This window comes from Bacillus sp. SIMBA_008 (assembly GCF_046535495.1).
Lineage (GTDB): Bacteria > Bacillota > Bacilli > Bacillales > Bacillaceae > Bacillus > Bacillus subtilis.
This window is the reverse complement of sequence record NZ_JAWRWL010000006.1, coordinates 1-57,671: the sequence shown is the minus strand read 5'-3', so window position 1 is coordinate 57,671 and position 57,671 is coordinate 1. Positions and strand designations below refer to the sequence as shown.

The 57,671-nt window shown below is 43.1% G+C and carries 55 protein-coding genes, 3 pseudogenes and 2 riboswitches (1 of these 60 running past the window's edge); of the genes and pseudogenes, 18 read left to right on the top strand and 40 right to left on the bottom strand.

Features of this window, described 5'->3' with window-relative positions; genetic code table 11:
• The 17 genes from purL to mneS all read right to left on the bottom strand — a co-directional run.
• On the bottom strand, positions 1-1,720 hold the 5' portion of the coding sequence (purL, locus tag SB658_RS18375) for a phosphoribosylformylglycinamidine synthase subunit PurL (protein WP_003244429.1). 509 nt of this gene lie to the left of the window's left edge; only the first 1,720 of its 2,229 coding nucleotides appear in the window; its start codon is at positions 1,718-1,720; its stop codon lies off the left edge, out of view.
• Positions 1,704-2,387 (bottom strand): phosphoribosylformylglycinamidine synthase subunit PurQ, encoded by a 684-nt coding sequence (gene purQ / locus SB658_RS18370; protein WP_003243954.1) that lies wholly within the window; start codon positions 2,385-2,387, stop codon positions 1,704-1,706. Before purQ ends, purL begins: the two co-directional genes overlap by 17 nt.
• Positions 2,384-2,638: a phosphoribosylformylglycinamidine synthase subunit PurS gene (purS, locus tag SB658_RS18365; RefSeq protein WP_003219409.1), complete on the bottom strand. Its 255-nt coding sequence runs from the start codon at positions 2,636-2,638 to the stop codon at positions 2,384-2,386. Before purS ends, purQ begins: the two co-directional genes overlap by 4 nt.
• Complete coding sequence (purC, locus tag SB658_RS18360) at positions 2,631-3,356, bottom strand: phosphoribosylaminoimidazolesuccinocarboxamide synthase (RefSeq protein ID WP_003242871.1); 726 nt, start codon at positions 3,354-3,356, stop codon at positions 2,631-2,633. Before purC ends, purS begins: the two co-directional genes overlap by 8 nt.
• Before the next feature lie 73 nt (positions 3,357-3,429).
• Positions 3,430-4,725: an adenylosuccinate lyase gene (gene purB / locus SB658_RS18355; protein ID WP_003233955.1), complete on the bottom strand. Its 1,296-nt coding sequence runs from the start codon at positions 4,723-4,725 to the stop codon at positions 3,430-3,432.
• Positions 4,722-5,864 (bottom strand): 5-(carboxyamino)imidazole ribonucleotide synthase, encoded by a 1,143-nt coding sequence (gene purK / locus SB658_RS18350; protein WP_009966735.1) that lies wholly within the window; start codon positions 5,862-5,864, stop codon positions 4,722-4,724. The genes purB and purK overlap by 4 nt, the downstream gene beginning before the upstream one ends.
• Entirely contained in the window at positions 5,857-6,345 is a 489-nt protein-coding gene (gene purE / locus SB658_RS18345) for a 5-(carboxyamino)imidazole ribonucleotide mutase (protein ID WP_003244134.1), read from the bottom strand. The genes purK and purE overlap by 8 nt, the downstream gene beginning before the upstream one ends.
• A gap of 141 nt (positions 6,346-6,486) precedes the next feature.
• A riboswitch (purine riboswitch) is annotated at positions 6,487-6,588 on the bottom strand.
• A 79-nt stretch (positions 6,589-6,667) separates the two neighbouring features.
• Positions 6,668-6,865: an NETI motif-containing protein gene (locus tag SB658_RS18340; protein WP_003219403.1), complete on the bottom strand. Its 198-nt coding sequence runs from the start codon at positions 6,863-6,865 to the stop codon at positions 6,668-6,670.
• Entirely contained in the window at positions 6,865-7,419 is a 555-nt protein-coding gene (locus SB658_RS18335; RefSeq protein ID WP_009966729.1) for a DUF2179 domain-containing protein, read from the bottom strand. Before SB658_RS18335 ends, SB658_RS18340 begins: the two co-directional genes overlap by 1 nt.
• Positions 7,420-7,632: 213 nt before the next feature.
• On the bottom strand, positions 7,633-7,800 hold the full coding sequence (locus SB658_RS18330) for a Fur-regulated basic protein FbpA (RefSeq protein ID WP_003244066.1): 168 nt from the start codon (positions 7,798-7,800) through the stop codon (positions 7,633-7,635).
• A 158-nt stretch (positions 7,801-7,958) separates the two neighbouring features.
• Positions 7,959-8,762 (bottom strand): hypothetical protein, encoded by an 804-nt coding sequence (locus tag SB658_RS18325; protein WP_003242783.1) that lies wholly within the window; start codon positions 8,760-8,762, stop codon positions 7,959-7,961.
• Between the two features lie 210 nt (positions 8,763-8,972).
• Complete coding sequence (gene pbuG / locus SB658_RS18320) at positions 8,973-10,295, bottom strand: hypoxanthine/guanine permease PbuG (protein ID WP_003243780.1); 1,323 nt, start codon at positions 10,293-10,295, stop codon at positions 8,973-8,975.
• A gap of 135 nt (positions 10,296-10,430) precedes the next feature.
• A riboswitch (purine riboswitch) is annotated at positions 10,431-10,532 on the bottom strand.
• Positions 10,533-10,675: 143 nt separating this feature from the next.
• Entirely contained in the window at positions 10,676-12,217 is a 1,542-nt protein-coding gene (gene guaA / locus SB658_RS18315; protein WP_003244399.1) for a glutamine-hydrolyzing GMP synthase, read from the bottom strand.
• 162 nt (positions 12,218-12,379) lie between these two features.
• Complete coding sequence (locus tag SB658_RS18310; protein ID WP_003242683.1) at positions 12,380-14,593, bottom strand: DUF4129 domain-containing transglutaminase family protein; 2,214 nt, start codon at positions 14,591-14,593, stop codon at positions 12,380-12,382.
• Between the two features lie 21 nt (positions 14,594-14,614).
• Positions 14,615-15,811, bottom strand: a complete 1,197-nt coding sequence (locus tag SB658_RS18305; RefSeq protein ID WP_003243539.1) for a DUF58 domain-containing protein — start codon at positions 15,809-15,811, stop codon at positions 14,615-14,617.
• Complete coding sequence (locus SB658_RS18300) at positions 15,811-16,773, bottom strand: AAA family ATPase (RefSeq protein ID WP_120363284.1); 963 nt, start codon at positions 16,771-16,773, stop codon at positions 15,811-15,813. Before SB658_RS18300 ends, SB658_RS18305 begins: the two co-directional genes overlap by 1 nt.
• A 349-nt stretch (positions 16,774-17,122) precedes the next feature.
• Positions 17,123-17,995, bottom strand: a complete 873-nt coding sequence (mneS, locus tag SB658_RS18295) for a manganese transporter MneS (RefSeq protein ID WP_015382984.1) — start codon at positions 17,993-17,995, stop codon at positions 17,123-17,125.
• Positions 17,996-18,068: 73 nt separating this feature from the next.
• Between mneS and SB658_RS18290 the strand changes: the two genes are divergently transcribed.
• The 7 genes from SB658_RS18290 to SB658_RS18260 all read left to right on the top strand — a co-directional run bounded on the left by SB658_RS18290 (position 18,069) and on the right by SB658_RS18260 (position 24,058).
• Complete coding sequence (locus tag SB658_RS18290) at positions 18,069-18,356, top strand: hypothetical protein (protein ID WP_032677453.1); 288 nt, start codon at positions 18,069-18,071, stop codon at positions 18,354-18,356.
• 37 nt (positions 18,357-18,393) lie between these two features.
• Positions 18,394-19,803 (top strand): GABA permease, encoded by a 1,410-nt coding sequence (gene gabP / locus SB658_RS18285; RefSeq protein WP_003233998.1) that lies wholly within the window; start codon positions 18,394-18,396, stop codon positions 19,801-19,803.
• A gap of 151 nt (positions 19,804-19,954) precedes the next feature.
• The gene (gene cotA, locus SB658_RS18280) at positions 19,955-21,496 is read left to right on the top strand and encodes an outer spore coat copper-dependent laccase CotA (RefSeq protein ID WP_003243170.1); all 1,542 of its coding nucleotides are present in this window, start codon (positions 19,955-19,957) and stop codon (positions 21,494-21,496) included.
• A gap of 97 nt (positions 21,497-21,593) precedes the next feature.
• Positions 21,594-22,583 carry a DUF4003 domain-containing protein gene (locus SB658_RS18275; protein ID WP_120363282.1) on the top strand — a complete coding sequence of 330 codons (990 nt, stop codon included), beginning with the start codon at positions 21,594-21,596 and terminating at the stop codon, positions 22,581-22,583.
• A 12-nt stretch (positions 22,584-22,595) separates the two neighbouring features.
• A complete protein-coding gene (locus SB658_RS18270) occupies positions 22,596-23,411 on the top strand; it encodes an alpha/beta fold hydrolase (protein ID WP_003244040.1) in 816 nt (271 codons plus the stop codon).
• Positions 23,412-23,493: 82 nt separating this feature from the next.
• The gene (locus SB658_RS18265) at positions 23,494-23,703 is read left to right on the top strand and encodes a cold-shock protein (RefSeq protein ID WP_003234008.1); all 210 of its coding nucleotides are present in this window, start codon (positions 23,494-23,496) and stop codon (positions 23,701-23,703) included.
• A gap of 196 nt (positions 23,704-23,899) precedes the next feature.
• Positions 23,900-24,058 (top strand): hypothetical protein, encoded by a 159-nt coding sequence (locus SB658_RS18260; protein ID WP_003234009.1) that lies wholly within the window; start codon positions 23,900-23,902, stop codon positions 24,056-24,058.
• A gap of 33 nt (positions 24,059-24,091) precedes the next feature.
• Here SB658_RS18260 and SB658_RS18255 read toward each other — a convergent pair whose 3' ends face one another.
• Both SB658_RS18255 and walM read right to left on the bottom strand, forming a co-directional pair.
• Positions 24,092-25,138: a PD40 domain-containing protein gene (locus SB658_RS18255; protein ID WP_108029174.1), complete on the bottom strand. Its 1,047-nt coding sequence runs from the start codon at positions 25,136-25,138 to the stop codon at positions 24,092-24,094.
• 65 nt (positions 25,139-25,203) lie between these two features.
• Positions 25,204-25,575, bottom strand: a complete 372-nt coding sequence (gene walM, locus SB658_RS18250; protein WP_003234013.1) for a cell wall metabolism protein WalM — start codon at positions 25,573-25,575, stop codon at positions 25,204-25,206.
• Positions 25,576-26,012: 437 nt separating this feature from the next.
• On the opposite strand from walM, the gene bdhA reads away from it, so the two are divergent.
• Positions 26,013-27,053 (top strand): (R,R)-butanediol dehydrogenase, encoded by a 1,041-nt coding sequence (bdhA, locus tag SB658_RS18245; protein ID WP_003234015.1) that lies wholly within the window; start codon positions 26,013-26,015, stop codon positions 27,051-27,053.
• Positions 27,054-27,100: 47 nt separating this feature from the next.
• On the opposite strand, the gene iolT is transcribed toward bdhA, so the two are convergent.
• Positions 27,101-28,522: a myo-inositol transporter IolT gene (gene iolT / locus SB658_RS18240; protein ID WP_003234027.1), complete on the bottom strand. Its 1,422-nt coding sequence runs from the start codon at positions 28,520-28,522 to the stop codon at positions 27,101-27,103.
• Positions 28,523-29,106: 584 nt separating this feature from the next.
• Here iolT and SB658_RS18235 point away from each other — a divergent pair.
• Entirely contained in the window at positions 29,107-30,132 is a 1,026-nt protein-coding gene (locus SB658_RS18235; RefSeq protein ID WP_003242752.1) for a potassium channel family protein, read from the top strand.
• Between the two features lie 46 nt (positions 30,133-30,178).
• Here SB658_RS18235 and SB658_RS18230 read toward each other — a convergent pair whose 3' ends face one another.
• From SB658_RS18230 to gutB, 7 genes are all read right to left on the bottom strand, one after another.
• Positions 30,179-31,150, bottom strand: a complete 972-nt coding sequence (locus SB658_RS18230; RefSeq protein WP_003244029.1) for an SPFH domain-containing protein — start codon at positions 31,148-31,150, stop codon at positions 30,179-30,181.
• 30 nt (positions 31,151-31,180) lie between these two features.
• A complete protein-coding gene (locus SB658_RS18225; RefSeq protein ID WP_003242723.1) occupies positions 31,181-31,945 on the bottom strand; it encodes a TPM domain-containing protein in 765 nt (254 codons plus the stop codon).
• Positions 31,945-32,970 carry a TFIIB-type zinc ribbon-containing protein gene (locus tag SB658_RS18220; protein WP_038428507.1) on the bottom strand — a complete coding sequence of 342 codons (1,026 nt, stop codon included), beginning with the start codon at positions 32,968-32,970 and terminating at the stop codon, positions 31,945-31,947. Before SB658_RS18220 ends, SB658_RS18225 begins: the two co-directional genes overlap by 1 nt.
• Before the next feature lie 65 nt (positions 32,971-33,035).
• The gene (locus SB658_RS18215; protein ID WP_049140778.1) at positions 33,036-33,719 is read right to left on the bottom strand and encodes a PspA/IM30 family protein; all 684 of its coding nucleotides are present in this window, start codon (positions 33,717-33,719) and stop codon (positions 33,036-33,038) included.
• Positions 33,720-33,914: 195 nt separating this feature from the next.
• Positions 33,915-34,877, bottom strand: a complete 963-nt coding sequence (locus tag SB658_RS18210) for a carbohydrate kinase family protein (protein WP_069703746.1) — start codon at positions 34,875-34,877, stop codon at positions 33,915-33,917.
• Between the two features lie 94 nt (positions 34,878-34,971).
• Positions 34,972-36,363 (bottom strand): MFS transporter, encoded by a 1,392-nt coding sequence (locus SB658_RS18205; RefSeq protein ID WP_029726587.1) that lies wholly within the window; start codon positions 36,361-36,363, stop codon positions 34,972-34,974.
• Positions 36,364-36,436: 73 nt separating this feature from the next.
• Positions 36,437-37,498: a sorbitol dehydrogenase gene (gene gutB, locus SB658_RS18200; RefSeq protein WP_120363281.1), complete on the bottom strand. Its 1,062-nt coding sequence runs from the start codon at positions 37,496-37,498 to the stop codon at positions 36,437-36,439.
• Between the two features lie 200 nt (positions 37,499-37,698).
• On the opposite strand from gutB, the gene gutR reads away from it, so the two are divergent.
• Entirely contained in the window at positions 37,699-40,188 is a 2,490-nt protein-coding gene (gene gutR, locus SB658_RS18195; protein ID WP_113713044.1) for a glucitol operon transcriptional regulator GutR, read from the top strand.
• Positions 40,189-40,303: 115 nt separating this feature from the next.
• Here gutR and SB658_RS18190 read toward each other — a convergent pair.
• Positions 40,304-40,501, bottom strand: a pseudogene (locus tag SB658_RS18190) (hypothetical protein); the annotation flags it as partial.
• A 2-nt stretch (positions 40,502-40,503) separates the two neighbouring features.
• Between SB658_RS18190 and SB658_RS18185 the strand changes: the two are divergent.
• Positions 40,504-40,799, top strand: a pseudogene (locus tag SB658_RS18185) (type I restriction endonuclease subunit R, EcoR124 family); the annotation flags it as partial.
• A gap of 808 nt (positions 40,800-41,607) precedes the next feature.
• Complete coding sequence (locus SB658_RS18180; protein ID WP_080320323.1) at positions 41,608-42,171, top strand: DUF420 domain-containing protein; 564 nt, start codon at positions 41,608-41,610, stop codon at positions 42,169-42,171.
• Between the two features lie 36 nt (positions 42,172-42,207).
• Here the strand turns inward: SB658_RS18180 and SB658_RS18175 are convergent, their stop codons facing one another.
• Positions 42,208-42,873 carry a hypothetical protein gene (locus tag SB658_RS18175; protein ID WP_041336758.1) on the bottom strand — a complete coding sequence of 222 codons (666 nt, stop codon included), beginning with the start codon at positions 42,871-42,873 and terminating at the stop codon, positions 42,208-42,210.
• A 537-nt stretch (positions 42,874-43,410) separates the two neighbouring features.
• Between SB658_RS18175 and SB658_RS18170 the strand changes: the two are divergent.
• The 3 genes and pseudogenes from SB658_RS18170 (at position 43,411) to SB658_RS18160 (ending at position 45,882) form a co-directional block, all read left to right on the top strand.
• Positions 43,411-45,250: pseudogene (locus tag SB658_RS18170) on the top strand (T7SS effector LXG polymorphic toxin).
• 20 nt (positions 45,251-45,270) lie between these two features.
• Positions 45,271-45,606, top strand: a complete 336-nt coding sequence (locus tag SB658_RS18165; RefSeq protein ID WP_041336754.1) for a hypothetical protein — start codon at positions 45,271-45,273, stop codon at positions 45,604-45,606.
• 60 nt (positions 45,607-45,666) lie between these two features.
• Positions 45,667-45,882: an SMI1/KNR4 family protein gene (locus SB658_RS18160; RefSeq protein WP_041336752.1), complete on the top strand. Its 216-nt coding sequence runs from the start codon at positions 45,667-45,669 to the stop codon at positions 45,880-45,882.
• 328 nt (positions 45,883-46,210) lie between these two features.
• Here SB658_RS18160 and groL read toward each other — a convergent pair whose 3' ends face one another.
• Together groL and groES are read right to left on the bottom strand one after the other, a co-directional pair.
• Complete coding sequence (gene groL, locus SB658_RS18155; RefSeq protein WP_003234067.1) at positions 46,211-47,842, bottom strand: chaperonin GroEL; 1,632 nt, start codon at positions 47,840-47,842, stop codon at positions 46,211-46,213.
• 46 nt (positions 47,843-47,888) lie between these two features.
• Positions 47,889-48,173, bottom strand: a complete 285-nt coding sequence (gene groES, locus SB658_RS18150) for a co-chaperone GroES (RefSeq protein WP_003155970.1) — start codon at positions 48,171-48,173, stop codon at positions 47,889-47,891.
• 238 nt (positions 48,174-48,411) lie between these two features.
• Here groES and SB658_RS18145 point away from each other — a divergent pair, with 238 nt between their 5' ends.
• Together SB658_RS18145 and SB658_RS18140 are read left to right on the top strand one after the other, a co-directional pair.
• Positions 48,412-49,146, top strand: a complete 735-nt coding sequence (locus SB658_RS18145) for a CPBP family intramembrane glutamic endopeptidase (protein ID WP_003234069.1) — start codon at positions 48,412-48,414, stop codon at positions 49,144-49,146.
• Positions 49,143-49,334: a YdiK family protein gene (locus tag SB658_RS18140; RefSeq protein ID WP_003225680.1), complete on the top strand. Its 192-nt coding sequence runs from the start codon at positions 49,143-49,145 to the stop codon at positions 49,332-49,334. The genes SB658_RS18145 and SB658_RS18140 overlap by 4 nt, the downstream gene beginning before the upstream one ends.
• 37 nt (positions 49,335-49,371) lie before the next feature.
• Here the strand turns inward: SB658_RS18140 and tatC are convergent, their stop codons facing one another.
• Genes tatC through moaC form a run of 4 tightly spaced genes read right to left on the bottom strand, consistent with a single transcriptional unit; the run spans position 49,372 to position 51,494 of the window.
• Positions 49,372-50,136: a twin-arginine translocase subunit TatC gene (gene tatC, locus SB658_RS18135; RefSeq protein WP_072174264.1), complete on the bottom strand. Its 765-nt coding sequence runs from the start codon at positions 50,134-50,136 to the stop codon at positions 49,372-49,374.
• A gap of 6 nt (positions 50,137-50,142) precedes the next feature.
• Entirely contained in the window at positions 50,143-50,316 is a 174-nt protein-coding gene (gene tatAY, locus SB658_RS18130; protein ID WP_003234072.1) for a sec-independent protein translocase protein TatAY, read from the bottom strand.
• 21 nt (positions 50,317-50,337) lie between these two features.
• Entirely contained in the window at positions 50,338-50,985 is a 648-nt protein-coding gene (locus SB658_RS18125) for a redox-sensing transcriptional repressor Rex (RefSeq protein ID WP_003234073.1), read from the bottom strand.
• Positions 50,982-51,494, bottom strand: coding sequence for a cyclic pyranopterin monophosphate synthase MoaC (gene moaC / locus SB658_RS18120; RefSeq protein ID WP_003243499.1), 513 nt, complete (start codon positions 51,492-51,494; stop codon positions 50,982-50,984). The genes SB658_RS18125 and moaC overlap by 4 nt, the downstream gene beginning before the upstream one ends.
• Before the next feature lie 125 nt (positions 51,495-51,619).
• Between moaC and SB658_RS18115 the strand changes: the two genes are divergently transcribed.
• Positions 51,620-53,548, top strand: a complete 1,929-nt coding sequence (locus SB658_RS18115) for an ABC-F family ATP-binding cassette domain-containing protein (RefSeq protein WP_032726746.1) — start codon at positions 51,620-51,622, stop codon at positions 53,546-53,548.
• Between the two features lie 230 nt (positions 53,549-53,778).
• Here the strand turns inward: SB658_RS18115 and tsaD are convergent, their stop codons facing one another.
• Genes tsaD through thiL form a run of 5 tightly spaced genes read right to left on the bottom strand, consistent with a single transcriptional unit; the run spans position 53,779 to position 57,415 of the window.
• On the bottom strand, positions 53,779-54,819 hold the full coding sequence (tsaD, locus tag SB658_RS18110; RefSeq protein ID WP_015715342.1) for a tRNA (adenosine(37)-N6)-threonylcarbamoyltransferase complex transferase subunit TsaD: 1,041 nt from the start codon (positions 54,817-54,819) through the stop codon (positions 53,779-53,781).
• Entirely contained in the window at positions 54,812-55,267 is a 456-nt protein-coding gene (gene rimI, locus SB658_RS18105; protein WP_015252683.1) for a ribosomal protein S18-alanine N-acetyltransferase, read from the bottom strand. The genes tsaD and rimI overlap by 8 nt, the downstream gene beginning before the upstream one ends.
• A 9-nt stretch (positions 55,268-55,276) precedes the next feature.
• Complete coding sequence (gene tsaB / locus SB658_RS18100; RefSeq protein WP_144500869.1) at positions 55,277-55,966, bottom strand: tRNA (adenosine(37)-N6)-threonylcarbamoyltransferase complex dimerization subunit type 1 TsaB; 690 nt, start codon at positions 55,964-55,966, stop codon at positions 55,277-55,279.
• Positions 55,947-56,423: a tRNA (adenosine(37)-N6)-threonylcarbamoyltransferase complex ATPase subunit type 1 TsaE gene (gene tsaE, locus SB658_RS18095; protein WP_064671829.1), complete on the bottom strand. Its 477-nt coding sequence runs from the start codon at positions 56,421-56,423 to the stop codon at positions 55,947-55,949. Before tsaE ends, tsaB begins: the two co-directional genes overlap by 20 nt.
• 14 nt (positions 56,424-56,437) lie before the next feature.
• Positions 56,438-57,415 carry a thiamine-phosphate kinase gene (gene thiL / locus SB658_RS18090; RefSeq protein WP_064671828.1) on the bottom strand — a complete coding sequence of 326 codons (978 nt, stop codon included), beginning with the start codon at positions 57,413-57,415 and terminating at the stop codon, positions 56,438-56,440.
• Between the last annotated feature and the right edge of the window lie 256 nt (positions 57,416-57,671).

Below are 57,671 nucleotides of genomic sequence, written 5' to 3'. Positions count from 1 at the left end.
TGAAATGCTGTGTTGTAATGTGCGCTGTATCTTCAATTAGGCCGACCATGCCGATAACTGGTGTCGGATAGATCGCCGTGCCGTTTGATTCGTTATAAAGCGATACGTTACCGCCGATAACCGGAGTGCTGAGAACATTGCACGCTTCGCTTATGCCGTCTGCCGCTTTTTCGATCTGCCAGAAGATTTCCGGCTTCTCAGGGTTTCCGAAGTTAAGGTTATCTGTCACCGCAAGCGGTTCTGCGCCTGAGCAAATGATGTTGCGCGCTGCTTCAGCGACAGCAATTTTCCCTCCGACTTCAGGATCAAGATAGAGATAACGCGCGTTACAGTCTGTCGTCATCGCCAGCGCCTTTTTCGTTCCGCGGATTCTGAGAACACCAGCATCAGACCCAGGAGCGACAACTGTATTCGTGCGCACCATGTAGTCATACTGATCATAAACCCACTCTTTACTCGCAATCGTCGGCTGCTGAAGAAGGGCCTTCAGCATTTCATTCGCATCTTCAATTTGCGGAGCCGGAACGTCTGTTTCCAAAAACTCGCGATAGTAAGCAGGCTCTTGAGAAGGCTTATGGTAAACCGGTGCTTCTTCTGCCAAGGCATCAACAGGCAGCTCGCACACAACCTCTCCTTTATGTGTCAGGCGAAGCATTTTATCATCTGTCACATGTCCGACAGAAACCGCTTCAAGATCATACTTGTCAAAAATATCGATGATTTCCTGCTCACGTCCGCGCTCAATAACCAAAAGCATCCGTTCTTGTGATTCAGAAAGCATCATTTCATACGCGGTCATGCCTGTTTCGCGCTGAGGAATCAGGTCAAGATTCATTTCAATGCCAGAACCGGCTTTACTTGCCATTTCTGCACTTGAGCTTGTTAAACCGGCAGCTCCCATATCCTGAATGCCGACTAAGGCGTCGCATTGGATGACTTCCAGACATGCTTCAAGCAAAAGCTTCTCCATAAACGGATCGCCGACTTGGACAGCAGAACGCTTTTCTTCAGACGAGTCTGACATTTCTTCAGAAGCAAACGTAGCGCCGTGGATGCCGTCACGCCCTGTTTTCGCTCCTACGTACATTACTGTGTTGCCGACACCCTTTGCCTGGCCTTTTTTGATGTCTTCATGGTTGATTAAACCGACGCACATTGCGTTGACGAGCGGATTTCCTTCATAGCTGCTGTCAAACTGCACTTCTCCGCCGACTGTCGGGATGCCGATACAGTTGCCGTATCCGGCGATACCCGCTACTACTTCTTCAAACAAGTACTTCACGCGGGGTGAAGTCAGTTCACCAAATCGAAGAGAGTTCAATACAGCGATTGGGCGTGCACCCATTGAGAATACATCACGGATAATTCCGCCTACGCCAGTCGCAGCGCCTTGGTAAGGCTCGAGAGCTGATGGGTGGTTATGTGATTCAATTTTGAACACAACCGCTTGGTTATCACCGATATCAACGATTCCGGCGCCTTCCCCCGGCCCCTGCAGCACACGCTCGCCGCTTGTCGGGAATTTACGCAGAATCGGCTTTGAGTTTTTATAGCTGCAATGCTCAGACCACATGACAGAAAAAATTCCGATTTCTGTGTAGTTCGGCAATCTTCCAAGAATGGATTCTATCAATGCAAACTCATCATCACTGACACCCATTTGCTGATACAGTTTCTCTTCTTTTATTTGTTCTTTACTTGGTTCAAGCAGTAGTGACATGAGTTTCCCTCCAATTTTTCACGATAGACTGGAACAATTTAAGACCGTCGGCGCTTCCAAGCAGTTCATCGACCGCGCGCTCAGGGTGAGGCATCATGCCTAATACATTGCCTTTCTCATTCACGACACCGGCAATGTCGCTGACACTTCCATTAATATTAGAGCCGTATGTGAAAGCAATTTGATTGTTTTCCTTTAATGTAGCAAGCGTCTCGTCATCACAGTAGAAATTCCCTTCACCATGGGCAACCGGGATTGTAATCGATTCTCCCTTTTCGTAGGAAGCTGTGAATAAGGTTTCGTCGTTCTGAACAATCAATTCAACCGGACGGCAAATGAACTTCAGATCTTTGTTGCGTCTCATTGCGCCTGGCAGCAGCCCAAGCTCCTGTAAAATCTGGAATCCGTTACAGACGCCAAGAACAGGTTTTCCTTCAGCCGCTGCTTGTTTGACAGCTGGCATAATATTCGCAAATCGGGCGATGGCGCCGCATCTTAAGTAATCGCCGTAAGAAAATCCTCCCGGAATTAACACGCCGTCGAAGCCGTCAAGGCTTGTTTCCTCATGCCAGACGTATTCCACTTCATGGCCGAGCTCATCCTTTACAGCATGATACATATCGATATCACAGTTGGAGCCGGGTAACACAATCACCGCAAATTTCACTGTGCGACTACCTCCTCAACCTCATATCTATAATCTTCAATCACTGTGTTCGCAAGAAGTTTTTCGCACATTTCTTTCACTAGCACGTCAAGATCACGGTCAGATTTTTCAATGGTAAGCTCCATGTATTTCCCGATGCGCACATCTTGAACTTCGTTGTAAGTCATACTGTGCAAGGCATGCTGGACAGCGCTCCCTTGTGGATCTAGTACACTTTCTTTTAAGCTGACATAAACTTTTACTTTATACATGATGAATGCCTCCCAGTCTATTGAAAATCTCTTCGTATGCGTCGGTTAAGCTTCCCAGATTGCGTCTGAATAAATCTTTGTCCAGCTTTTCGTTCGTTTCTTTATCCCACAAGCGGCATGTGTCAGGAGATATTTCATCCGCCAAAAGCACTTGCCCTTCTGCATCTAAACCGAATTCAAGCTTGAAATCTATTAATCTGACATGACAATCGTCGAAGATGCTTTGAAGCTCTTCATTTACTATTGTTGTAATGGACTTAATGGTTTCTACCTGCTCAGGAGTCGCCGCCTTCAAAAGCCAAATATGATCTTCTGTGATGAGCGGATCACCCAGCGCGTCATCCTTGTAGTAAAACTCGATAATCGGCTGCTCAAGCTCCGTGCCTTCTGGAATGCCGAGACGTTTGGACATGCTTCCTGCCACAACATTTCTTACCACGACTTCAAGCGGCACAATCGTTACCTTTTTAATGAGCTGCTCCGTTTCCGAAATGCGCTCGATAAAATGATTGTTAATGCCCTTAGCATGAAGGTGTTTGAAAATGAGGCTTGAAATTTCATTATTTAAGCGCCCTTTTCCGCTGATTTCTGCTTTTTTCTCGCCGTTAAAGGCAGTGGCGGAGTCTTTATACACGACATACAGCGTGTTTTCGTCATCGGTTTTGTAGATCTTTTTTGCTTTTCCTTCGTATAAAAGTTCATTCTTCACAATATTCACGGAAGGCCTCCTAACCCGAATGTTGGGAATTTTCAAACTGCGGCGGCTTAGAAGAAGCCGCTAAAAGCTTCTTCTATGCTAAACCTAAACGTTCAAAGATCAGATCAACATTTTTCAGATGGTAATTGTAATCAAAGCAGTCAGCAATTTTTTCTGGAGAAAGACGTGACGTGATTTTCTCTTCCGCTTCCACAAGCTCGCGGAACGGCACTTGTTTTTCCCACGCTTCCATTGCTTTCGGCTGAACTGTATCATAGGCTTCTTCACGAGTCAGGCCTGTGTCAATCAAAGCAAGGAGCACACGCTGAGAATAGATAAGGCCGAGAGTGCGGTCCATGTTGCGCTTCATGTTTTCCGGGAAGACCGTTAAGTTCTTCACGATGTTGGAGAAGCGGTTCAGCATGTAGTTCAGCGCAATTGTCGCATCCGGAAGAATAATTCGTTCTGCTGAAGAATGAGAAATATCGCGCTCATGCCATAATGGAACATTTTCGTAAGCTGTCATCATGTAGCCGCGGATCACGCGCGCCATGCCTGTCATGTTTTCAGAGCCAATCGGATTTCGTTTATGCGGCATTGCAGATGAACCCTTTTGCCCTTTCGCGAAAAATTCCTCTACTTCACGTGTTTCACTCTTTTGCAGTCCGCGGATTTCCACAGCGAATTTCTCGATGCTTGTCGCGATCAAAGCAAGTGTTGCCATATAGTCAGCATGGCGGTCACGCTGAAGGGTTTGAGTGGAAATCGGTGCTGCTTTCAATCCGAGCTTCTCACAGACATATTGTTCAACAAATGGATCAATGTTCGCATATGTGCCGACAGCACCGGAAATCTTTCCAACCTCGATGCCTGCTTTCGCTTGTTTGAAGCGCTCAAGATTACGTTTCATTTCTTCATGCCAAAGCGCAAGTTTTAAGCCGAATGTTGTAGGCTCAGCGTGTACGCCGTGTGTGCGCCCCATCATGACTGTGTATTTATGTTCTTTCGCTTTTTCTTTTATAATGTCAACAAATCTCTCAAGATCCTTGAGCAAAATATCGTTTGCCTGTTTTAATAAGTAGGAAAGAGCCGTATCAACAACGTCAGTTGACGTTAAGCCGTAATGCACCCATTTTCTTTCTTCGCCCAGTGATTCGGATACAGCGCGCGTAAAAGCGACAACGTCATGGCGCGTGTCCTTTTCGATTTCTAAAATGCGGTTGATGTCAAATGACGCGTTTTCGCGCATAACCTTTACATCTTCTTTCGGAATGACGCCAAGCTCCGCCCACGCTTCACAGGCAAGAATTTCAACCTCTAACCATGCTTGAAATCTGTTTTCATCCGTCCAAATCGCGGACATTTCAGGTCTTGAATAACGTTCGATCATTCTGCTTGTCCTCCGTCTCTATTCATCCATTTATTTGTGATCTCCTGAATCCATTCGTCTTCAGGCTGCTTCATAAATGTAATATGCCCCATTTTGCGGCCTTTTTTGATTTCATGTTTTCCGTATATATATAGCTTTGCCTCTTTTAAAAGCTCCGGGTCTTCCTCAACAAGCTTCACTTCATCGCCGAGAAGATTCACCATCATGCCCGGCTTCAGCAAATCTGTCTTCCCAAGCGGAAGCCCGCATACCGCTCTGATATGCTGCTCAAACTGGCTCGTCTCGCAAAGGTCCAGCGTATAATGCCCTGAATTGTGCGGTCTTGGCGCCAGTTCATTGACCAAAAGCTCTCCGTCCTCTGTCAGGAACATCTCAACAGCAAGCGGTCCGACAAGGTTAAGCTCATCTGCAAGCTTAACTGCGAGATCAGCAGCCTTCTGCTGAATCCCTTTCTCTACCCGTGCGGGCACGATGCTTTGGAAAAGAATATTGTTGTGGTGAATGTTTTCAGCTGTCGGAAATGTTGAAATTTCACCGTTTACCGATCTAACGACGATCACCGACAGTTCCATTTTAAAAGAAACCCAGCTTTCAAGAATGCAAGTTCCGTGTTCTAACAGAGCGGCTGCCTGCTCCATTTGCGCCTCTTCTTTTATCACAAATTGGCCTTTGCCGTCGTACCCGCCGCGGCATGTTTTCAGCACTGCCGGAAGCCTGAGCTCCTGTACTGCCTGTTTCAATTCATTCTTTGTTTTGACGATGCTGTACGGTGCGACTTCACAGCCCGCGGATTGAATTGCTTTTTTCTCTGTTTCACGGTTTTGGGTAATAAGCAGCAGCTCACTTCCTTGCGGGAGATACGCATGATCTTTTAGCCAATGCAGCGCATCATAGTCGATGTTTTCAAACTCATATGTGATGATATCGCTGATTTCAGCCAATTTTCGAATCGCTTCACGGTCATTATAATGAGCGGTAATTTCGACATCCGCAACCTGCCCGCACGGCGAATCTTTCACCGGATCAACGACCGCGACTTTATACCCCATTTGTTTGGCGGACACAGCCATCATTTTCCCAAGCTGGCCGCCGCCGATAATGCCGATTACAGCTCCCGGATAGATGATTTGTTTAGACAAGCTGATCACTGCTTTCTAACACTGTCTGTTTTGTATTTTCTCTTCTCTCATCCAGCTTACGGGCAAGGTCTTCGTCAAATGCTGACAAAATTTGCGCCGCTAACAGGCCTGCGTTCACAGCACCCGCTTTGCCGATGGATGTTGTCGCAACAGGCACGCCTCCAGGCATTTGGACGATGGAAAGAAGTGAATCCATTCCGTTCAGCGCCTTGGACTGAACCGGAACTCCAATGACTGGCAGTGTTGTTTTCGCAGCCGTCATCCCTGGCAGATGCGCCGCTCCTCCGGCACCGGCAATAATCACCTTGATGCCTCTTTCTCTAGCAGTTTCAGCATATTCAAACATGAAATCAGGCGTCCGGTGAGCGGAAACGACCTTTTTTTCGTACGGAACATTGAGTTCGTCAAGTATGTCGCATGCGTGTTTCATTGTCTCCCAATCGGAAGTGCTTCCCATGATGATTCCTACTAGCGGCTGCATTCTGTTCCCCACCTTCTAATGCTTTTGTTTTCAGAAAATAAAAAATACCCGCTCTGCATTGCACTTATGAGGAAGCAATACAAACCGGGCATGGTACATGTATCGTCAGTCGTTCGCTTCTGCGATATATCCATGTCAGTTTTATCGATCACTTTCCTGCATAGTCCGGCAATTTACGGTTGCCGGGTAGAAACTTATGGGCCATATTCCCAAGATTATATGAGGTCGTGTTTTGATTTCATGTTTATCTTAACAACGGACATGGATAATGTCAACGATATTATCGAACGATACAAAAATTCATTCTACTAATGTTCGTGTTTTAGATCAATTTCCCTTCAAATACGATTTTTTTCCCGCACGGAACGATCTGAATTGACCCATTTTCCTTTTTTTCCATAAAAATAGGCTCTTCCATTCGCCTTACAGGCAGATATCCTTCTTCTTTCATTTGCTGAAGCACCGCATCAATCGTTTGCTGCTCTGTCACTTCAAACTTTTTCTTCTTCGGCTTTGCCATTATTCTTTAATTCTCCTCTTCTTCACCGCTTTGACCCAGAAGCCGCCGTGGATTGTTTTTGGTTCGTACGCAATAATAAAGGCTTTTGAATCAAGTGTTTTAATCGTATCATATAGCTGGAGTTCATATCTTCTCGGCGTCAGGATCTGAAGGGCTGTGCGGTCGCCTTCAAGCCCGCCTGCCACCCAGTTTGTCACGCCGTAGCCTTTTTCACGGAGCTGCTTCGGAAGATCAAGATCGAGCTCCTTCGTAATCACATTGACCATAATATAGCCAAGCGCCAATTTTTCTTCTATTTTCATGCCGACAATTACGCCAAGACCGTAACCGAGCGCGTACGCGATCACATTTTGAATCTGGTCTAAGTTATCGAGCACCAGACTCAGTCCTGTCACATAAACCAGTATTTCAATCGTACTGATGCCGGCCGCTAAATAACGCTGTCCTTTCAGCGTTAAAATCATTCTTATCGTAAAAAATGACACATAGACAATATTAATAATGAGAATTATGAGAACCATGGCTATCCCATTTGATAAGATGGTTTGCATCATTTTATTCATCCCCCTACTCTTCAGCTTGCACAAAGCATTCATATTCTACTAGAGAAATGAGCCGTTTACAATCAGCTTCGCCCGTAAGCTTAAGCAAAATATTTCGACACGCTTTTATGTGTTGAACAGTAGTAGTTTACCCTCTTTCTCGCCTTTTCAAAATCAAAACAAAAAAGCCCGCTTTTCAGCAGACTCACCTCTTTATATCTATTGTCAGATCTCTTTTTTCATTTTCTGAAGGGACTTGTATTCTTTCTCAAGCTCACTCAGCGTGTAGTCAGCAAGCTGTTCCCCTCTTCCTTGATAAAATTCCGAGAGCAGTAATTTGGTTTTTAAAAATTGCTTCTTTTGGTTAATTGCTCGGCGAAGTACATCAGCCATGTCCATCATCCTCCTTAAACATAAAGGTTTTTGCGCTGGACGTTTTCAGCATTTTCCCCATCATACACGGGTTAATCCTACAAATCAACTATGTTTTTTAGATATATTTGTAAAAAGTGTGACATAAAAAAACCGGCTAGGATTAGCCGGTTTTTTCATTAAAGCGGAATCAACGACGCCGTAATATATTCAGAAATAAACGGCCAAGTCACTGCCGTAAACAGCAGCGCTATCGCAACTACTGCAAATACACAATAGATATAATCAATTGGTGCATCTTGTGCCGCCTGGTACACACGCTGTACATACAGCGCGATGATAAAAAAGATGGAAAACAAGATCAGCACCGTAAACAGTACTGTCAGCATTGGGATATTTACGATCGCAAAGATCAGCCAAAGGATTGAAACAGCAATTACGGGTACAAGCAATGAACCCAATACGGCAGCCGCTTCTCTGAACGTCACCTTCTGCTTCATCATATAGCGGGAGACAGCCCATATAGCAAAGACCATTACCGCGAAAAAGATCAGCAAATACACAAGAACAACTAAAAACCCGTCATAGAAAGCATGATGGCGTTCTCCGAAACCGAGCGGCCGATTCCAGCTTGCCTTTAACTGAAACCAATTCCCAATTGAAAAAATGATACTGAATATAAGCATTGAAATCAGACCGTACTTATAATGAGAAAAACCATCCGTTACGACAGTTTTCGCCGGAGATTTTAAAATCGAGAACGCAAAACCGCAATATCTGTTGATGGCTGCCCAAACAGACGCAAGCTTGTCTTTAACAGTTGATTCACCGCGTTCCTGGCGCGGTTTCTGCTTTTGTTTTTGCTTCTGCTTGCTTTGCCGGCTCGCCTTTCTGGACATTCTCGATAGCGGTTCTTCATCTGCATCTATTCTTTCACTCTGGTTAATTTCTTCTTCAAACGTTTCTTTTCTTTCTTCCGTCATGTCAGCAACTCCTATCAAAAAAATACGGCGGAATACCATTCAGCAAGAAAATAAAACACTTATATAAGGTACCGAAGCCTTCCTGAACAGTCAAGTCATTTCCATTTAAGTAAAGCATGGCGGCACATCTACATGACGGTATATCGTATGAAATGGTTTTATCTTTTGCAACAAAAAAACCAGCTGCCAGTGCAGCTGGTTTTTCATTCCTTATTTTAAGAAGATAAAGTACAGGATAAATACGACAAACAGCCCGTACATGATTGGATGAACCTCTTTTGCTTTTCCTTTGCACACCATTGTAATCGGATAGAAAATAAATCCGATGGCAATACCAGTCGCGATGCTGTACGTTAACGGCATCATGATCATGGTAAGGAAAGCAGGAACGGCCACTTCGAACTTATCCCAAGCGATTTTGCCAAGCGGCGCCACCATCAATGCACCAACAATAATAAGCGCCGGCGCTGTTACATTTGACGTAACGACTGATAGGAGCGGCGAGAAAAACGTAGCCAGTAAAAAGAGAATCCCTGTTACAATTGCGGCAAATCCTGACCGGGCACCCGCAGCGACACCTGAGCTTGATTCCACGTAAGAAGTTGTTGTAGACGTACCAAGCACGGCACCGATCACAATAGAAGATGAATCAGCTAAAAGCGCACGGCCCGCACGCGGCAATTTGTTTTCCTTCATTAAACCAGCTTGTGTTGCCACAGCAACAAGTGTACCAGCTGTATCAAAAAATCCGACAAACAAGAATGTTAAAATAACGATCAGCATTTGTACAGAGAAAATATCCGGGAGGTGAATCCACGCTTGTCCGAAAGTCGGCGCAAGGCTTGGCACACTGCCGATAATTTGAGTCGGAACCGGAACCAAACCGAAAATCATGCCGGCTACCGCTGTTAATAGCATCCCGATAAACACGCCTGCGTTCACGCGAAGCACCATTAAAATAACCGTGACAATCACACCGAAAATCGTTAACAGCACAGGACCGCTGTGAATGTTTCCGATCGTGACGAGCGTAGAAGGATTCGCTGTAATGATTCCTGAACCTTGTAATCCAACAAATGTAATAAACAGGCCGATCCCCGCACCGACTGCCAATTTCAGCTCAGGCGGAATGGCGTTGATGATTTTTTCACGAAAACCTGTTAAAGAAAGAGCAACGAAAATAAGACCTGAAATAAAAACACCGGACAAAGCTGCCTGCCATGAAATACCCATACCAAGGACAACAGAAAACGCAAAAAACGCGTTCAGCCCCATACCCGGCGCGATGGCAATCGGATATCTCGCTATTAATCCCATTAAGATACAGCCTGCTGCAGACGCCAGCGCTGTCGCCGTAAAGACCGCACCCTGGTCAATTCTCAGCGCCTCCGGAAAATCTTTCACGCTCTCCAAAGCAAGCGTAATCGGATTGACGAACAAAATATATGCCATAGATAAAAAAGTCGTTAATCCGCCAATGATTTCATTGCGATAGCTGGTGCCCAGCTCATCAAACTGAAAAAACGTTTTCAAGCTATTTGACTCCCTTCACTCTTTGCTATTTATTCTGTCCTGAAAACGCCAAATAAAAAACGTCCCAATACATTTTGGGACGCTTGACTACAGACGGATTTCAGTTTGAATAAATAACCGTGTTTTATTTATATCAAACGAAAGAAATGTTTACGTAGTCAAGCCATTTACGGTAGCTTGGTAGAGACTTGCGAGCCATATTCCCGCGATTATACGAATTCATCTTATTTGATTTCTGTGTCTATTGTACCAAGTTCATTTTGAAAAAACAATACAAAAAGCGAACAATAGTCGCGCAAAATCGGATTTTGTTCGTAATAAACAAATAAAACCATCTTCCCGGCAAAATTGCCAAAAAGATGGTTTCCATTAATTGATTCTTATTCCCACTCAATCGTCGCAGGCGGCTTACTTGTAATATCATACACCACGCGGTTAATGTGCTTCACTTCGTTTACGATACGTGTCGAAATGACTTCAAGCACATCCCACGGGATACGCGCCCAGTCAGATGTCATGCCGTCGATTGATGTAACGGCGCGGATTCCGATTGTGTAATCATATGTTCTTGCGTCACCCATAACACCAACGCTGCGGATGTCAGGAAGAACAGTGAAGTATTGCCAGATATCACGCTCTAAGCCGTGATTTGCAATTTCTTCACGCAAGATTGCATCTGATTCACGAACGATTTCAAGTTTTTCTTCTGTTACTTCGCCAAGAACGCGGATTCCGAGTCCCGGTCCTGGGAACGGCTGACGCCATACGATTTCATCCGGAATGCCGAGCTCTGTGCCAAGCGCGCGCACTTCGTCTTTGAAGAGCGTATTTAACGGCTCGATCAGCTCAAACTGCATGTCTTCAGGAAGTCCGCCGACATTGTGGTGAGATTTGATCGTTTGCGCCGTTGCTGTACCGCTCTCGATGATATCTGTGTAAAGCGTACCTTGTGCAAGGTAGTCGATGCCTTTGAGCTTGTCCGCTTCATCATCAAACACGTAAATGAATTCATTACCGATGATTTTGCGTTTTTGCTCAGGATCAGAAACGCCTTTTAGTTTGTTTAAGAATCGATCTTTTGCGTCTACTTTAATCACATTCATGTTAAAGCCTTCGCTGAATGTTTTCATAACACCCTCAGCTTCGCCTTTACGGAGAAGACCATGGTCTACAAAGATACAAGTCAGCTGGTCGCCGATCGCTTTATGAATCAAAACAGCAACAACAGAGGAATCAACGCCGCCGCTTAGCGCGCAAAGAACCTGTTTGTCTCCGACCGTTTCACGGATTTTTTGCATTTCGATTTCGATAAAGTTCTCCATTGACCATTCGCCTTCGCATTCGCAAACACCGAATACAAAGTTTTTCAGAAGATCATTGCCGTATTCAGAGTGGCGCACTTCCGGGTGGAACTGAACGCCATACCATTTTTTGTCCGCTTTGCTCATTGCTGAGTTCGGGCAGTGATGGCTTGTCGCGTCAACAGTGAAGCCTTCAGGAACTTCTACAACCAAATCGCCGTGGCTCATCCAAACCACTTGTTCATTCGGAAGATCTCTGAACAAATCAGGTGTGCCTTCGATGCGGATGTTTGCTTTTCCGTATTCACGCTGGCTTGCCGCTTCAACTTTACCGCCAAGGTAATGAGTCATCAGCTGCATGCCGTAGCAAATTCCCAAAACAGGAATATCAAGCTCGAAGATTTTCTCGTCACAGCGGAAAGAGTTTTCATCATACACACTGTTTGGACCGCCGGATAAAATAATTCCTTTTGGATTCATTTTTTTAATTTCTTCAGCCGTCAATGTATGTGGATGCAGCTCGCTGTAAACACCGAATTCACGGATACGGCGTGTAATCAGCTGGTTATACTGACTGCCGAAATCAAGGACAAGAATCATTTCATTCACTAACTTTGTCATGGTTGTCACCTAATCTCCTCTAAGTTTTTTGACACAGAAAAAAACGAGGACAGATATGAAGCTCGCTCCGCCCTCTTTGGCAAGGCCGTTTGCCGGAGTCAGGCCAACTCGCTCCCAGACTCCGATAATATTCACTAATTCTAACAACACGTCGATAAGCGGTCAAGACCATCTTCTTTTAATTAAATTTTCCCATAACTCTCTCGAATCATTCCATAGCGCCGAAGAATCTTCATTTCTGTAAAGCGCCCTTTCATAGCTTAATGTCAGCTTTGACATGTCTTCTATGTCGTATTTTTCATCAATTCGTTTTGCATAATCACGCAGCGTTTCACTGTCTCGTTTCGGCAGTCCTTTTCTCTTCAGTTGTTTCAGCAGCGCGCCATATGCCTCAAAAAACGCGTGCTGATCACTGCGCCGCTTCAATTTCCTCACGGCGAAAACAGGAATCCATAACGAGCGGAAAACATACAGCAATACAGCTGCCACCAGGAGGACTGCAAGAACCGCAAGCGCTGCATACAAGCCCGCACCGGCATTAGTATGCGAAGCGGACGGCTTTTTAGAAACAGCTGGCTCCCGCTTTTCCTTTTGTTTTTCCTCTTTTTGCGGCTGTTTTTTCTCTTCTTTCTGTTTCTCTTTTGCTTTCTTCGGCGAGCTGCTGCTATCGCTGCCAGAGTCTTTTGTGTCAGAAGATGTAAATTGAGCCGGATTTGTAAACCCTTTAGTCGGCTCAAATGTAACCCAGCCCTGTTCCGGGAAATACACCTCTACCCAGGAATGGGCATTGTTATTTGTCACTTCGTAAATGCTGCCATTTTTGTTCCCTGCTTCTTTGTATTCGCCGGACGTATAACCCTTTACCCAGCGGGCCGGAATGCCGGCCGAGCGCAAGAGCACCACCATGGCGGAAGAAAAGTTATCACAATAACCCATTTTCGTTTCAAAGAGAAATTGATCGACATAATCTTCATCATTCTTCGGAATGGTCACGTTTTCTGTTTCATATGTGAACGCATTTGACCCTAAATAGTCCTCAACCGCTTTCACCTTATCAAACATATTGTCGTGATCCTGAGTCAGTTTGATCGCAAGGGTTCTCACCCGCTCTGGCAGTGAATCTGGAAGCTGCATGTAGCGATCGCTGAATGTGTACTCCTCACTGTTTTTTCTCACTTTTACCTTTCTCAGTTCATCCAGCTTATAGACCGGGGAATTGTACGTTACTGTATAATTCCCCATATTTCTGATTTCACCGGCTTGTTCACTGATCGGAGAAATTTGCTCCGTGTTGCCGTTCATTTCAAGTGAGACAGCCTGCTTTGGCTGAATGGTTTCCGCACCAATCGGATACATCAGATGGTTATACCCGTAGTGCTTATCGACTTTTACACGGACGGTGCGGCGCTCTGTCGCAACCTTATGGTCAAACCACAGATTTTCAACTTTTCCATTGCTAAGCTGATACGACATGCCTGTGTCTGTTTCAATCCAGCCTTTTCCGGTATACGTGTCCTTCGTTTCCACACGGAAATACGTACGCTCTTTTCCCTGCCATGTAAAAACAGGTGTAGCATCCTGCTGGAACGGGCCGCCGAGTGATTCATCATGATTCCCGTATCCGATTTTGCTTTCCCCTGCAGACACGCGGTCTTGATGAGTGATTTTTTTAAGAAAAGGCACCGGATCAGGCCAAGCCGGCTCTGATTTTGGAGCGGCGAGTCCGAATCCCGTTGCAGCCAAAACCAATACAGATAAAGGAAGAAACCATTTCAGGACAGATGTTTTTGGCAGTGTGATTCTTTCCATCAGCTTAATGCGTTCCAAGTATAAAAGGCCCAGCATAAAGAAGCCGATCAGCACGATACGGATTACGGCAAAAGTGGCATCATATGGCGTAAAGGTATCAAGAATCGTAATATACGCTACTGTCATCAAAAAGAAAAACAAAATTCTTCTCTGGTAAATCACCCAATAATGCAGGAGATAGACCAGCAGCCACAGCAGCACAAAAAACAGCAGGGTCCGAAATGAAGGAATCATGTCATTCCATTGCCCTGATTGAATCAGCGTGATATTCAGATAGACATCCTGCAAAAAAGAGCTGACCCAGCTCAAGTCGAATATAGATCCTTGATAAAACAGGATGTGTATCGAGATCAATGTAAATATGACACAAAAAGGAACGGTGACAAACCACCTCATCCTGAAAAAAGTCAGCAGAAACGTCAAGCCGATAAAGACACTAAAAAAGCCTGTATGTTTCGTTTCAGTAAAACTGTCAAGCGGCCTAAGCCACTCCCACAGCAATAAAAAAGCCAGAAAATAAAATAACAGCAAGCTCAAACGGCTTCCCTTGTGATCATCGTGCGGCATGTGAACCAGTCACCTCTCTTTCTAAACAACACGCGAAACTCGCCCGCCCCTCATGATCCGAACTCTGATTTGGCGTTTCATCATGCGTTCAATCATGACATTTTCAGCTTGAGAGAGCTCAGCATCTTTCTCTTTTGCCAGTATCACCGTAACCCGGCCGCCTCCTATTTCTGCGAGGTGCAGCATATCTTCCGTTAACTGTCCCGTGACAACAACTTGATCAGCTTGGCGAACAGATGGCTTTCCCAGCTCTTCCCGTGCATATCGGCTTATCGGGTCTGCCGCATCACAATGAGCGATGGCTAAATGCCGAAGCATGTGCTTAAAATGCTGATCCCCTTCCTGAATAGGGAAAATGTTTTTTTCCTTCCCGATGGAAGCCAGACCAGCACCCGCGCCGTTTTTTAAAACAGAATGAAGAATCGAAGCTGTCACTGAAACGACCTCTTCGAATGCGTCTGAGGAAAAACGGTCCATCAGCAGAAACAGATTTTTGCTGCGAGAAGGCTCAAATTCCTTCGTCATCAGCTGGCTCCGCCGTGCAGATGTCTTCCAATCTAACGCAGCAAACCGGTCTCCCGGCTGATAATTCCGCACACTTGCTGCGACTGAGGAATGGTGCTGATGAATAGGAGAAGAACCGCTTACACCGTCTTCCTGATGCCTCTCATTCACCTGATAGGAAAAACGCTGATAGAATGGATAAACAAACAAGGTATCATCCAGCTCAAAAAATGCTGTTTTTTCAATCAAGCCAAGAACATCCCCGGTTCGCACCCTGACAGAATGAAAGTGATGCTCTCCGCGCGGTACCCGAGCTAATTCATACGACATCGTCATGCTCCGTTTAAACCAAGGAAAAACGAGCCGTTTGGCCGCGGCTCCGTCTCGATTTAATGACTCGATACCTTCTGGCAGGCAATCTTCAATCACCATATACATCAGCGGAAATGGCAGCTTTCTTCTCAGCGTAACCGTTACGCCCAGCCTGTCCCCCGCATGCAATTGTGTTTTATCCATTTGCCTTGAAGCCTGAAAAGAACGGAGCGGATACAAGGCCAACAGCCCGGCATACAAGACAAAAGGGAGAAACGCGTAAAACAAAAACCAGCTGACAAAGCCGCCCTGAAACATCGCATAAGAAAAAACAGCAGCCGTCAATAAAGTTAATATAATCAGCTTCCAACCATATACGAGCCATTGCCATTTCTTATTCATCAGCGGACCGCCGACCTTTGAACCGGCACCTTCACAGCTGACATGATCTCCCTTACGATCGCTTCTGCCTGAATCCCTTCAAATTTTGCCTCAGGATGAAGCATCATCCGGTGCGGCAGCGTGAAAGGAGCTAAATATTGAATATCATCCGGTATGACATAGTCGCGATGATGCAGCAGCGCGTATGCCTGTGCCGCTTTCATGAGGGCGATTGAGCCGCGCGGACTGACGCCTAATTGAACAGAAGGATGCTGTCTCGTTTTCTGCACAATTTCAACGATATATTCCTTAATGCTGTCATCAGCACGGACATTTTGCACTTCCCTCTGTAAAAAGATGAAGTCTTCTTTTGCAATAACCGGCTCAAGCGTCTCAATCGGATGGCTTTTTTCCTGAAGAGATAAGACGTCAAGCTCTTCATTAAAGGACGGATAACCCATCCGAAGTTTGAATAAAAAACGGTCAAGCTGAGCTTCCGGCAAAGGATAGGTCCCTTCATATTCGACCGGGTTTTGCGTTGCCATCACAAAAAAAGGAGCGGCAAGCTGCATCGTATGGCCATCTACCGTGACGCTTCCCTCTTCCATCGCTTCGAGCAAAGCCGACTGTGTCTTCGGAGAGGTACGGTTGATTTCATCGGCCAGCACGATATTTCCCATAATTGGGCCGGGACGATATTCAAATTCCATCGTTTTCGCATTATAGATAGATACCCCTGTTACATCAGATGGCAGCAAATCAGGAGTGAATTGGATTCTTTTGAAATCAGCGCCGATTGACTTTGCCAGCGCGCGGACCATCATCGTTTTTCCGACTCCGGGTACATCCTCAAGCAGTACATGCCCTTTGGCAAGAAGGGCTGCTAAGCTGAGTATGGCGATGTCTCGTTTTCCAACCATTACTCTATTAATATGTTCAACTGCTTTCCCCAGCAAAGGATGCAGGTCTTCTTGATATGCCATTCTTTTCCTCCTAATCATCTACAAAATTCATCATAATGTAACCTAACTTTACCACAAAAAGCAATCTGTATAAAAAAACGATTCTAGCAAATTGTTACCAATAAAGCTGGCCAAAACACACAAAAAAGCTTCCTGTGGCAGGAAGCTCCAGATTGTTGACAAAATCCTAAAATGGCTTTCATTTTAGGGTTTTGTCATCTTTTCAGCGTGATTGAAAACCCTTGAAGTCTAGGAAGGACGAGCATAGGAGCGGAGCGAATGTTCTAATTCGTGAGCACCGAAGCGCAGACCTGACAACGAATGCGAGGGTTTGTCGACACGCTGAAGCTTCCTGTGGCAGGAAGCTCAATTATTTGTGTTCTAAAGGCTCCATATGAACATGCGAATAATCAATCGCATGCTCCTCCTTCATTCTCCGCTCAATTTCATTGGCTATATCGTGGCTTTCCGTAATATTTAAATCTGCCGATACCTCAACCACCACATCAACATGAACCGTACTGCCCAAGTATCTTGCTTTTATGTCTTTTAAACGGCTCACACCGGAGATTTTTTCGATTGTCTGTTTATAAGCGGAAATGTCCTTTATGTCGAATCCATCTGTCAAAGAGTGAGATGACTCTTTAAAAATATCCCATGCGGTCTTGCAAATAAGCAGACCGATCACAAACGCAGTGACCGTATCAATCCAAGCAAGATGGAATTGAGCAGCTACAATGCCGATAAATGTGCCGATACTGACAAATGCGTCTGATTTATTATCAGCAGCCGCAGCAAGGAGCGCCTGGCTCTTCACCTTTTTGGCCAGCCTTTTATTGTACCGGTAAACGATCAGCATCAGGACTGCCCCGCCCGCTGCCGTCCAAGCCGCAATCATATCTGGCGTCTCTTGTTTAGCAGAAAAAATAGATTCTCCGGCGCTGAACAGCACTTGCAGTCCGACAACCATCATAATAAACGATGCGATAAGCGATGCAATCGTTTCCGCTCGAAAGTGGCCGTATGGATGATCTTCGTCAGGAGGCTTTTGAGAGATGCGCAGGCCAATCAGCACAGCAACAGAAGCAATAATGTCAGTTGTGTTATTTAACCCGTCTGCCGTAAGTGCTTCCGAGTGAAAAAGATAACCGATGATCAGTTTAATTGCGGAAAGAACAAGATACGCGGCAATGCTGACCAGCGCCCCGGATTCTCCCTTTTTCAGTTCATCATATCTCTCCATACAAAACCTCCTCTCCGCTCACATTTTCCTATTATTATCTTACAAAGCTGAACCGCAGTGGGTCTACAGAAACATGATTCACCCGCCACAGAAAAATAGTGACGATGGAACACTTTTTCTCTCAGCCAATTTATTTGCTCCGCCAAAAAGTCCATCAGATCCAATGACACCAGCGCTTCTCGCATTCTATCGAATTGTAAATAGTACACAAAATCACACAGCAAATAAAAAACGAAACATTTTTTCCACACATTCGCTGAAAGCGCAAACAAAACACTACAAATTTGAAATAAGCTGGTATATTTTCTTACACGAATTTTCGACAAACTGTATATTTATGATAGAGTTTCAATTATCATAATATTCAGTAATGATTGCATTTTAAAAGGAGGTAACTTATGAACCAGTCTCAATCAGGATTAAAAAAGGAATTAAAGACCCGCCATATGACAATGATTTCGATTGCCGGTGTAATCGGAGCCGGCCTATTTGTAGGCAGCGGTTCAGTGATTCACTCGACCGGTCCGGGTGCCGTTGTTTCTTACGCGTTAGCCGGATTATTGGTGATTTTTATTATGAGAATGCTCGGTGAGATGTCTGCCGTAAACCCGACGAGCGGATCGTTTTCTCAATACGCTCACGACGCCATCGGACCGTGGGCAGGATTTACAATCGGCTGGCTGTACTGGTTTTTCTGGGTGATCGTCATAGCGATCGAAGCCATTGCCGGTGCTGGCATTATTCAATACTGGTTCCATGATATTCCGCTGTGGCTGACAAGTTTGATCTTGACCATTGTGCTCACCCTGACAAACGTCTACTCCGTTAAGTCTTTCGGTGAGTTTGAATATTGGTTCTCCCTCATTAAAGTTGTGACTATCATTGCTTTTCTAATCGTTGGTTTTGCCTTTATTTTTGGCTTTGCACCGGGCAGTGAGCCAGTCGGTTTTTCGAATCTTACAGGCAAAGGCGGATTTTTCCCGGAGGGCATCAGCTCCGTATTGCTCGGCATTGTCGTTGTCATCTTCTCTTTTATGGGAACTGAAATCGTTGCCATTGCAGCAGGGGAAACATCCAACCCGATCGAATCTGTGACAAAAGCCACCAGATCCGTTGTATGGCGCATCATCGTCTTTTACGTGGGCTCAATCGCCATTGTCGTGGCGCTGTTGCCATGGAATTCAGCAAATATTTTAGAAAGCCCTTTCGTCGCTGTACTTGAGCATATAGGAGTGCCGGCAGCCGCACAGATTATGAACTTTATCGTCCTCACAGCCGTACTCTCTTGCCTGAATTCAGGTTTGTATACCACATCCAGAATGCTGTATTCACTTGCAGAAAGAAATGAAGCGCCGCGCCGTTTTATGAAATTGAGCAAAAAAGGCGTTCCCGTACAAGCCATTGTGGCCGGGACATTTTTCTCTTATATCGCGGTCGTAATGAACTATTTTTCACCGGATACCGTCTTTTTATTCTTAGTCAACTCATCAGGCGCAATCGCTTTACTCGTCTATCTTGTCATCGCCGTTTCCCAGCTGAAAATGCGGAAAAAACTCGAAAAAACAAACCCAGAAGCATTGAAGATCAAAATGTGGCTCTTCCCTTTCCTAACCTACTTGACCATCATCGCCATTTGCGGAATTTTAGTGTCCATGGCGTTTATTGATTCCATGAGAGACGAGCTGCTGCTGACAGGCGTCATCACGGGAATCGTTCTGATTTCTTACCTTGTGTTCAGAAAACGCAAGGTGAGCGAGAAAGCGGCTGCCAACCCAGTTACACAGCAGCAGCCCGATATCCTGCCTTAATGCTGATCAAATCCTAAACGGCCTGCCGTTTAGGATTTTGTTATTTTCTTCTTCGGGCGGGCTGCAGCACGAAGATTTTTTGTAACCATCACGTCCTTATTGTCATTAACTATAGTACCAATTTGGAAAATTTAGATAAGGACAGATGAAAATGACACTTGAAAAATTTGTGGATGCTCTCCCAATCCCAGATACACTAAAGCCAGTACAGCAATCAAAAGAAAAAACATACTACGAAGTCACCATGGAGGAATGCACCCATCAGCTCCATCGCGATCTCCCTCCAACCCGCCTGTGGGGCTACAACGGCTTATTTCCGGGACCGACCATTGAGGTTAAAAGAAATGAAAACGTATATGTAAAATGGATGAATAACCTTCCTTCCACGCATTTCCTTCCGATTGATCACACCATTCATCACAGTGACAGCCAGCATGAAGAGCCCGAGGTAAAGACTGTTGTTCATTTACACGGCGGCGTCACGCCAGATGATAGTGACGGGTATCCGGAGGCTTGGTTTTCCAAAGACTTTGAACAAACAGGACCTTATTTCAAAAGAGAGGTTTATCATTATCCAAACCAGCAGCGCGGGGCTATATTGTGGTATCACGATCACGCCATGGCGCTCACCAGGCTAAATGTCTATGCCGGACTTGTCGGTGCATATATCATTCATGACCCAAAGGAAAAACGCTTAAAACTGCCTTCAGACGAATACGATGTGCCGCTTCTTATCACAGACCGCACGATCAATGAGGATGGTTCTTTGTTTTATCCGAGCGCACCGGAAAACCCTTCTCCGTCACTGCCTAATCCTTCAATCGTTCCAGCTTTTTGCGGAGAAACCATACTCGTCAACGGGAAGGTATGGCCATACTTGGAAGTCGAGCCAAGGAAATACCGATTCCGTGTCATCAACGCCTCCAATACAAGAACCTATAACCTGTCACTCGATAATGGCGGAGATTTTATTCAGATTGGTTCAGATGGAGGGCTCCTGCCGCGATCTGTTAAACTGAATTCTTTCAGCCTTGCGCCTGCTGAACGTTACGATATCATCATTGACTTCACAGCATATGAAGGAGAATCGATCATTTTGGCAAACAGCGCGGGCTGCGGCGGTGACGTCAATCCTGAAACAGATGCGAATATCATGCAATTCAGAGTCACAAAACCATTGGCACAAAAAGACGAAAGCAGAAAGCCGAAGTACCTCGCCTCATACCCTTCGGTACAGCATGAAAGAATACAAAACATCAGAACGTTAAAACTGGCAGGCACCCAGGACGAATACGGCAGACCCGTCCTTCTGCTTAATAACAAACGCTGGCACGATCCCGTCACAGAAACACCAAAAGTCGGCACAACTGAAATATGGTCCATTATCAACCCGACACGCGGAACACATCCGATCCACCTGCATCTAGTCTCCTTCCGTGTATTAGACCGGCGGCCGTTTGATATCGCCCGTTATCAAGAAAGCGGGGAATTGTCCTATACCGGTCCGGCTGTCCCGCCGCCGCCAAGTGAAAAGGGCTGGAAAGACACCATTCAAGCGCATGCAGGTGAAGTCCTGAGAATCGCGGCGACATTCGGTCCGTACAGCGGACGATACGTATGGCATTGCCATATTCTAGAGCATGAAGACTATGACATGATGAGACCGATGGATATAACAGATCCCCATAAATAATCCGACAAACTTGCCTCTAGCAGGCAAGTTTTTTCTTTATGGAACCTTTGGCCCTATTTATCGTATTACGTAAAAACAGCAAAAGGAGCTGCTTTTTATGCTGACACACGACCTACATGAAAAAATAAAGCAATACATTTCCATTTATGCTGAATTAAAATCAAAATTAAAATGGAAAGTTTCACACGATCAGATATTAATGCTCATTTCTTCTGCATATATTGTGAATAAAAGAGAGTTTGATTTTCAGCGCTTTTATGATTTGAGCAGCTATATCAAATCAAACATCGGCAGCTTCTCAACACTCATTTCACACCACCGCTTTACTGTTGCATCTATTCTGGACATTCATTTTCAGCATGAGGCAAAACAAACATTTCATACTTTTATCGATGTATACAATGAAATGGTGAAGCTAGGATATAAGCGGGATATGTTCACATACCTTTCCGCTCTGATCTTGCTCACCGGAAAATCTGAAACGACAAACCAAAAAGAACAGATGAACATGGGGCTAGCAGTTTATCAGCAGATGAAGAAAAATCATTATTTCCTCACTTCAACTCAGAATGTTCCGCTTGCCATACTGCTTGGAGAAAACGGAAAAGGTTTGCAGGCGCTACAGAAGGTGGAAACATGCTATCAGCTGCTGGCAGCCAACGGCTTTAAAAAAGGACAGTACTTACATCAGGTCAGCCATATTCTGGCCTTACAAAGTGAAAAAGAGCCCGAAATGCTTGTTTCCGCTTGCAAACAGATATATCAATCGATCACTGAATCTGTCAAAAAACCAAAGGATTATCATTATCCAGACCTTGCTCTCCTCACATTTCTGGAAGAGCCAGATATCAAAACCGTTTTGTGCATCACTGACGAATTAAACCAGGAAAAAGCTTTTAAATGGCAAAAGGAAATGAACTTTAAAATTGCTGTCAGCCTCTATCTCAGTGAGCATATGGAGAAAAATCTGCTGATGGAATCAGGACTATACACCGCTATCGAAACAGTCATTCAAGCACAGCAGGCAGCCGCGACAGCTGCCATCATCAGCTCAACAGCAGCCAGCCATACTCATGATGGAAACTAAAGGAGGAGAAACATGCCATACATCATATTAGAAGATCAGACACGCCTTTACTATGAAACACACGGGAGCGGGACGCCGATCCTGTTTATACATGGGGTGCTGATGAGCGGACAATTTTTCCACAAACAATTTTCGGTGCTTTCTGCCAATTATCAATGTATTCGTCTTGATCTTAGAGGACACGGCGAATCTGACAAAGTGCTTCACGGCCACACCATTTCCCAATATGCCCGTGACATAAGGGAATTTCTAAATGCAATGGAGCTTGATCATGTCGTTCTTGCCGGCTGGTCAATGGGTGCTTTTGTCGTATGGGATTATCTCAATCAGTTTGGGAATGATAACATTCAAGCCGCTGTGATCATCGATCAATCCGCTTCGGACTATCAATGGGAGGGCTGGGAACATGGTCCATTTGATTTTGACGGCTTAAAAACAGCGATGCACGCCATTCAAACTGACCCGCTGCCTTTCTACGAAAGCTTCATCCAGAATATGTTCGCAGAACCGCCTGCCGAGACCGAAACAGAATGGATGCTGGCAGAAATCCTCAAACAGCCGGCTGCCATTTCTAGCACGATTTTATTTAACCAAACGGCCGCTGATTACCGGGGCACCCTCCAAAACATCAATGTGCCGGCATTGCTGTGCTTCGGGGAAGACAAGAAATTTTTCTCTACAGCAGCTGGGGAACACTTGCGCAGCAATATTCCAAACGCGACACTCGTTACCTTTCCTAAAAGCAGCCATTGCCCGTTTTTAGAAGAGCCAGATGCTTTTAACAGCACACTCCTCTCCTTTTTAGATGGGGTTATTGGAAAGTCATAAAGAAAAAGGAATTAGGAGATTAGGGAAAAGTATGAGACAATAGGAAATGTGCAGTAAAATACATGAGGGAAGAAGTGACTTTATGTCTTACTATAACAAACGAAATCAAGAACCGCTGCCAAAAGAAGATGTGAGTACTTGGGAATGCACAAAAGAAGACTGTAATGGCTGGACCCGAAAAAACTTCGCCAGCAGTGATACGCCATTGTGCCCTTTGTGCGGAAGTAAAATGGTCGACGGCATCCGTTCATTAGTGAATCTCCAAAACAACAGCCAAACGAAAACAAGCTAGTTCTTCCCTATAACAAATGCAGACTCCTGCAAGCAATAAGCAAACAAACCCCGAACGGAGACAAAATTCTATATTTCAGAATAAAAACCTCTCATTGCAAGAGGCCAAATACGAAGAAAGAAGCCCAAAACTGTAAACGTTTAGGGCTTTTTCGTCTGTTTTAATGGTGTAATATGGATATAAGAGGAGCGATAACGTGATCCCAAACCAGCAGCAAAAAGACTTGAAAAAAAGAGCTGCGTTCAAAAAGCTGGATGTTGCAATGAACTTCTATGTTGAACTTCTGTTTTTGTCGGTCCCTCTGATTCATATCTTTAAATGGCTCGGATCATTAGCCCTGCACCTCATCCATTAAAAAAACCACTCAGCCCAAGCCGAGTGGTTTTTATTAGTTAATCACAGAAAAGCTGTTGATGATGCCGTTCGGATTTTCCCATACTTTTTTGAAGGTCTTATTTTCAAGGCTATAGGAATAAATCGTCCGCACCTTAGCTTCACGCCCTGTTTCGTCCTTCAGCTTTTTAGCCCCCTTGGCTTCGGCAAGAAAATAAATGTTCTTCCCATCCTTAGAAAACTGAGGCTGTGCGTCAATTAACAGCTTAAATGATTTTTGATTTGAGATGATGCCTTCATATTTTTTCGTATCCGCATTGAGCATTTGAATAGAAGCGGTTTGCTCCGTTCCTTTTTGCGTATATGATGTGAATAAAATACGTTTATCATCATCAGAAACAGCAATATCGCTGATAAATTGGTTCAGGCTTTTCAGCTCATTAAAATTATTTTGGCGGCCTTCCGCAAAATGAATCGTTGTCGGTTCAGGGTCGATGCCCTTTTCGTTTGCTTCATCTGTTTTCTTGTAGTCTTCTTCTACAGAATAATGAAGCAATGCAAATGAATCGTTTTTTTGGTTATAAAAGAAGCTGCTGACGGTGTTATCCTGATCATTAGCGGCAGGATAAAGATTTTTGTACTTTTTCGTTTTCAGATCAAAAGCGGCGATCCGAAAATTGCTTTCGTCCGCTTTTCCTAAGCGGAAATAGATGGTTGAACGGTCCTTTGATAAAAACAAACTGTCCGCACTCTCCGCGCCTTTATAAAGCACCGTCTTTTTATTAGACTTTAGATCCAGTTTAAAAAGCCTCATTTCATTCTGTTCATTATTGCCCGTATAATAGAGCACCTGCTGTTTTTGATCCAAGGCAAATGCCGGATAGCTGGTCAGCTTCTCCTCATGGATCACCTTGTCATTTTCATAATACTTTGTCAGCAGATCCGTATCTGTAATTGAAACCAGCAGCTCATCACCGCTATCGGTATTGACTGAAACATCAGCAGCCTTCTCATGGCCTTTATCCTTTGTAAAATAAAACGCAACCCCCGCGGCAGCTGCCGCTATTATCACTGCTAACAATAATATGATTCTTTTTTTCATCTTTTATCTCCACCAATAGAAAAAGCAAGAATGTCACTTCTTGCTTTCCAGATTATATATGTACACTAATAGCTGTAATGCCCCGCTACTTTACCTTTGCTTAATGGATATCCAAGCGCTTTAAACGCTTTAGGGCTAACATCCAGCACTGCATTAGGCATTCTGCCAACATCATTTTTATAAACCGTAATCACCTTTTTAGGCTTCGCTTTTGCATAAGCTCTGATTTTTGTCCCGTTTCTAGGAACATCAAATCCGATTTTGGTCGCACAATCCCAATGTCCAAGTTTCTTACCTGAAGAGCCTTTTTTCCCGACTCCATTATACCAAGTAATATTTCCGTTCACATGTTTCGCACTGGCATCTGATGAAAAACTAAAAGCTCCCAAAGTACTTCCTACTAAGATAAAAGCGGCTAAAATGACTTTCTTCAACATTTCGTCCCCCTGTTTGTTAACATCTAGGAAGATTATACACGATCAACCAGCTATTTTTTATTTCAATATCCTTACAGTAATGTTACAAAGTCAAAAAAGTTACCTCTGCTAAAATAAACCATGGAAGATTATCCTATTATAATAGCAGTATTAGCGTTATAATTATTGATAGAGTAGTTGTCGCATTCAATATGAACGAACCATTACCGTATTGTTCAAACCAAATTCATAGCTATGTAAACGATTGATACTCTCATATAAAGAAAAAAGAGTGTGCGAGACCCTTTTTTCTTCAAAGTTTCTTTTTTCAAAAAAACGTAGATTATATTATATAAAAATTTCATTTCTTTTTTGGTTTTAAAAATGGCGATTTTGTGAACAGTTCATATTGACCGGTGCGGAATTACTCACATCAAAAGTTATAGGAGTGGTAATCCATGAAGGCAGCAAGATGGCATAACCAAAAGGATATCCGTATTGAACATATCGAAGAGCCAAAAACGGAGCCGGGAAAAGTAAAGATCAAAGTCAAATGGTGCGGCATCTGCGGAAGTGATTTACACGAATATCTAGGCGGCCCGATCTTTATTCCGGTTGACAAACCGCACCCATTAACAAATGAAACGGCACCTGTCACAATGGGGCATGAATTCTCCGGTGAAGTTGTCGAAGTCGGAGAAGGCGTTGAAAATTATAAAGTTGGAGACCGCGTCGTAGTCGAGCCGATTTTTGCTACACACGGCCACCAAGGCGCCTACAACCTTGATGAACAAATGGGATTCCTCGGCTTAGCCGGCGGAGGCGGCGGTTTCTCTGAATACGTCTCTGTAGATGAAGAGCTTTTGTTCAAACTTCCTGATGAATTATCATATGAACAAGGCGCGCTCGTTGAACCTTCTGCAGTTGCTCTATACGCTGTCCGCTCAAGCAAACTCAAAGCAGGCGACAAAGCGGCTGTATTCGGCTGCGGCCCGATCGGACTTCTTGTCATTGAAGCGCTGAAGGCTGCCGGTGCAACCGATATTTACGCTGTTGAGCTTTCTCCTGAACGCCAGCAAAAAGCTGAGGAGCTTGGCGCGATCATCGTTGATCCGTCTAAAACAGACGATGTAGTCGCTGAGATTGCAGAACGTACAGGAGGCGGTGTTGACGTAGCATTTGAAGTCACTGGTGTCCCAGTGGTGTTACGACAAGCCATCCAGTCCACTACAATCGCCGGTGAAACCGTCATCGTCAGTATTTGGGAAAAAGGTGCTGAAATCCATCCGAACGATATCGTAATCAAAGAACGTACAGTAAAAGGAATTATCGGATACCGCGACATCTTCCCGGCTGTATTGTCATTAATGAAAGAAGGCTATTTCTCAGCCGACAAACTCGTAACGAAAAAAATCGTACTAGATGATTTGATCGAGGAAGGCTTCGGGGCTCTTATTAAAGAGAAAAGCCAAGTCAAAATCCTTGTTAGACCTAACTAATTTGAAACCAAAAAGAATCCGCACTCGGGTGCGGATTCTTTTTTAAATTATCCAATCACTTCAGCCCCAGAATCCTTCTTTGCCCCGCTGTGATCATAAGCGCGGAAGTTTTCCTCCAGCTGCTCAAGCGAAAGCCCTTTCGTTTCCGGCAAAAACCTCTTCACAAACAAGACAGAGCAAATTCCTAATCCAACGAAGATAAAGAACGTTGTGGACAGCCCGATAGCTGCCAGCAATATCGGAAACGTGAAACTGACTGCAAAATTCACCATCCACAGACAGAATACCGTAACACCCATTCCCAGTCCGCGAAGGCGAAGCGGGAAAATTTCAGATAGCATCAGCCAAGTCACTGGTGAAATGGCGCCCTGCTGAAAAGCAAGAAATGTGACCGTTAATGACAGGACTACATACGGAAGTGCCGGTGATCCTTCAAGTACAAGTGAGAATATCCCGATTAGCAATAATGCTGTTGTCGTACCGATCAAGCCTGTCATCAGCATCGGCCGGCGCCCCACTCTTCCCAGCAGCCAGATTCCGACGAATGTTGCCAATACCGAAATCACGCCATTCGCAATATTTCCGATTAAAGCGGCTTCCGTTTGGAAACCGGAATTTCTTAGAATTTCAGTCCCATAATACATAATCGAATTCACACCTGTAATTTGCTGTACAATCGCAATCCCTAATCCAATAAACACAATACGGCGCACCCATGGGACTGAAAGATCTTTAAATGTCGCTTTTTCAAGCTGGTCTTCTTTTTTGAAAGCGAATTCAATTTCTTGCAGCTCAGCTGCTGCCCGTTTTTCGTCCCTGATTTTTTTCAATACACGCAAAGCATCTTCTTTTCTTCCTTTAGAAACAAGCCAACGGGGACTCTCGGGCATTCTGATCATGCCGAAAAACAGGAACAAGGCTGGAAGTGACGCAATGACCAGCATAAACCTCCACACATGGGAGTTGTCTCCCATTGTTGTTCCAAGGATCGCATTAAAAACAAAGGCCAAAAGCTGTCCTGATACAATCATCAATTCGTTCTGCGTCACCATCCGTCCCCTGCTTTCCACAGGAGACATCTCTGCTAAATAGGCAGGCACCGTTACGGATGCACCCCCAACCGCAATACCGAGCACAAAACGGGAAATAATCATGACCGTAACATTTGGTGCAAACGTACACCCAATCGTTGAAATAAAAAATATAACAGCGAGGAACAAAATATTTTTGCGGCGGCCGTTAAAATCAGACATCCTGCCGCCAAACACAGCACCCAGTGCCGCTCCAAAAAGAAGTGAACTGGTGACAAGGCCTTCTGTGAAGGCATTGAGATTAAGCTGATCCGGCTCTCCCATATACGGCAAAGCTCCATTGAGCACACCGGTATCATAGCCAAAAAGAAGCCCGCCGAAAGTGGAGACTAAAATAATTGTACGTAAAAATGACATTTGATTTCCTTGTTTATTCATACTGTTTCCCCCAGTCTTTTTCAAAATGCGTATGTCAAAAACTTATTCCAGGGCTGCTGCCTTCCTCACATTTCGTAAGCAGGCTTCAGAAAATAGTTGTTCATGTTTTTATCCAATAACCTCATAACCTTCCCTTCTTCTTAGCATGTCAATCCCTATGGAAGCGATTTCATTTCTCGTTAAAAGAACAATGGTCATTTCTTTGTGCATAACCTCGTTCATTTGGTATTTATTAGTCACTTAATAGTTCAATTGTAGTGATGTTATAGTGACATTTTTGTTATATCTGATATTATCATAATTATAAAAACGCTTTCAGTCAATATAAATTTCTGAAAATTTTTTACTCTATAAAAGGAAAATCACCAATTCAAGGGGAAAATGAACGTTTTTCTTCATGAAAATGTGTGAATCAAGTCAAAAATCTTGTGATTTTCTGTTCATATCGAAAAATGAGTAAGTGTTGGGTAACTCCCACCTATTTTTCTCTGTAAAATCAAACATTCGTTCAATTGTTTCAGACTCAGGATAAAAGGAAATAGAGAAGAAAATAAAAGAAGGCTGACTTAAGGGAGGCAACCAAAATGAATGAGGGTTATATCATTGCAGGCCTTTTATTATTGACAGCGGGGATGATTGATTTTTTATGGACCACGTTATGGTTAGAGAGCGGTGCCGGCCCGATCACAAGATGCCTGTCTGCCTGGCTGTGGAAGGGCTGCCGCAAAATCAGCGGTGACCACGCAAAGGTTCTAAGTATGGCTGGTCCTCTGCTGTTATGCCTGACGTTAGTGATATGGATCAGTCTATTTTGGAGCGGGTGGGTTTTGATTTACTCGAGTGACCCTCACTCACTTATGGAAACTCAATCAAAAGAACCGGCTTCCTGGTCAGACCGAATTTATTTTTCCGGCTATGTCATGTTTACATTAGGAAATGGCGACCTCGCTCCGAACGGAGGCCTATGGAAGCTTGTCACGATTATTGAAACAGCTCAAGGACTGCTTACCATCACATTTTCTGTCACGTATTTGATTTCCGTCTTGAGTGCGGTTAATCAAAAACGCTCCTTTGCCCAAAGTGTATTAAGTCTAGGGCATGACGGAACTGAAATCGTCCATAATGCATGGAATGGCAAAGATTTTCACGACATTGATTTTCTTCTTGTCGCTGCCTCATCAGAACTGGGAAAGCTGACCGCTCAGCATAACGCCTTCCCCATCCTTCATTTTTACCACAGCACGCAGCATCAGGAATCATCCATTATAGCTGTTGCTGTATTGGATGAGGCTCTAACCATTTTCAAATACGGAATTCCTGAACAATATCAGCCGAATCAGCTTCATATCAAAGAAGCGCGCTCAAGTATCAAAAACTATCTGGATACCGTTCATACTGCCTATATCCATCCTGCAGAACAAGCGCCGCCAGAACCAGACATCTCAAAGCTTCAACAATCAGGCATACCGGCTTTATCAAAGCAAACATTTCAAATTGCCGTCAATTCAATAAAGGAACGTCGTCAATTGCTGCTGGGAATTATCCAAGCGGGGGCTCGAAAATGGCCTGTTCAGGAGCAAGCAATAGGTAATGCTTATTCTCCTAAATAAAAAAGTCCCGAGTGCTGATCACTCCGGACTTTTCACTGTATGATTCTTATACAAGCTTCTGGCCGCAATTCGGACAAAAATTGGCTTCGCCCGTTTTTGTTCCGCAGTTTGGACAGAAATTCGGTTTGCTTCCGCTGCCAGTTGACTGTGGGCCTGATGACTGTGCCTGCTGATTCTGATTCATTTGGTTCATCATCTGATTGGCCATATTCATTCCCATCATCATTCCAGCCATATCCGAAGCCGCTCCGCTTCCGCTCATCTTTCCGGATGCCATTCCATCCGTCATTGATATTTGCTGGTATCTGTTCACATCCCCAACCATACCGTAGGAAGCGTTCTTTGTAATCATATCTTGAACCTCTTGAGGATAATTAAAGCTCATGATTTGAAAACCAGTGACCGTCATCCCGTCGCTTATTAATTGCATATCTAAGTCCTCTTGAATTCCCTTGGCAATATCAAAAGCGTTTGCTTGAAGATTAAACATATCTTTCCCTTCTCTTGTGATCCACTTCATGAGAAGCTGATCCAGAATAGAAATGATACGGGTTTTAATATCCTCTACAAAATATTGATCTTTCACGCCAGCGATTTTATCAATCAGGCTGATATAGTCCTGCACCTTGAAATTAAATGTGCCGTTTGCGCGAATGGGCATCCCGCCTGGCATTCCCGCTGCCGGAATATTTATCGCCTGTTTTGTTCCCCATCTTACGGTAAATTCCTTCGTATTGACAAACAGCACCTCAGCTCGCATGCCGCTGTTAAAGCCAAACTTAAAGCCCTTTAACGTTGAAAGGAATGGAATAATTTCTGATTCAATATCATAATCGCCATCATCTTGAAAGACTCCTTCAACCCGCCCATTGTTCAAAAAGACAGCATCCTGTCCGGGACGAATGATTAAACGGCTCCCTTTTTTGATTTCACGATTGTTCCATTTATAAAAAATCATATCATCTCTAAATTCTTCCCACTCTACTACATTCGCTAATTGATTTCTGAAAAACGACATTACGCCTCTCCCTTTCTCTATTTCTTACATTTAAAAACTGCCCCGGCTCCCACTGTATGACGTGCCGCCTTTCGTAACACCGCCATCGCTGCCGCTGTCTTTATCTGATGGTTTTCTTTCTCTTGTTACAGTCGTTCTAATATAAGTGTCGTATTGATCAATCACATCAGACGTACGCTGATCCATATATGTACTTCCATTAACCGTTACTTTGCCGCCTGCATGATAAAGCATGATTGAAACCGCAATTCCCCCGACTGCGATGGCAGCAATCAGCTGAAACCACCATGTAAAGAATATGTTGTCAGGGTTTACTCCCGGTTTTATGCCCATATCTTTATAGGAAAGCTGAATATATGTCTCAAAAGCTTCAAAATAATTTTCATTGGATAAATCAGATGAAATCGTATTTCTGATGCTATTGAGCCTGCTGTTGTCCAAATACTGTTCGGCTTTTTTAAAGCCTGCGATAAACACTTCTCTGTTTGTCATATCAATCGTCAGAATGGCTGTACTGCCTTTTCCGTAACGATCATAAAAATCGCCGGTATAGTCTGCAATATCTTCACCGTTTGTGCTTTTGGTCGTAATAATGATGAAATCAGTGTCCCTCTTTGCACCCAGCTTTGCCGAGAGAGATTCAAGTTTTCCGATCTCCGCTTTTGACAATAGATGAGCGCGATCGTACACATGCTGCTGCAATTCAGAGGCTCTTACCGCTTCGATACCCAGTAAAGGCATCATGATGAAAACAGCCAGCACAACAAAGATCGCTTTCCCAAAAAATCCACGCATCAAAATCCGCCTCCCATCATCAATGAGACGAGCTTCAACGCAAGAAATGTCCCGCCTGCTATTCCGCTAAACCATGCAGCCACTTTTCCTCGACTGATCGGCGGCTTTCCAACGACCTTTCCTGTTTGCCCGTTCATCGCAAAGATATGCTCCGCTCTTTCATAATCGTAACTGACCATCCAAACAGGAAGCAAAACGTAAAAGCTGTTCACGTTTTTCGTGTGAATATGTTTGTCCCTCACATTGACTGACGTATATCCGGAAAAAGTAGAATGGATGTATGAATCTATATAACTGCTGATTTTCTCTTTTGCCCTCGGAAAAAGCTCCTCATCGGTATAATTGTACTTTTCCGCAATATAACCGGCCAAATATGCCGTTTGAAAGTCCTTCAGCTCTTCGTATGAATAAGGCTCCAATTTGTCCATTAATTCGTCTTTCATTTTTTCAGAGGCATCGACAGGGATTTTCAAATAATCGAGATTGATATCACGAAACGCTTCAAAGTGCTCTGTTTCCGTGCAAATATAATCCCCTTCTTCATATTGATGGACTCTGGTACAGTTTGCTCTCACCTGTACTTCACTATTTAAATCAAACATCCAAAATGGAATATACATGCCGGTGATGCTTTTGATACGATCAGCAGACATGAAACCTCTTGGTGTCAGAAGGCCTTTTTTGCACCACTTTCGAAATGCCTGCTCCGCTTCTTGCTTGCTGATTGTAAATGGAATGACCTTCGCCGGCGCCAAATGTCCTGATAAACGATCGGCAAGTATTGCAGCACCTCCGCAGAAGCTGCACGTCGTTGCTGTCGTTTCAGCTTCCGTGATCAAAACGGCACCGCAGTTTTCACATTGATATTCTTTTGCTTCATCATCAGAAAACCGTGCCGCAATGTTTTCTTTCGGAAGGCTTTCAATATTGTCCTGTCTTCCGCAGCTGCTGCAGGATAACGAGCCGGTTTCACTGTCAAATGCCATATCACTGCCGCAGTTCGGACACTTATAAGATATTATCATTACCGTTCCCTCTCACATCTTATGATAAAATGACGCCGCAGCCGAGAGCTGCGGCCTCCTATGTATTACTTATCGAGCATCATTTTCGCTTTTAACGCCGCAAGTTCATCATCAATCTGGCTTGAACCGCCAGTGTCATACTTTGCAGTCAGATCAGCCATATCATCCTGCGGAGCGCTGTTCAGTTCAGCCATTGCATTGGCCTGATCAAGTGCCTTATTTACTTTGTCCTCCATTCGGCCGAATGCAGACATTGATTGGCTTGTACTTGAAACAGAAGCGCCCAGTTTGTTCATTCTTTCTTGCGTTTTCGCTACTGCCCACTTCGCCTTGATCATATTTTTACGTGCTTCCAGCTCTCCAATGTCAGATACCAATTTGTCATGCATCTTTCTCATCTGTGCGGCATTGGTTGCAGCAATTTGATTCGCCGCCTGCAGCTCAGAAAGCTTTGACTCCAAAGATGTTTTTCTTTCAAGAAATTTTCTCGCATCGCTCTCATTCCCGGCTTGCAGCGCCTTCATTGCATAGCTTTCCATCTTTTCCATATCCGCCTGGCATTCGTGATATTCTCTTTTTGCTCTCTGCTCCTCGGCCATAACAGCTGCTGTTTCTGCCTTAACCTTAGCCAAATCGCTATTCATATTTCTTAAATATTGATCTACCATTTTCTCCGGATTTTCAGCCTTGTCCAATAAAGCATTGATATTCGCAGACATAATATCTTTAAATCTTCCAATTATACTCATTATATCGTTCCTCCTAAAGCTAATTCGGTAACCCTTGTTACATATACTATTTATTATCGTTAAAAGTTTCACTTTTTTAATAAAAAATGACATTCCAAACAAAAAATACACAACTTTTTACCTGAACAAAAATGTAAGCAATAAAAAAAGATGCCCCCAAAAGTCCAAAGACTTTCAAGAAACATCTTCAATGATTTACAAAGAAACTTCGATCTCATCCAAGCTCGGCAGTGCATCAATCGCTCCAATTTTAGTGCACACAAGAGCTCCGACCTTATTGGCAAACGCCACAATCTCACGCAGTTTCACAAAATCTGTTTCTACAGATTGAATCTGATCCGTGTTTGCCAATTGATATAAAGCCGCACCGACAAAAGCATCTCCCGCCCCTGTTGAGTCAATTGATGTCACAGGAATGCTTGGAATGATTTCACGGTCTTTTCCATTGGAAAGAAGCGTTCCGCTTTTCCCAAGTGTCACAGCGACAATGTTGGCTCCGATCTCATGAAGGATCGCAACTCCCTTTTCATGATCCTTCACACCGCTTATAATCTCAAGCTCCTCGTCACTGACTTTCACAAAATCACTTACAGCGATCGCTTTTTTCGCAACACTTACAAACTCTGAGACTCTTCCCCTCCATAAATCTTCACGGTAGTTAGGGTCAAACGAAATAAACTGTCCATTGTCTTTCGCAATCGACATCAGCCGTAAATAGGCTGAGCAAAACGGATCCGATAACAGTGCCGTCGCAGAGCCGAAATGAAGGATTTTCGCTCCGTTTAGTTTTTCCTGGTCAATATCCTCCAGCGTAAACAAAGCGTCCGCGCCTCTATTAAAAACAAAGTCACGCTCTCCATTTTGTTTTAATGAAACAAAAGCAAGCGTTGTAGGCGCTTTCTCATCCATCACCAGCATAGAGGTATCGACATGTACAGCGTCCAATGTTTGCTTCAGAAAATACCCAAACGGATCCTTTCCTACTTTTCCGCTGAAAGCGGCGTCTCCGCCCAGCTTGGCAATCGCTGCTGACACATTCGCCGGTGCACCCCCGGCACTTTTCAGGAATTGGCGCCCTTCCATTAAATCAACGTCAACATCGGTACAAAAGAAATCAATCAACAATTCCCCAATACAAACTACAGAATGACTACGCATATTATCACACTCATTTATAAAGTCTAGATTACAGTCTCAGTATATTACTTTCTGCCATAAATACAACATTGAATATTAAAAATTTTACATATATTTATCTCGCAGACCTTTGCTCCAGCTCAGAGATGATGTGTTTATATCTTTTTTCCGTTAAAGGATAGAAGGCGATAAGAATAATAGAAAGCAAAATGAAAAATCCCGGAATCAAAGCATTCATATTTTTAATCGCATTCAATGACGCAACTGTCTGGTCTGTATTCGCCACATACCCGGCGATTCCTAAATAGATGGCCGAAAATGACCCGGCCAACGCCACACCCAGCTTATTGATAAAGCTCATGCTCGAAATCACCACACCATCCGCGCGAATTCCGGTTTTCCATTCCGCATAATCGACACAATCCGCAACCATTCCCCAAGCAAGCGTATTTAAAGGCGTTGTGAAAAATCCCGAAGCGAAAAGCCAAATGAAAATGAGTGGAATTGAAGAATACGGCGTAAAATGCAGGCCGGCATAAGAAATAAGCGATAGAGCTGCCGTGATGATCATGACTTGTTTTCTGCCCCACTTCTCAGAAAAGAAAGGAATAAACAAATTACTGATCAGCGCTGCCCCGAAAAATAAAACGGTGCCCATAAACACGAACTCTTTATGGTTGACGTTATACGTAAAATAATACACCATCGTGCTGAGCTTAATATTAAACCCGATCGCAAAAGCCAAAAATGATGAAATTAACATAAGCAAGGGTTTATTTCGGAATAAAACGGATAACGTCTTTTTGATCCCTTGTTTTTTTCTCTTTTTAGGCTGAATTCGCTCCCGTACAGTAAAGAAACTAAATAGATTCAAAACGATGCTGACAGCCGCATAGATGAGCGCCGTCATCTGAAATCCAAACGCCTGATCCTCTCCTCCGATAGCAGTTGCAAGCGGTGTCGCACAGGAAATGGATAAAAGAATGCCGATATACACCAAAATCATCCGGGTTGTGGTCAGAACCGTTCGTTCCTCCACCGAATTCGTCATCCGCCCCGTTAAGCTGTTCACCGGGATCGTTTGCATACTAAAGGACATCCCAAGCAGAATATAAGTGACATACGCATATACCATATTTCCGGTCTCACCGAAATGAGGCGTCGTGAAACATAAGAATGTGAATAGCGCAAAAGGAAATGCCACCCACAGCAAATAGGGCCTTGCTTTTCCCCACCTTGTATTCGTTTTATCTAAAATCAATCCCATGATCGGGTCAAAAATAGCATCCAGCACACGCACAACAAGAAACAAAGTTGCGATCACCGCAGGCTGAATGCCGCCGACGTCTGTATAATAGAATAATAAGTATGCGTTTACAAACTGAAAGATAATATTATACGACATATCGCCGAATCCATAGCCGATTCGTTCAAACCAGGACAGTCCGGTACTGGATTTTGACTGATGCTTCACTTTCATTGCCGTTACTTTTTCTGTTTCAATCATCATTTCCCACCCCAAGAATCCGTTTTCATTTCCAGTAAACAAGAGGGAGAATACGAAGATCCTCCCTGTTCACTCAGCGATTTGGATACACCATCACTTTTAAACATTCATTCTTAAATTGAAGCGCCCGCTCCATCGCATCTTGCGTCTGCTCCAGCGAATATTGGTCCGTTACTAGATGCTTCGTGTCCACAATGCCTGAAGCAAGAAATTCGATTCCCTTTGGATACGTATTGGCATAACGGAAGATCCCGTAAATATCAATCTCATTATCCGCAATAAACGGTACGTTGAGCGGAATCTCGTTCTGTGAAGGCAAACCGACAATCGCCAATTTTCCGCCCCGGCGCACAGAAGCCAGTGCGGATTGCAATGCCGCTGGATTCCCTGCTGTTTCCCAAGCAACATCAACGCCTCTATCATTCGTGATCGTTTTAATCTCTTCAAGTGCATCCTGTTCACGTATATTAATAATGTGAGTCGCTCCCATTTTTTTCGCAGCTTCTAACCGCAGCGGCTCTAAGTCGGTGACAATGATTGTGCCTGCCCCAAATGCTTTAGCTGCGGCAACAGCCATTAACCCAACAGGGCCCATCCCCATAATCGCAATCGTTGATCCGGGCTGTAGCTTCGTTCTGGCCGCCGCATGGATGCCGACAGAAAACGGCTCGATCAAAGCAGCATCTTCATAAGAAAGTGAGTCTGGGATTAAAAAAACAAAGTCCTGACGCATTTTAATATATTGGACAAACGCGCCGTCTACCGGCGGTGTAGCCAAAAACTGTACATCCGGGCAAAGATTATAGCGCCCTTCTTTGCACGCTTCACAGCGTCCGCACGTAACACCAGGTTCAACAGCGACGCGGTCACCGACTTTGAATTGATCGACAGCTGATCCGACAGCGGCAATTTCACCCGCGCATTCATGGCCAAGAATAAATGGTTTTTCCACAACGTAGTTGCTGATTCGGCCATTCGTATAGTAATGCAGATCAGATCCGCAAATTCCGACAGCCATCACCTTAATCAACACTTCATCATGATTGATATCAGGCACAGGCAATGTTTCAATTTTGATCTCTCTTGTGTTGTGCATAACAGCCGCTTTCATGTTTTGAGGTACTGTGTGAGTCATTTGGCAAGTTCCTTTCTTTAGAAAATAAAATGTAAGTGCATACATTTTGTTTTCTCTGTTACTGCCCCCATTTTATCTGCTTTTCAACACGTTCAACAGCCTTTCCTGCTGTATAAAAGGACAGCGGCACTGTACTTTTATTTTTTCATATACAAAAAACGCTGGATTGATAAAATAGTACTAATAGGAGGTGCAGGCTTATGGCTGAACTTGAAAACCGAAAACAATTTGCACAACTGCTGGCACCTGGCGTCAAAACGCTAAAACTTCATCCTGATTATAAAGTCAGAAGGAAAAAGAATGAAGAATCAGGACAGTCTTACATAGATAAAATCGCACTCCAGCTGGGAGTCTCCCCAAACACGATCAAAAGCTGGATCGGACAGATGGGGGCAAACTACATTCCCGGAAGAATTGACGACGGAAAACTGTTCGGAATGATCTGGATCATTCTCGAAAAGACCGACTTGGATATCGAGTGGTTGACCGACTTGCTGGAAGCCACCACTATCCCAGTCATCAAACCCGCATTGCCTGTATGGGCAGCATCTTGTTTGAAAAAAGCGAAAATACTGCGAAAAGACGGATTATTCGGGGCTCCGAGTGAAGACGAAATTGAAAATGTAGTAAAACGGCTGTTTCATGACAGACCCGGCCATGAAACGAATGCGCTTACAGAACAGCCTATCACTCATAATTTACCCTCACGCTGGTCCGGACGCTTTATCGGGCGCAGCTTTGATATGGAAGCAATACGGCAATGGATGCTTTCTCCGTCACCAGTCTGTTTAATCACCGGCTGGGCTGGTATGGGTAAAACCACAATCGCTCTTGAAGCCGCCTATTCCTGTGTCGGCGATACTTCAGATTGGCCCGCATTCAACAGCATCATCTGGGTCAGCGCTGATTGGAAAGGATTGAGCTTTAGCGATTTTTTAAATACGATCGCCTATCAGCTCGGGCGCACAGAACAAATCGATAAATCAATCAATGAAAAACGGTTCGTCGTCCGCAATGCGTTAGCTAATTACACTAGAGAAAAACCGATCCTGCTGATCGTTGACAGCATTGATACTGCAGAACGTGACATTCATGAATTTATCACCAGCCTTCCGCAAGGCGTGAAAGTTCTCCTCACAGCGCGGGAAAACGTAAAGCAAACCTATCGGGAAAGCTTCGGAGAAATGACAGCTATTCAGCTGAGCGGCCTTGACCAAACAGATGCCTTGGATTTTTTTCAGCAAGAAGTGCACCGATGCTTACAAACATGCAACATTCAAAATAAACGGGAAAAGCTGGAGCAGCTGTTACATCTATCATCTGACCTGAAAAACGAATTCATTTCAGCGACTGCCGGAAACCCGAAAGCCATGGCACTCAGCATTGCCTATATGTCAGACGATGACATCCCCGCTCAGCAGCTGATTCATGAGCTTGGAAAAGCAGGCTACTCACTGCTGGAATTGTTTGAATTCCTCTTTGGCCGCACCTGGGATAGATGCAATGAAGATACGCGAAAGCTATGGCAGACGCTTTGCTTTTTCAGCAAGCCGCCTGATGAAAAAAGCCTGGCGGCAGCAGCCGGATTAGACGCCCGCCGTTTTCATTACGCTATGGAACAAATGCGGTCATATGCGCTGATTCAGCCGGAACGAAGCGAAGGAAGGACACAATACTTAGCGCACCAAACCGTTGTCGCTTACGGAGAACGGCACTTGTCCGAACAACACGAATATGAAAAAGAAGCCCGCAATCGCTGGGCTTACTATTATATTGATTATGCTGAAACCCATTTAAAGCGGGAACAGCCAAACTCTATCTATTGGAGCTACCTGCTGGGACGGAATTTAGATCAAATGAAACAAGATTGGCCAAACATCTTAAAGGTCATCCAATGGGCAAGCGACACCGATCAAAAAGAAATCCTAATCGAACTCATCACCCGAATTAGCCATTTTCTAAGCAGAATCAACCTTCCCCTGCGTATCGAATACGGATGCAAAGCCGCCGACGCCGCCCATCAATTAGGCAAACACACACGAGAAGCGTACTTCCGAATCGACACAGCAGGCTGGGCTCTGATGGAAGTCAATGATTTAGACAGGGCCTTACAGCAAATTGAAGCCGGGCTGAGGATTCTGGAACAATCAGACGCTCACGATGCCTATGATCTAAAGGTTTGGGGACACGCACTCAAAGCAAGGCTTTTTTTAAAAGACGGGCAACAGGAAAATGCAGAGACCATTTTAAACGAAATCGAAAATCAACCGATTTCCCCTACCATTCAACACAGAGTTCTATTGGTTCGCGGTGACTTAAGCTTTGCGAAAGGTTATCATGTAGAAGCCATTCAATTATACGAAGCGGCAAATGAAATCAGCTCCACGTACGGCGGCGAAAAAACGATAGAAGCCTATTTCAATCTGGGTGTCGCTTACGTGAAATGTGGTCAATTTGAGAAAGCGGAAGAAGCCTTTGAGCAAATGCTCTATGACAAACATAACGCCAATCAGGTTGAGCTGATCTATTATTATTATGGGATGGCACAGTTGTTGTACCGTAAAGGAGATCATGCGGAAGCTATGGAATCTAATCAGAAGGCGATTCGTTTGATTGATTCTTGGGAGCCTGCGATTGGGATTCGTGGGGAGGTCGAAGGACTGGAAATGGTAATTAAAGAAAACGACTAGTACGCATAGTAGTTCTGTCAGCAATCTCACTCAGTTTCTTTATTATAAATAGGAAAGGCCAACTGAAGTCGCAGTTGGCCTTTCGTTATATAGATTCCTTTAGTTCAAAATGTCTTTATCTCAGCTCGCCATCCAAAGGTACAATGACTTCATCTAACATCTTTCTCCACTGACGCTTCAACTCTGGTCTGTATTTCAACGGTTTTGCATCTGGATGCACGGCTTTATACTGATCAAATTGCTTGCTATTGATGATTCCCCCGATATTCGGAATAGGATCTGCCCCTATCACATATTGAACTGCAGATAAATACACCGGATTTTTCAGACATTGAGTTTTATGGAGAAAACGCAGTGAAGATCTATGATATTGATTCAACGTATATTGATCGACTATTAGAAACATACTCGGCCAATAACCAGAATATCCGTGATGAGATCGAAAGCGCACTTCAAAAACTTGAGAAATCAGACATTGTTAAAGATGTATACCGTGAGATGTTAAATGCCATTGATACGAAAAAAGTAGATGAAGAGGAAGATATTCTTGTAGTGAAAAGACGCTTCTTCACGAAAGACGCAGCCAAGCAGTTAGGGAATTTGCGAATACATAAAACCAATAAAAAGAGACCCCTCGTACATTCATCGAATGTATGAAAGGTCTCTCTAATCCCTGATATTTTAAGTCTTCTTAGAGTAAAAAAACTTCTGAATCCCTAAATATCAAGGGCCTAGGAGGGCAGATTACATCATTCCACCCCATGCATTGCCCCTATTTATGTCCTTTTTTCACCTGATATCTCACCATTTTTTATTTTTTAGACCCATATATCCACATGTTGTGATGATTTATATGAGAGGATTTCATAAAACGTACGATAACTCCTTTTAATATAAGAAGATCTTCATTCATCATAGGGCCTTCTTCCGGCCGGCTTTTAATTCTTTTTAAAGGCTTGTACATGTTCAAGCAAAAACATTGCAACTGTCCCAACCTTTTTAACAGGCTTGAGCTTCCGTGAAGTCACAAGAGTAGCTTAAACGTGCCAAGCAGCTATCCCGCTTCCGCTGCAGTCAAAACTTCTTTCTGGATAAACTTAATTCTTTCGCTTTCTTTCATATCGCCTTTCTCTCCACATTATAATGGTCCCTTTTAACAAGGTAATAGCAACGGCTATCATCAATACGGTATGCGCAATACTCTCAGATATACCTCAGTCGATCAGGTTAATTGCAACGATCCCAGTAATCAAAATGAGCAAAACGACAATATCTCATGAACTGTATAAAAATATTTTTTCATACTTATATAATAACTGTTTACAACCTTAAATAGGTATTGTGTAGAATAGGAATTAAGTTTTGTTTTTTTCATATAGGGCCCATTATGGAAAAAATCATGTTAATTTAGAGAGGGAGGTGAAAAGTTTGAATAGAATAAAGACTCAAAGGTCCAAGGAGAACTCAAATTATACAAAAACAGTAATCACACTTTCACTTTTAGCTAATGTGATTATCTTGCTATTATTTTTTTCGCCTTTAGAGTATAAGGGAGAGGTGAATTTTAATATAACCATCTTTCCTCGTATAAATGCTGTTCTAAATAGTTTTACGTTCATCTTTCTTATAGCAGCTTTAATTTTTATAAAAAAGCATAACATAAAACTTCACAGAGCTTTCATACTTGCAGCATTTTCTTCAACAATATTATTTTTATTTTCATATTTAACTTACCACTTCTTATCTCAAGAGACCACTCATTATGGAGGAGAAGGGCTCGCCAAATACTTTTACTACATTATTCTAACTTCTCATAGTATTCTTGCTGGTATTGTCGTACCTTTAGCGTTATTTTCATTAATTTGGGGTTTAACAATGCAGACACAAAAACACCGAAAAATAGTACGTTGGACAATGCCAATTTGGCTGTATGTTAGCCTTACGGGTGTTTTGGTTTATTTATTAATTTCTCCATATTACTAGTGATAAAAAAACGCTCCTATATAGGAGCGTCGTTTTTCAACCGAATAATTGTTCACACATATCTTTTGCCCCAGCCCAGCTTATTCCGCCAGTTACTGCTGCACATAATACACCACATGCAACTGCTCCCCAACCTCCAGTTACAGCTGTACAAGCAGCAATACAAGCAAATTTAGATCCTGTACCAAGAACTGCACCTACGATAGCACTACATAAACTTGATTGCTTAAAATCAGCAGACTTTCCTGAAATAAAATTTTCATCTAATTTATTTCCGTCTTTATCAATTGTAACAGAGTATTTTGCTCCTGATTCTACGTTTATGACTTCAGCTTTTACAGTCTTATCATCTAGTTTTTCAACTTTTTGTTTTAAAGTTACAAATTTTTCGTTATTAACGTCAACAAAATACTGGTTATACTCAATCTTATCTTTACTATCACCTAGCTTTTCTGCGATAATTACAGCTTTGTCTTTATCATTTTCGACTACTGCAGCTTTTTCTTTATCCAAAGCTAACGTGTTCACATTATTGTCTTTTAATATTTCAATAGTTTTATTTAGATCTTTTGTGGTAGGCGCTACTAAAGGATCTGTTTTCTCACAGGTTGGACACTTTTCCTCCGCTTGAACTATTGACGTACTTCCGAACATTAGTGTTATCATAGTAAATGTTAACACTACAGCTAAAAGCTTTTTCATAGAACATCCTCCTAATCGTTATTTACATACTATATTTTACCAAAGATTCTACTATATTAAATGGGTTTATTTAACTAAATTGGAAGAGGTGTTTTGTCATGACCAAAAAATTCTCTAAATTAATAACAGTTGTTTTCGTAATAACTTTAGTAAGTCAAATTGTATTTTATTCTCTAAATAAAGACTTTAACTTTTTCTCTTGGAACTTTATCTCAACCTTCATAGTCTATTTTCTAGTTTTATTAGTTTTATCTTTTTTTACAATGAATTTTTATAACAAAAATAAATAACTCCCTCTCTCTCTATGAGAGGGAGTTATTTATTTCAATAACCTTCAATTTTTTTCGGTCTATAAATCTAACTGTAGAAAGCCCTTCTAGCTATAGGCGTCGGCGGTAACCCAAACAAGAGATTCAGATAGGTAAAATGACATAGTTAAAATTGACCATTTCACCACTTTTGTATCACATTTAGTCTGTTTCTTCATTTCCCCATGGTAAAATCTTGTTGGAGCTATTCAAACGAAAGGATATGAACATGAAAGTATTTGAAGCCAACTCACTGCTTTCAGAAGCAGATAGACGTGCAAAGGAATACAAAGAATTAAGAAGTCAGATGGTCAATCTAAAAAAGGCTTTTAAAGCTGTAGCTGATTTAGATGACAGTGAGTTTTCCGGCAAAGGTGCTGACAACATTAAAGCATTTTATCAAGACCACGCAGGTGTAGCTGGCGATTGGATTGACTTACTTGATATGAAAATTGCTTTCTTGGCAAGTATTTCAGGCATTTTAGAGGACGCCAGCTTATCTGATGCATATATAGAAGAATCCTTCTTAGAACACGAGCTGGCTAACGCCTACACAAAATCAAAATCCATTATGTCTGAACAGAAGAAAGCGATGAAAGATATTTTAAATGATATCGACGATATTCTTCCGCTTGATTTGTTCTCGACAGAAGACTTCAAAGACGAACTTGCAGATGCAGAGGACAAACGTAAAAAAACAGTCGATAAATTAGGAAGCGTGGATGAAGCACTTGTTACTGAATATGCCCAGTCAGAGCCAAACGAGCAATTCATCAAGAAGGACTTCCAAAAGCTTGAGGAATCCACAGGCAAAGGCAAAAACGCTACGCCCATTCACTACAACGCCAAGGCGTACCGTGAAAGTGACATACATAAGAAAAAAGGCGATATTGAGAAACAGACTGAAGTTTATTTGAAGATCAAGAAAGATGAAGCGAAAGAACGAGAAATCAAAGAATTGAAGAAGAAGCTAGCTGACGGAGTGACTGATCCGGATGAATACTTAGAAATTGCCAAGAAGGTCGGCTATGAGAATCTTACCCCTGAACAGCTCCAGTATGTGGTACAGCTTGAACAAGCAAAACAGCTGAAGGCCGTCGGTGAAAGTGTAATCAATACCGGTAAGACAGTAATTGACTTCGTCGACGGAGTTAATGATGGAATTGACGATGTGATTGACGATACGATATATGGCGTCAAAGACTTGGTTGTTGGTACATGGGAATATTCACAGCTTCCCACCGAACTAAAACTCACAAAAACAATTTCAACAGTTTTAAGCGCGCCCTCTTATTCAAAAATCATCTGGACAAACCTGATCGACTCATGGAATGATAAAATGGTAAATGGCGATGCATACGAAAAAGGGCATTATATCAGTTATGCGATAGGAAATATCGTTGGCCCAAAAGGGTGCAGGTGCCGCAGTGCAAACGACTACCAAGCTTTCTAAAGTAGGTAAAGTAGTTGAAGGTGGAACAGCCGCTGCTCATGTCAATAAAGGGCTTTTAAAGGGAAAAGACTTTATTAACCCCTTATTAAAAAATAAATATGAACCTGCACTTGTAGGGATAGCTAAAGATATTGACAATACGTATAATGCAAAAAATACTCCTTTGTTAAAAAGTATTATTGAAAATCAAAAAGAGAGTATTTTAACTAAATCTACAACATCTAATTTCAGTTCGGGTAATGGAAAGTATACCACAGGTACAATGAAGCACATCTACCATGGAGAAATAAATAAACGCGGTAAAGCAGTTGGTTATCACCATGAAAGTATGATGGGCGGAAAAATTATTCAGGGTACGGAAAAAAAACCTGATAAAAACGGAGTTTATATGGCAAAGGTTGAGGTTGACGGTGTTAAAAAAATAGCTGATTCTAGTTTCTTCCCAAGAGAGTGGAACCGTGCAGATGTATTAAAAGCTATTGATGAAGCTTACCAAACTAAAAAGCAAATCGGCTCAAATAAATTCAGGGGCATGTCTGCGTCGGGTATAAAAATAGAAATGTATTTAAATAAGGATGGAACAATAGCAACTGCATACCCGTTATATAAAAAATAATCTTGAAGGTGAAATAACATATGAAATATCCATATAAATTTGAAGAAGATCCATTTGGTGATTTAGGAATAGTATTGCCAGAAGAAATCAGTATTTTCTCTGATTTCATTGAAAACATCGCTACAGAAGAACAAGCCAACGAGTATATAGATTACATTGAGAAGGTTTTAGAAGGGATATATGAAGATTTTGAGATTGAGTTAAATGCTACAAGTGTTCTCATTAAAAAAGATGTGACAATTGTTGAAAACTCTTTTAGGATAGAAGAACCCTATGAAAACTCAATTGAAACCGATCAATTTAGAGAATTGCTATTAATATGGCAAGATAAAATTCCGGACATATTTAAAGGCTGAATAAAATTAAAACTCTTCTTACATAAAGAAGGGTTTTACATATCGAGGCGGAGATTTCATATGATTGAATGGGATTTCGGAGAGCAACCTGTTAGTAACAAGGAAATTAATGAAGTAGAAGACACATTACAAGTAAAGTTCCCAAAAGATTATTTAGAATATGTCAAAATCTATTCGGCGCTACCCCCTTTCCTGAAACTTTTGATCTTGAAGATAGGGAAGAAATTGCATTCTGATACTTACATAGCTTCCATAAAGAAAGCGAGTCATATATAGTAAACGTTTCTAATCGTTATCGAGACGGTAAAATGCCAGATAAAATAATATCAATTGCAGATGACGTGTTTGGCAAAAAAGTCTGCTTCGATTTTAGAAAAGGACTCAGTATTCCTTTTTTGCTTTTGTTTTCGGTCCATAAATGCCATGTATGCCCGTACATACTACACAGGTTTATTTACACATCAAAAAAGACAGAAAAAAAGAAGCTTCTCACAAGTTCAGTGAACTCATGAGAAGCCTCGAAAATTTATAAATGGATCAATAGGGCATAAAAATGACGTCCGTTGCCGACAACCCCTTGTAAATCAAGGGTTTTTTGTCGGTTTTACATCATGCCGCCCATACCGCCCATGCCGCCCATGTCAGGCATTCCGCCGCCAGCGTTTTCTTCTGGCTTGTCAGCGACAACAGCTTCAGTAGTTAAGAACATTGCAGCTACAGACGCAGCGTTTTGAAGAGCTGAGCGTGTAACTTTCGTTGGGTCAACGATACCTTTTTCGATCATGTTTACCCATTCGCCAGTTGCAGCGTTGAAGCCTACGCCGATTTCTTCGTTTTTGAGGCGCTCAACGATGACAGATCCTTCAAGGCCAGCGTTGTGTGCGATTTGACGGATTGGCTCTTCAAGCGCGCGAAGCACGATGTTGATACCTGTTTGAGCATCGCCTTCAGCTTCAACTGCAGCGACTTTGTTATATACGTTTACAAGCGCTGTACCACCACCGGATACGATGCCTTCTTCAACAGCTGCGCGAGTTGAGTTCAAGGCGTCTTCGATGCGAAGTTTACGCTCTTTCAGCTCAGTTTCAGTCGCAGCGCCGACTTTGATGACAGCTACGCCGCCAGCAAGTTTCGCAAGACGCTCTTGTAATTTTTCTCTGTCGAACTCAGAAGTTGTTTCTTCCACTTGAGCGCGGATTTGAGTCACGCGGGCAGAAATTTTGTCTGTTTCGCCAGCGCCTTCAACGATTGTTGTGTTTTCTTTAGTAACGACAACTTTAGAAGCGCGTCCCAATTGAGCGATTTGAGTAGATTTCAGGTCAAGGCCAAGATCTTCTGTGATGACTTCTCCGCCAGTAAGGACAGCGATGTCTTCAAGCATTGCTTTACGGCGGTCACCGAAGCCAGGAGCTTTAACAGCAACTGCGTTGAATGTGCCGCGAAGTTTGTTCACAACAAGTGTTGCAAGTGCTTCGCCTTCAACATCCTCAGCGATCAGAAGCAATGGTTTGCCTTGCTGAACAACCTGCTCAAGCACAGGAAGGATTTCTTGAATGTTTGTGATTTTTTTGTCTGTGATTAAGATGTAAGGATTGTCAAGAACCGCTTCCATCTTATCAGAGTCAGTTACCATGTAAGGAGACGCATATCCGCGGTCGAATTGCATACCTTCAACAACTTCAAGCTCAGTTGTGAAGCCTTTAGACTCTTCGATTGTGATAACGCCGTCGTTTCCTACGCGCTCCATTGCTTCAGCGATAAGGCTTCCGACTTCCTCGTCAGCAGCAGAGATCGCAGCAACCTGAGCGATAGACTCTTTGCCTTCGATTGGCTTAGAAATTTCTTTTAAGTTTTCGATCGCAACCGCTACAGCTTGTTCCATCCCTTTACGCACGCCTACAGGGTTAGCGCCTGCTGTTACGTTTTTAAGGCCTTCACGGATCATTGCTTGCGCAAGAACTGTTGCAGTTGTTGTACCGTCACCGGCAACGTCGTTTGTTTTGCTGGCTACTTCAGCAACAAGCTTAGCACCCATGTTTTCAAAAGCGTCTTCTAGCTCGATTTCTTTAGCGATTGTTACACCGTCATTTGTGATTAACGGAGAACCGAATTTTTTCTCTAGAACCACGTTGCGTCCTTTTGGTCCTAAAGTTACTTTAACAGCATCAGCAAGTGCATCGACACCGCGAAGCATTGCGCGGCGAGCTTCTTCACTAAACTTAATTTCTTTTGCCATGTTTACAAGACCTCCTCAAATGTTTTAAATATTGTTTATTTAAGAATTAGCCAATAACAGCTAAAATGTCGCTTTCACGTAAGATTAAGTATTCAGTACCTTCGTATTTCACTTCAGTACCTGCGTATTTTGAGAAGATAATGCGGTCGCCCTCTTTTACTTCTAAAGCAACGCGCTCTCCGCTTTCTAACACGCGACCTGAACCAGCTGCCACGATTTTGCCTTCTTGCGGTTTTTCTTTTGCAGAATCCGGCAACACAATTCCGCTGGCAGTTTTTTCTTCAGATTCTACGAGTTCAATGACAACGCGATCACCTAATGGCTTTAACAATGTAATAACCTCCTCAATAGTATGAATATGTAATTTTAGCACTCAGCACTAAAGAGTGCTAACACAATTCTTATAATAAAGAATCTCCCTTCCAATTTCAAGTGATAAGATAAAAAATTTTTCACGCTTACATCATTCTTTTCCGCTCCCTTTTCCGTTAGCTTTTTCACCCCCGTACCGATTATGTTACAATAGCTGTAGATGAACGAAACCCACTTAACAAAGGAGTACATACCATTTGAGAAAACAGTATTGGTTTATTATTTTGACATATATCATCATGCAGTTTTCCGCATTAATCGCGATTCCCTTGTTATTTAAATTCGGTTATGCCGGAGGACAGCCTACAGATGAAAATATGCTGCATGCACAAGGATTATGGTCCGTTATCAGCTTTATCGCCTGTCTCGTTGTTGTTCTGCTCATTCTGAGAACCGTTCCGAAAGAAACGCTGCGAAACGGACAGAAGGACTCAATCGGACTTTCTATCCTTTGGGCGATAGCCGGTTTTTTCATTGCCCTTTTCTCTCAAGGAATAGCAGGCTCTATTGAATATTATGTTTTTGGCATCGGAAGAGAATCAGAAAATACACAAGCGATTCTGGATGTCATTCAGGCAGTCCCGCTCATGATTATCGTTTCTTCCATCGTCGGGCCTATATTAGAAGAAATCATCTTCAGAAAAATCATTTTCGGCGCGCTGTACGAAAAAACGAATTTCTTTTTTGCAGGACTGATCAGCTCGGTTATCTTCGGTATTGTTCACGCTGATTTGAAGCATCTCCTTCTATATACAGCAATGGGCTTTACCTTTGCCTTTTTATATGCGAGAACAAAACGGATATGGGTGCCGATTTTCGCCCATTTAATGATGAATACATTCGTCGTCATCATGCAGCTTGAGCCTGTTCGGAATTACCTTGAACAGCAGAGCACACAAATGCAATTGATTATTGGAGGATTATTTTTATGAGAAACCCGGTAGTTTGGGGAATGATCTACTTTGCCGTAGGGTGCATCTTTACTTATCTTGCCGCAAGCTCGCCAGGCAGCATGTGGTCATTTTACTCCATCCTGCTGATGGTGTTCGCCGCTTACAACATCAGCATTTCTTTTAAGATGTTCGCCTTTTCATTTAAAATCAAAAAGAACCAGAAATAAAGAAAATCCATTTCTCGCATGAGAAATGGATTTTTTATTATTGCCCAGAAGACACGTCCCGATCGGCTGCACTGCTTTTCTGTGCTTTCCGATAAGCGGCCTTCGATATAAGGATACTGATTTCATATAAAATCAAAAGCGGGACTGTGACCATCATATGGGACAGAAGCTCAGGCGGTGTAATCAGGGCTGCGATCACCAGCAGCGTAAAATACGCATACTTTCTGATTTTCGCCAAGAACATCGGTGTCACAATTCCGAGCCTGGTCAAAAACATGAGGATGACCGGCATTTGGAACAGCAGTCCAAACGGAATCGTCAGCTGCAGAAGAAAATGAAAATATTCATTAATTCCGATCACCTGATTGACATTCAAGTCCTGAGAAATCCGCTTCATAAAATCAACAACAAAAGGAAATAAAATATAATATGAAAAAGATAAGCCCGCTAAAAACAGCAAAATAGAGATCGGAATGTAGCTGAGCGTTACTTTGCGCTCTTTCTCATAGAGGCCCGGGCTCACAAAAGCCCAAAGCTGATAAAGAATAACCGGCGAGGTCAAGACTATGCCAATGATAAACGCAAATTGCATAAACACATAAAGCGGGTCTGTCAGGTTAAACGCGTTAAGCGTAAGCTGCTTCGCTTCATCTGTTTCTTGCAGATACACAATAATCGGCTTTGCTAAAAAAAATCCAGCAATAAAGAAAACGACAAACGCCAGCGCTACAATCAGCAACCGTTTTCGAAGCTCAGCAATATGCTCCAGCAGCGACATTTGATTCACTTTCATTCGTGTCATCCTAACTTACTGATCTTCTTTCTTTTTTTCCTCTTCATCACTCGTTAATCCTTTAGTAGCGTTTTTGAATTCACGAAGTGTGTCTCCCGCTGCTTTCCCCAATTCAGGCAGCTTTTTGGGACCGAAGATAATCAGAGCAACGATTGCGATAACAGCAAGGCTTCCAGGACCGATCGGCATATTTGGGCTCCTCCTTTCCCTCTATTCGATTTCCTCTAAAACTGAATAATGCTTCAAAAAATAAACCAGTGACTGAAGCTCAACTGCTAAATCTATATGATGAATTCGAATGTGTTCCGGCACATTCAAACGGGCCGGCGTAAAATTAAGGATTCCCTTGATTCCTAATGCGACCAATCTGTCTGTAATGGATTGAGCGGCAACTGCAGGCACTGTAAGAATGGCAACTGATTCATCTTTTACGTGTTGTTCAAGGTCATCAAGGTTATAGACGGGCACGCCGCCTACCTCAGTTCCTATTTTACTCTCATTTATATCAAAAGCCATAGAAATTTTTGTGTTATTATTTTTTGTGAAATTATAGTGAAGAAATGCCGTTCCCAAGTTCCCGACACCAATCAAGATGACGTCTGTCATCTCATCCTGATCAAGCGTTTTTCGGAAAAAAGACAGCAAATAATCCACATTATATCCGTATCCTTTTTTGCCAAGAGCTCCAAAATAGGAAAAATCCCTCCGAATCGTGGCAGAATCAACCTTTACGGCATCACTGAGTTCAGCGGATGATACACGCTGTTTTCCTGACGCATGAAGATTCTTTAAAAAGCGATAGTAAAGCGGCAGCCGTTTCGCCGTCGCCTGCGGAATTTTTGATTGATCCTTATTCATTTTTGGTCCTCCAAATTATACTCGGATAGTTCTCTTTTAAAGTCACCGTTTTTCCCGCCTGTCTTCTCCAGCAAGAAAGTAGGGCCGATGACCATCCCCTTATCAAGAGCCTTGCACATATCGTAAACGGTAAGAGCGCACACCGATGCAGAAGTGAGCGCTTCCATTTCCACACCTGTACTCCCTTTCGTTTTGACCTGTGCTTTTATATGAAGTATAACTTCTGCTTCTTTTATTTTCCAGTCAAACGATATATCTACCCCGCTCAATGAAAGCGGATGGCACATCGGAATGATATTCGACGTTTGCTTTGCGGCCATAATGCCTGCCACCTGTGCGACAGCCAGTACATCTCCTTTGCCGATATCGTGACTCTGTATTTTCTCGTACACCTCATTCTTCATGTGTACGCTTGAAACAGCCGCCGCAGTACGGACAGTCGAAGATTTTTCGCTAATATCCACCATCTGGGCTCTGCCCTGTTCATTAAAATGAGAAAATCCATTCATATTAAAACGCTCCTTAAACAGATCATACACTATTTTCTTCTCTATGTCTTATATGGCCAATGTATTGTTTGCTGACTTCTGGTTCATAAGCTACACTTAACTTATTATAGCAGAGGTGAAATAATATGATGATCTTACAAGTTAATCAGCTGTCCAAATCGTTTGGTGCTGATACTATTTTAAACAATATAAAGCTGGAAGTCAGAAATCGTGATCGCATCGCCATTGTAGGAAGAAATGGCGCCGGAAAATCCACGCTCCTTAAAATTATCGCAGGCCAGCTTTCGTATGAAAAGGGCGAAATTATTAAACCGAAAGATATTACAATGGGATATCTCGCCCAGCATACTGGCTTGGATTCTAAGCTTACCATAAAAGAAGAGCTGCTGACTGTTTTTGACCACTTAAAAGCAATGGAAAAGGAAATGCGGGCTATGGAAGAAAAAATGGCGGCAGCTGACCCGGGTGAATTAGAAAGCATCATGAAAACCTACGACCGCCTTCAGCAGGAATTCAAAGATAAAGGCGGCTATCAATATGAAGCGGATGTAAGATCTGTGCTGCATGGTCTCGGCTTCAGCCATTTTGACGATTCTACACAGGTTCAAAGCCTCAGCGGAGGCCAGAAAACAAGACTGGCTTTAGGTAAGCTTCTGTTAACACAGCCTGATTTGCTCATTCTCGATGAGCCGACAAACCATCTGGATATTGATACGCTTACCTGGCTTGAGCATTATTTGCAAGGCTATTCAGGCGCCATCCTCATCGTTTCGCATGACCGCTACTTTTTGGACAAAGTAGTAAACCAGGTATACGAGGTATCAAGAGCAGAAAGCAAAAAGTATCACGGCAACTATAGCGCTTATCTCGACCAAAAAGCCGCGCAGTATGAGAAAGATATTAAAATGTATGAAAAGCAGCAGGACGAGATTGCAAAGCTGCAGGACTTCGTAGACCGAAATCTGGCGAGAGCCTCTACCACCAAAAGGGCGCAAAGCCGCCGAAAGCAGCTGGAGCGAATGGAAGTCATGTCAAAACCGCTCGGCGATGAAAAATCCGCAAACTTTCATTTTGATATTACAAAACAGAGCGGAAACGAAGTCCTTCGTGTTCAGGATCTCACAATCAGCTATGAAAACCAGCCGCCGCTTTTAACAGAAGTGTCATTCATGCTCACAAGAGGAGAAAGCGCAGCGCTTGTCGGCCCTAACGGAATTGGTAAATCGACATTACTGAAAACATTGATAGACACCCTAAAACCAGATCAAGGAACGATCTCATACGGCTCAAATGTCAGTGTCGGCTATTATGATCAGGAACAGGCTGAGTTGACTTCCTCTAAACGTGTCCTTGATGAGCTGTGGGACGAGTACCCCGGGCTCCCAGAAAAAGAAATCAGAACGTGTCTCGGAAATTTCTTATTCTCCGGAGATGATGTGCTGAAACCAGTTCATTCACTGAGCGGAGGCGAAAAAGCAAGATTGGCTCTAGCTAAGCTGATGCTTCAAAAAGCCAACTTTCTCATCCTTGATGAACCGACGAACCATCTGGATTTAGACAGCAAAGAAGTTCTCGAAAACGCGCTGATTGATTATCCAGGCACACTGTTATTTGTCTCACATGACAGATATTTTATTAACAGAATCGCCACAAGAGTATTGGAGCTTTCTTCAAGCCATATAGAGGAGTATCTGGGAGATTACGATTATTATACAGAGAAAAAAACAGAGCAGCTTGAATTGGAGAAAATAAATCAGCAAGAAGAAACTGAAAAAACGCCAGCTACAGTGAAATCTGACTCCAAACGTTCCTACGAGGAAGAAAAAGAATGGAAAAAGAAAGAGCGCCAACGACTCCGTCGGATTGAAGAAATTGAAACCACTGTTCAAACCATTGAAGAGAACATCAGCCGCAATGATGAATTGCTATGTGACCCTGAAGTCTATCAGGACCATGAAAAAGTACAAGCTATCCATGCAGACAATGAGAAGCTTAATCAGGAGCTGGAATCTCTTTTGTCCGAATGGGAAGAACTATCCACAGAAGAAGATTAAAAAAGTCAAGCACCTCTTTTTAGAGGTGCTTTTTATCCACAGAACATACCCTAATAAGCAAAACAAAGTAAGCGCTTTATACACAATATCCACAAAATATTCTGAATTTATCCACTTTATTAACAGCGACTTCAGCCCTTTATCCATCTATATCTCTATAATTACTCACAGACATGTGGATAAATTGTGAATTGTCTGTTAATAACAAACAGATAAAAAGTCTCACGCTATTATCTCGTGAGACTTTTATAAGAAGTCAATTCAAGGCCGGGCTGGCCATTCATATCATATGCACCGCGAATTCCTTTTTCAAAAGCAATTGTACCAGCAGCAGCAATCATCGCAGCATTATCCGTGCATAAAGCTAATGGAGGAATGACAAGCGTAATCCCTTCATGCTGGGCAAATTCCTTTTCTAATGCAGCTCTGAGGCCTCTGTTTGCAGCTACTCCTCCGGCTAAAAGGACCTGTTTGACATCATATTCCTTTGCCGCGCGCGCCGTTTTGGTTACCAAGACATCGATCACACTATTTTGGAAACTGGCAGACAAATCTTCCGGAGCAATCTCTTGCCCTTTTTGGGATGCATTATGAAGCGTATTGATCACCGCAGACTTCAATCCGCTAAAGCTGAAGTTGTAAGAGCCTTCTTCAAGCCATGCGCGAGGAAGCGGAATATTGTCATTCCCTTTTTCAGCTAGCTTGTCAATTTGCGGTCCACCCGGATATGGCAATCCCATCGTCCGCGCCACTTTGTCGTAAGCTTCTCCTGCCGCATCATCAAGGGTTTCCCCAATGACTTCAAATGATCCATGTTCCTTCATATAAACTAGTTCTGTATGGCCTCCTGAAACGACCAATGCCAGTGCCGGGAACACGATGTCTTCTACAAGACGGTTCGCGTATATATGACCGGCTATATGATGAACGCCTACTAACGGAATGTTATGGGCAAAGCTCAATGCTTTAGCGGCATTCACTCCGATAAGAAGCGCTCCCACCAGTCCCGGACCTTCTGTTACTGCAATCGCATCAATATCACTATACGTCATGCCAGCTTTGCGAAACGCCTCTTCTATAACCAAAGTGATTTGTTCAACATGATGTCTTGAAGCAATTTCCGGAACAACGCCTCCGAAGCGCTTATGGCTTTCAATTTGAGAGGCTACTACGTTTGAAATGATCTCTTTCCCGTTTTTCACAATAGCTGCAGCAGTCTCATCACAGCTTGTTTCAATTCCTAATACGTACATGTCTTTTTGCTCACTCATTTATCGTCACCCACATAATTAACGCATCTTCCCCGTTATCAGTATAATAGTTCTTTCTTATTCCGCCGGGCTGCATCCCGAATTTCTTATATAAGCCTTGAGCAGGATGATTCGAAACCCTCACTTCAAGCGAAAGCCGCCTTGCGTCTTTTTCTTTGCACAGTTCAACAGCTGAGCGAAAAAGCGTTTCTCCTAAAGACTGGCCGCGATACTCTGGTTTTATCGCTATATTTGTAATCTGGGCATCATCCATCACAATCCAAATCCCGCAATACCCAACAACATGGCCGTCCTTTTCAATCACGAGATAATGAGCATATGGATTTTCCAGCAGCTCATGATAAAACGAATCCTTCGTCCAAGGAGACGTAAAGGAGGATGCTTCGATTTCGTATACGTGATCTATATCTTCAAGCCGCATATTTCTGACCGCTGCTTTTGTTTTCATCCTATCACCCTACTTTTGACTTTCAATCCATTTCGCTTCAGCTTCTGCCAGCCGCAAGTAATCCGGGACAAGCCCATGAACATCAGCTGCTACCTTTTCCTTCCCGAGAAAAGCCAATTCTGAAGGACGCGGGTTATGCTGGGCAGCAGTTCCAATGAATCCTTTTGTTCTAAGAACATCCTTTATCATTTGCTTGTGAATAGAAGTGTCGTGACCTAAAAACAAAACAGGACGACCCTTTTCTTTTAGCATCTCCAGCCAATCTGCCAGCATCACATTTTGATCTGGAACAACTCTCTCTAAAAGTCCATTTTTATATTGATACAGACCTGTGTACACCTGTCCCCGTCTAGCATCAAAGATTGGGCTGATCAGACCGTCAAAATGCCGGCCATTTGCCGCAAGCGTCTCAAGACTTGATACAGCACTTATTGGAATGTCTAAAGACCAGGCAAGTGTTTTGGCCAACGTCACACCTATTCTTACTCCTGTGTATGAACCTGGGCCTTTTGCAACGACAATTTTAGAAAGGTCCTGCGGTGCCATATCACAATCATTCAGCAATGAATGAACAGCAGGCATCGCTCTTACAGAGTGGTTCTTTTTCAAATATGTAATGTATTCTGCTATAACAGTGTCTTCTCGAAGCAGCGCAATGCCCAATGTATAATTTGATGTATCAATTGCTAATATTGTCATGTCTACTTAACTCCTCACAAAGCATTTCATACCGATTCCCGACAGCAGTAAAGGTAATTTCCCGCTCATCATCACCAGCTCTTTTGATGACAATTTGCAGTCGCTCCTGCGGCAGCTGTTCTTCAATTAAATGAGCCCATTCAACGAGACAGACACCTTGTCCGTGAAAATATTCATCAAGTCCCAAATCTTCACTTTCATCTTCCATTCTATACACATCCATATGATAAAGAGGAAGTACGCCATCGTTATATTCTTTTATAATTGTAAAAGTCGGACTGTTTACAATACGTGTAATTCCCAGCCCTTCTGCAAAACCTTTCGTAAAAGTCGTTTTTCCTGCACCTAAATCGCCCTCTAATGTCAGGACGTCTCCCGGTTTAGCAAACGATGCCGTCAGCTTGGCAATTGCTTTTGTTTCTTCTGGATTTACAGTTCTCCATTTTAATTGCTTCACACGAGTCACCCGTCTTATTTAAAATGATTATATCCCTTTTTCTCTAAGATCATTGATGTTTGATCTGTTTTTAGGATCACTTTAGATTTTGTTTTTTCCCTGACATGGCCAATCTTTGTAATGGGAAGTTGACGTGCTGCGCACTGCTGCTTCAACACTTCCCACTCCTCTTTTGAAACCGTCCCTGTCAGCTCAAAATCCTCACCGCCAAACAAAGCCCATTCTTTCCAGTTAGGATGAAGCTTAGGTAAATCAGAATGAATTGGAAGCATGCTTTCATCAATTTCAATTGAAACACAGCTGGCTTCTGCAATCTCGTTCAGTTCACTAGCCAATCCGTCACTAACATCATTTAAAGCTGCCCGTTCAAGACTCGAGCATAATCTGCCGACACTTACTCTTGGCTCAGGCCGTTTATGCCTGTGGATAAAGTAATCCGTGTCAATAGAAGAATTTTGAGGATGAGTCTCCTCTAATAATAAAGAAAGTCCTGCTGCAGAAGAACCGATTTCACCGGTTACAAACACAATATCATTCGGTTTTGCTAAGCTGCGCAAACAGGCCTGTCCCTTTTCAATTTCACCGATCACAGTGACTGTAACGACTAATTTGTCAGCGGTAGAAACTGTATCGCCGCCAATCAGATCCATATGATATAGTTTCGCCAGTTCATTCATTCCTTCATACATCGCCTTGATTTCAGATTCAGTCCATTTTGAAGGTACCGCAAGTGATACCAAATAAAATTTCGGAATGCCTCCCATCGCGGCAATATCACTTATATTAACGGCTAACGCCTTATACCCGATATCTTCAGGTGAGGAATAGTGTAATTTGAAGTGCACGTCTTCTACCATAGTATCAACACAAACAATTTCCTGAACGCCGTGTTTCGCAGTGTAGAGCGCTGCATCATCACCTATTCCTACATCAACGGAAGAATGGTGAATGGTCCGCGGAGTAATGCTATGTATCAAATCAAATTCATCCATGAACCAAAATCTCCTTTCACCCCTGCATATGCCTATATGTGCTCTTCCTAGTTTATCGAATTTTGCTGGAATATCCAAGATGTTCCCGATATAAAGAAAGCTTGGCTATGACACCAAGCAGAAGATACAGTAATAGAAAACACAAAAAAAAACGAAAACATGATCGTTTCGTTTACATTAATGGCGGTCCGGACGGGACTCGAACCCGCGACCTCCTGCGTGACAGGCAGGCATTCTAACCAACTGAACTACCGGA

What these genes read in the sequence shown, in the direction of transcription:
- purS (WP_003219409.1), bottom strand. Translation starts at nt 2,638, where the DNA reads ATGTATAAAGTAAAAGTTTATGTCAGCTTAAAAGAAAGTGTACTAGAT.
- purB (WP_003233955.1), bottom strand. Translation starts at nt 4,725, where the DNA reads ATGATCGAACGTTATTCAAGACCTGAAATGTCCGCGATTTGGACGGAT.
- purE (WP_003244134.1), bottom strand. Translation starts at nt 6,345, where the DNA reads ATGCAGCCGCTAGTAGGAATCATCATGGGAAGCACTTCCGATTGGGAG.
- SB658_RS18340 (WP_003219403.1), bottom strand. Translation starts at nt 6,865, where the DNA reads ATGGCAAAGCCGAAGAAGAAAAAGTTTGAAGTGACAGAGCAGCAAACG.
- SB658_RS18335 (WP_009966729.1), bottom strand. Translation starts at nt 7,419, where the DNA reads ATGATGCAAACCATCTTATCAAATGGGATAGCCATGGTTCTCATAATT.
- SB658_RS18330 (WP_003244066.1), bottom strand. Translation starts at nt 7,800, where the DNA reads ATGGCTGATGTACTTCGCCGAGCAATTAACCAAAAGAAGCAATTTTTA.
- SB658_RS18325 (WP_003242783.1), bottom strand. Translation starts at nt 8,762, where the DNA reads ATGACGGAAGAAAGAAAAGAAACGTTTGAAGAAGAAATTAACCAGAGT.
- guaA (WP_003244399.1), bottom strand. Translation starts at nt 12,217, where the DNA reads ATGACAAAGTTAGTGAATGAAATGATTCTTGTCCTTGATTTCGGCAGT.
- SB658_RS18310 (WP_003242683.1), bottom strand. Translation starts at nt 14,593, where the DNA reads ATGCCGCACGATGATCACAAGGGAAGCCGTTTGAGCTTGCTGTTATTT.
- SB658_RS18305 (WP_003243539.1), bottom strand. Translation starts at nt 15,811, where the DNA reads ATGAATAAGAAATGGCAATGGCTCGTATATGGTTGGAAGCTGATTATA.
- SB658_RS18300 (WP_120363284.1), bottom strand. Translation starts at nt 16,773, where the DNA reads ATGGCATATCAAGAAGACCTGCATCCTTTGCTGGGGAAAGCAGTTGAA.
- mneS (WP_015382984.1), bottom strand. Translation starts at nt 17,995, where the DNA reads ATGGAGAGATATGATGAACTGAAAAAGGGAGAATCCGGGGCGCTGGTC.
- SB658_RS18290 (WP_032677453.1), top strand. Translation starts at nt 18,069, where the DNA reads ATGATTCACCCGCCACAGAAAAATAGTGACGATGGAACACTTTTTCTC.
- gabP (WP_003233998.1), top strand. Translation starts at nt 18,394, where the DNA reads ATGAACCAGTCTCAATCAGGATTAAAAAAGGAATTAAAGACCCGCCAT.
- cotA (WP_003243170.1), top strand. Translation starts at nt 19,955, where the DNA reads ATGACACTTGAAAAATTTGTGGATGCTCTCCCAATCCCAGATACACTA.
- SB658_RS18275 (WP_120363282.1), top strand. Translation starts at nt 21,594, where the DNA reads ATGCTGACACACGACCTACATGAAAAAATAAAGCAATACATTTCCATT.
- SB658_RS18270 (WP_003244040.1), top strand. Translation starts at nt 22,596, where the DNA reads ATGCCATACATCATATTAGAAGATCAGACACGCCTTTACTATGAAACA.
- SB658_RS18265 (WP_003234008.1), top strand. Translation starts at nt 23,494, where the DNA reads ATGTCTTACTATAACAAACGAAATCAAGAACCGCTGCCAAAAGAAGAT.
- SB658_RS18255 (WP_108029174.1), bottom strand. Translation starts at nt 25,138, where the DNA reads ATGAAAAAAAGAATCATATTATTGTTAGCAGTGATAATAGCGGCAGCT.
- walM (WP_003234013.1), bottom strand. Translation starts at nt 25,575, where the DNA reads ATGTTGAAGAAAGTCATTTTAGCCGCTTTTATCTTAGTAGGAAGTACT.
- bdhA (WP_003234015.1), top strand. Translation starts at nt 26,013, where the DNA reads ATGAAGGCAGCAAGATGGCATAACCAAAAGGATATCCGTATTGAACAT.
- iolT (WP_003234027.1), bottom strand. Translation starts at nt 28,522, where the DNA reads ATGAATAAACAAGGAAATCAAATGTCATTTTTACGTACAATTATTTTA.
- SB658_RS18235 (WP_003242752.1), top strand. Translation starts at nt 29,107, where the DNA reads ATGAATGAGGGTTATATCATTGCAGGCCTTTTATTATTGACAGCGGGG.
- SB658_RS18230 (WP_003244029.1), bottom strand. Translation starts at nt 31,150, where the DNA reads ATGTCGTTTTTCAGAAATCAATTAGCGAATGTAGTAGAGTGGGAAGAA.
- SB658_RS18225 (WP_003242723.1), bottom strand. Translation starts at nt 31,945, where the DNA reads ATGCGTGGATTTTTTGGGAAAGCGATCTTTGTTGTGCTGGCTGTTTTC.
- SB658_RS18220 (WP_038428507.1), bottom strand. Translation starts at nt 32,970, where the DNA reads ATGATAATATCTTATAAGTGTCCGAACTGCGGCAGTGATATGGCATTT.
- SB658_RS18215 (WP_049140778.1), bottom strand. Translation starts at nt 33,719, where the DNA reads ATGAGTATAATTGGAAGATTTAAAGATATTATGTCTGCGAATATCAAT.
- SB658_RS18210 (WP_069703746.1), bottom strand. Translation starts at nt 34,877, where the DNA reads ATGCGTAGTCATTCTGTAGTTTGTATTGGGGAATTGTTGATTGATTTC.
- SB658_RS18205 (WP_029726587.1), bottom strand. Translation starts at nt 36,363, where the DNA reads ATGATTGAAACAGAAAAAGTAACGGCAATGAAAGTGAAGCATCAGTCA.
- gutB (WP_120363281.1), bottom strand. Translation starts at nt 37,498, where the DNA reads ATGACTCACACAGTACCTCAAAACATGAAAGCGGCTGTTATGCACAAC.
- gutR (WP_113713044.1), top strand. Translation starts at nt 37,699, where the DNA reads ATGGCTGAACTTGAAAACCGAAAACAATTTGCACAACTGCTGGCACCT.
- SB658_RS18175 (WP_041336758.1), bottom strand. Translation starts at nt 42,873, where the DNA reads ATGAAAAAGCTTTTAGCTGTAGTGTTAACATTTACTATGATAACACTA.
- SB658_RS18165 (WP_041336754.1), top strand. Translation starts at nt 45,271, where the DNA reads ATGAAATATCCATATAAATTTGAAGAAGATCCATTTGGTGATTTAGGA.
- SB658_RS18160 (WP_041336752.1), top strand. Translation starts at nt 45,667, where the DNA reads ATGATTGAATGGGATTTCGGAGAGCAACCTGTTAGTAACAAGGAAATT.
- groL (WP_003234067.1), bottom strand. Translation starts at nt 47,842, where the DNA reads ATGGCAAAAGAAATTAAGTTTAGTGAAGAAGCTCGCCGCGCAATGCTT.
- SB658_RS18140 (WP_003225680.1), top strand. Translation starts at nt 49,143, where the DNA reads ATGAGAAACCCGGTAGTTTGGGGAATGATCTACTTTGCCGTAGGGTGC.
- tatC (WP_072174264.1), bottom strand. Translation starts at nt 50,136, where the DNA reads ATGACACGAATGAAAGTGAATCAAATGTCGCTGCTGGAGCATATTGCT.
- tatAY (WP_003234072.1), bottom strand. Translation starts at nt 50,316, where the DNA reads ATGCCGATCGGTCCTGGAAGCCTTGCTGTTATCGCAATCGTTGCTCTG.
- SB658_RS18125 (WP_003234073.1), bottom strand. Translation starts at nt 50,985, where the DNA reads ATGAATAAGGATCAATCAAAAATTCCGCAGGCGACGGCGAAACGGCTG.
- moaC (WP_003243499.1), bottom strand. Translation starts at nt 51,494, where the DNA reads ATGAATGGATTTTCTCATTTTAATGAACAGGGCAGAGCCCAGATGGTG.
- SB658_RS18115 (WP_032726746.1), top strand. Translation starts at nt 51,620, where the DNA reads ATGATGATCTTACAAGTTAATCAGCTGTCCAAATCGTTTGGTGCTGAT.
- tsaD (WP_015715342.1), bottom strand. Translation starts at nt 54,819, where the DNA reads ATGAGTGAGCAAAAAGACATGTACGTATTAGGAATTGAAACAAGCTGT.
- rimI (WP_015252683.1), bottom strand. Translation starts at nt 55,267, where the DNA reads ATGAAAACAAAAGCAGCGGTCAGAAATATGCGGCTTGAAGATATAGAT.
- tsaB (WP_144500869.1), bottom strand. Translation starts at nt 55,966, where the DNA reads ATGACAATATTAGCAATTGATACATCAAATTATACATTGGGCATTGCG.
- thiL (WP_064671828.1), bottom strand. Translation starts at nt 57,415, where the DNA reads ATGGATGAATTTGATTTGATACATAGCATTACTCCGCGGACCATTCAC.